58 protein-coding genes and 4 tRNA genes (2 of these 62 running past the window's edge) are annotated in these 57,671 nt (G+C 38.0%); 45 read left to right on the forward strand and 17 right to left on the reverse strand.

The window, feature by feature from the left end; all coding sequences use genetic code 11:
* Positions 1–692: the 5' portion of an amino acid permease gene (locus OZX58_RS01410; protein ID WP_277141185.1), read on the reverse strand. The gene continues 679 nt to the left of window position 1, outside the view; the window shows 692 of its 1,371 coding nt (coding positions 1–692); it begins with the start codon at positions 690–692; the stop codon falls past the left edge of the window.
* Positions 693–901: 209 nt separating this feature from the next.
* Between OZX58_RS01410 and OZX58_RS01415 the strand changes: the two genes are divergently transcribed.
* Positions 902–1,450, forward strand: coding sequence for a GNAT family protein (locus OZX58_RS01415; protein ID WP_277141186.1), 549 nt, complete (start codon positions 902–904; stop codon positions 1,448–1,450).
* 37 nt (positions 1,451–1,487) lie between these two features.
* Here the strand turns inward: OZX58_RS01415 and galE are convergent, their stop codons facing one another.
* Entirely contained in the window at positions 1,488–2,480 is a 993-nt protein-coding gene (gene galE / locus OZX58_RS01420) for a UDP-glucose 4-epimerase GalE (RefSeq protein ID WP_277141187.1), read from the reverse strand.
* 146 nt (positions 2,481–2,626) lie between these two features.
* Between galE and OZX58_RS01425 the strand changes: the two genes are divergently transcribed.
* The 3 genes from OZX58_RS01425 to OZX58_RS01435 all read left to right on the forward strand — a co-directional run bounded on the left by OZX58_RS01425 (position 2,627) and on the right by OZX58_RS01435 (position 4,065).
* Positions 2,627–3,385 carry an NADPH-dependent oxidoreductase gene (locus OZX58_RS01425; RefSeq protein WP_277141188.1) on the forward strand — a complete coding sequence of 253 codons (759 nt, stop codon included), beginning with the start codon at positions 2,627–2,629 and terminating at the stop codon, positions 3,383–3,385.
* 70 nt (positions 3,386–3,455) lie between these two features.
* Positions 3,456–3,528: transfer RNA gene (locus OZX58_RS01430), tRNA-Thr, on the forward strand.
* A 303-nt stretch (positions 3,529–3,831) separates the two neighbouring features.
* A complete protein-coding gene (locus tag OZX58_RS01435; RefSeq protein WP_277141189.1) occupies positions 3,832–4,065 on the forward strand; it encodes a hypothetical protein in 234 nt (77 codons plus the stop codon).
* A gap of 506 nt (positions 4,066–4,571) precedes the next feature.
* Here OZX58_RS01435 and OZX58_RS01440 read toward each other — a convergent pair.
* The gene (locus OZX58_RS01440; RefSeq protein WP_277141190.1) at positions 4,572–5,705 is read right to left on the reverse strand and encodes a hypothetical protein; all 1,134 of its coding nucleotides are present in this window, start codon (positions 5,703–5,705) and stop codon (positions 4,572–4,574) included.
* A 189-nt stretch (positions 5,706–5,894) separates the two neighbouring features.
* Between OZX58_RS01440 and OZX58_RS01445 the strand changes: the two genes are divergently transcribed.
* The 5 genes from OZX58_RS01445 to OZX58_RS01465 all read left to right on the forward strand — a co-directional run bounded on the left by OZX58_RS01445 (position 5,895) and on the right by OZX58_RS01465 (position 10,490).
* Entirely contained in the window at positions 5,895–6,233 is a 339-nt protein-coding gene (locus OZX58_RS01445; RefSeq protein WP_277141191.1) for a hypothetical protein, read from the forward strand.
* Positions 6,214–7,335, forward strand: coding sequence for a chromosome partitioning protein ParA (locus tag OZX58_RS01450; RefSeq protein ID WP_277141192.1), 1,122 nt, complete (start codon positions 6,214–6,216; stop codon positions 7,333–7,335). The genes OZX58_RS01445 and OZX58_RS01450 overlap by 20 nt, the downstream gene beginning before the upstream one ends.
* Positions 7,332–7,787: a hypothetical protein gene (locus tag OZX58_RS01455; RefSeq protein ID WP_277141193.1), complete on the forward strand. Its 456-nt coding sequence runs from the start codon at positions 7,332–7,334 to the stop codon at positions 7,785–7,787. Before OZX58_RS01450 ends, OZX58_RS01455 begins: the two co-directional genes overlap by 4 nt.
* Before the next feature lie 163 nt (positions 7,788–7,950).
* Positions 7,951–8,991, forward strand: a complete 1,041-nt coding sequence (locus OZX58_RS01460; RefSeq protein WP_277141194.1) for a Rep family protein — start codon at positions 7,951–7,953, stop codon at positions 8,989–8,991.
* A gap of 257 nt (positions 8,992–9,248) precedes the next feature.
* Positions 9,249–10,490 carry a tyrosine-type recombinase/integrase gene (locus tag OZX58_RS01465; protein ID WP_277141195.1) on the forward strand — a complete coding sequence of 414 codons (1,242 nt, stop codon included), beginning with the start codon at positions 9,249–9,251 and terminating at the stop codon, positions 10,488–10,490.
* A 377-nt stretch (positions 10,491–10,867) separates the two neighbouring features.
* Here the strand turns inward: OZX58_RS01465 and gap are convergent, their stop codons facing one another.
* A complete protein-coding gene (gene gap, locus OZX58_RS01470; protein ID WP_277141196.1) occupies positions 10,868–11,881 on the reverse strand; it encodes a type I glyceraldehyde-3-phosphate dehydrogenase in 1,014 nt (337 codons plus the stop codon).
* 115 nt (positions 11,882–11,996) lie between these two features.
* On the opposite strand from gap, the gene OZX58_RS01475 reads away from it, so the two are divergent.
* The gene (locus tag OZX58_RS01475; protein ID WP_277141197.1) at positions 11,997–12,737 is read left to right on the forward strand and encodes a LysR family transcriptional regulator; all 741 of its coding nucleotides are present in this window, start codon (positions 11,997–11,999) and stop codon (positions 12,735–12,737) included.
* A 297-nt stretch (positions 12,738–13,034) separates the two neighbouring features.
* On the forward strand, positions 13,035–13,493 hold the full coding sequence (locus OZX58_RS01480) for a hypothetical protein (RefSeq protein WP_277141198.1): 459 nt from the start codon (positions 13,035–13,037) through the stop codon (positions 13,491–13,493).
* 156 nt (positions 13,494–13,649) lie between these two features.
* On the opposite strand, the gene OZX58_RS01485 is transcribed toward OZX58_RS01480, so the two are convergent.
* Complete coding sequence (locus OZX58_RS01485) at positions 13,650–14,732, reverse strand: PTS sugar transporter subunit IIC (RefSeq protein ID WP_277141199.1); 1,083 nt, start codon at positions 14,730–14,732, stop codon at positions 13,650–13,652.
* Between the two features lie 394 nt (positions 14,733–15,126).
* Here OZX58_RS01485 and OZX58_RS01490 point away from each other — a divergent pair, with 394 nt between their 5' ends.
* Positions 15,127–16,125, forward strand: a complete 999-nt coding sequence (locus tag OZX58_RS01490; RefSeq protein WP_277141200.1) for an NAD(P)-dependent oxidoreductase — start codon at positions 15,127–15,129, stop codon at positions 16,123–16,125.
* 45 nt (positions 16,126–16,170) lie between these two features.
* On the opposite strand, the gene OZX58_RS01495 is transcribed toward OZX58_RS01490, so the two are convergent.
* Both OZX58_RS01495 and OZX58_RS01500 read right to left on the reverse strand, forming a co-directional pair.
* A complete protein-coding gene (locus OZX58_RS01495) occupies positions 16,171–16,755 on the reverse strand; it encodes an NAD(P)H-dependent oxidoreductase (RefSeq protein WP_277141201.1) in 585 nt (194 codons plus the stop codon).
* Position 16,756: 1 nt separating this feature from the next.
* Complete coding sequence (locus OZX58_RS01500) at positions 16,757–17,293, reverse strand: TetR/AcrR family transcriptional regulator (RefSeq protein ID WP_277141202.1); 537 nt, start codon at positions 17,291–17,293, stop codon at positions 16,757–16,759.
* A 638-nt stretch (positions 17,294–17,931) separates the two neighbouring features.
* On the opposite strand from OZX58_RS01500, the gene OZX58_RS01505 reads away from it, so the two are divergent.
* Positions 17,932–18,588 (forward strand): hypothetical protein, encoded by a 657-nt coding sequence (locus OZX58_RS01505; RefSeq protein WP_277141203.1) that lies wholly within the window; start codon positions 17,932–17,934, stop codon positions 18,586–18,588.
* Between the two features lie 85 nt (positions 18,589–18,673).
* Here OZX58_RS01505 and OZX58_RS01510 read toward each other — a convergent pair whose 3' ends face one another.
* On the reverse strand, positions 18,674–19,843 hold the full coding sequence (locus OZX58_RS01510; protein ID WP_277141204.1) for an MFS transporter: 1,170 nt from the start codon (positions 19,841–19,843) through the stop codon (positions 18,674–18,676).
* Positions 19,844–20,040: 197 nt separating this feature from the next.
* Here OZX58_RS01510 and OZX58_RS01515 point away from each other — a divergent pair, with 197 nt between their 5' ends.
* Complete coding sequence (locus tag OZX58_RS01515) at positions 20,041–21,096, forward strand: SEC10/PgrA surface exclusion domain-containing protein (protein WP_277141205.1); 1,056 nt, start codon at positions 20,041–20,043, stop codon at positions 21,094–21,096.
* A gap of 63 nt (positions 21,097–21,159) precedes the next feature.
* Here OZX58_RS01515 and OZX58_RS01520 read toward each other — a convergent pair whose 3' ends face one another.
* A complete protein-coding gene (locus tag OZX58_RS01520; protein ID WP_277141206.1) occupies positions 21,160–21,969 on the reverse strand; it encodes a Cof-type HAD-IIB family hydrolase in 810 nt (269 codons plus the stop codon).
* 77 nt (positions 21,970–22,046) lie between these two features.
* Between OZX58_RS01520 and OZX58_RS01525 the strand changes: the two genes are divergently transcribed.
* Both OZX58_RS01525 and OZX58_RS01530 read left to right on the forward strand, forming a co-directional pair.
* Positions 22,047–22,562: a GNAT family N-acetyltransferase gene (locus OZX58_RS01525; RefSeq protein WP_277141207.1), complete on the forward strand. Its 516-nt coding sequence runs from the start codon at positions 22,047–22,049 to the stop codon at positions 22,560–22,562.
* Between the two features lie 85 nt (positions 22,563–22,647).
* Positions 22,648–22,719 (forward strand) — tRNA-Gln (locus OZX58_RS01530).
* Positions 22,720–24,036: 1,317 nt separating this feature from the next.
* Here the strand turns inward: OZX58_RS01530 and OZX58_RS01535 are convergent.
* Entirely contained in the window at positions 24,037–26,034 is a 1,998-nt protein-coding gene (locus OZX58_RS01535; RefSeq protein WP_277141208.1) for a BspA family leucine-rich repeat surface protein, read from the reverse strand.
* A gap of 163 nt (positions 26,035–26,197) precedes the next feature.
* Between OZX58_RS01535 and OZX58_RS01540 the strand changes: the two genes are divergently transcribed.
* The 4 genes from OZX58_RS01540 to OZX58_RS01555 all read left to right on the forward strand — a co-directional run bounded on the left by OZX58_RS01540 (position 26,198) and on the right by OZX58_RS01555 (position 28,406).
* Entirely contained in the window at positions 26,198–26,908 is a 711-nt protein-coding gene (locus OZX58_RS01540; protein ID WP_277141209.1) for a glycerophosphodiester phosphodiesterase family protein, read from the forward strand.
* Positions 26,909–27,002: 94 nt separating this feature from the next.
* Positions 27,003–28,184, forward strand: coding sequence for an aminotransferase class I/II-fold pyridoxal phosphate-dependent enzyme (locus OZX58_RS01545; protein ID WP_277141210.1), 1,182 nt, complete (start codon positions 27,003–27,005; stop codon positions 28,182–28,184).
* Positions 28,185–28,247: 63 nt separating this feature from the next.
* Positions 28,248–28,329 (forward strand) — tRNA-Tyr (locus OZX58_RS01550).
* Between the two features lie 5 nt (positions 28,330–28,334).
* Positions 28,335–28,406: transfer RNA gene (locus OZX58_RS01555), tRNA-Gln, on the forward strand.
* A 110-nt stretch (positions 28,407–28,516) separates the two neighbouring features.
* Here OZX58_RS01555 and OZX58_RS01560 read toward each other — a convergent pair.
* Positions 28,517–29,554: an SLAP domain-containing protein gene (locus OZX58_RS01560; protein ID WP_277141211.1), complete on the reverse strand. Its 1,038-nt coding sequence runs from the start codon at positions 29,552–29,554 to the stop codon at positions 28,517–28,519.
* Positions 29,555–29,796: 242 nt separating this feature from the next.
* Here OZX58_RS01560 and OZX58_RS01565 point away from each other — a divergent pair, with 242 nt between their 5' ends.
* Positions 29,797–30,915 (forward strand): hypothetical protein, encoded by a 1,119-nt coding sequence (locus tag OZX58_RS01565; protein ID WP_277141212.1) that lies wholly within the window; start codon positions 29,797–29,799, stop codon positions 30,913–30,915.
* A gap of 77 nt (positions 30,916–30,992) precedes the next feature.
* Complete coding sequence (locus OZX58_RS01570; protein ID WP_277141213.1) at positions 30,993–31,691, forward strand: GntR family transcriptional regulator; 699 nt, start codon at positions 30,993–30,995, stop codon at positions 31,689–31,691.
* Positions 31,692–31,732: 41 nt separating this feature from the next.
* Here the strand turns inward: OZX58_RS01570 and tagD are convergent, their stop codons facing one another.
* Positions 31,733–32,119, reverse strand: a complete 387-nt coding sequence (gene tagD / locus OZX58_RS01575) for a glycerol-3-phosphate cytidylyltransferase (RefSeq protein WP_277131359.1) — start codon at positions 32,117–32,119, stop codon at positions 31,733–31,735.
* Between the two features lie 127 nt (positions 32,120–32,246).
* Here tagD and OZX58_RS01580 point away from each other — a divergent pair, with 127 nt between their 5' ends.
* The 14 genes from OZX58_RS01580 (at position 32,247) to trxA (ending at position 46,638) form a co-directional block, all read left to right on the forward strand.
* A complete protein-coding gene (locus OZX58_RS01580; protein ID WP_277141214.1) occupies positions 32,247–32,972 on the forward strand; it encodes a WecB/TagA/CpsF family glycosyltransferase in 726 nt (241 codons plus the stop codon).
* A 6-nt stretch (positions 32,973–32,978) separates the two neighbouring features.
* Positions 32,979–34,076 (forward strand): glycosyltransferase, encoded by a 1,098-nt coding sequence (locus OZX58_RS01585; RefSeq protein ID WP_277141215.1) that lies wholly within the window; start codon positions 32,979–32,981, stop codon positions 34,074–34,076.
* A 77-nt stretch (positions 34,077–34,153) separates the two neighbouring features.
* Positions 34,154–35,632 carry a nicotinate phosphoribosyltransferase gene (locus OZX58_RS01590; RefSeq protein ID WP_277131365.1) on the forward strand — a complete coding sequence of 493 codons (1,479 nt, stop codon included), beginning with the start codon at positions 34,154–34,156 and terminating at the stop codon, positions 35,630–35,632.
* Positions 35,629–36,459, forward strand: a complete 831-nt coding sequence (nadE, locus tag OZX58_RS01595; protein ID WP_277141216.1) for an ammonia-dependent NAD(+) synthetase — start codon at positions 35,629–35,631, stop codon at positions 36,457–36,459. The genes OZX58_RS01590 and nadE overlap by 4 nt, the downstream gene beginning before the upstream one ends.
* 135 nt (positions 36,460–36,594) lie before the next feature.
* On the forward strand, positions 36,595–37,146 hold the full coding sequence (locus OZX58_RS01600; protein WP_277141217.1) for a hypothetical protein: 552 nt from the start codon (positions 36,595–36,597) through the stop codon (positions 37,144–37,146).
* A gap of 142 nt (positions 37,147–37,288) precedes the next feature.
* A complete protein-coding gene (locus OZX58_RS01605) occupies positions 37,289–38,353 on the forward strand; it encodes an LLM class flavin-dependent oxidoreductase (protein ID WP_277141218.1) in 1,065 nt (354 codons plus the stop codon).
* 96 nt (positions 38,354–38,449) lie between these two features.
* Complete coding sequence (locus tag OZX58_RS01610; protein WP_277141219.1) at positions 38,450–39,040, forward strand: histidine phosphatase family protein; 591 nt, start codon at positions 38,450–38,452, stop codon at positions 39,038–39,040.
* 363 nt (positions 39,041–39,403) lie between these two features.
* Positions 39,404–39,868 carry an isochorismatase family protein gene (locus OZX58_RS01615; RefSeq protein WP_277141220.1) on the forward strand — a complete coding sequence of 155 codons (465 nt, stop codon included), beginning with the start codon at positions 39,404–39,406 and terminating at the stop codon, positions 39,866–39,868.
* Positions 39,869–40,143: 275 nt separating this feature from the next.
* The gene (gene alaS, locus OZX58_RS01620; protein ID WP_277141221.1) at positions 40,144–42,783 is read left to right on the forward strand and encodes an alanine--tRNA ligase; all 2,640 of its coding nucleotides are present in this window, start codon (positions 40,144–40,146) and stop codon (positions 42,781–42,783) included.
* Positions 42,784–42,835: 52 nt separating this feature from the next.
* Positions 42,836–43,093, forward strand: a complete 258-nt coding sequence (locus OZX58_RS01625) for an IreB family regulatory phosphoprotein (protein ID WP_212781015.1) — start codon at positions 42,836–42,838, stop codon at positions 43,091–43,093.
* Positions 43,093–43,521, forward strand: a complete 429-nt coding sequence (gene ruvX, locus OZX58_RS01630; RefSeq protein WP_277141222.1) for a Holliday junction resolvase RuvX — start codon at positions 43,093–43,095, stop codon at positions 43,519–43,521. The genes OZX58_RS01625 and ruvX overlap by 1 nt, the downstream gene beginning before the upstream one ends.
* Position 43,522: 1 nt before the next feature.
* A complete protein-coding gene (locus OZX58_RS01635; protein ID WP_277134296.1) occupies positions 43,523–43,828 on the forward strand; it encodes a DUF1292 domain-containing protein in 306 nt (101 codons plus the stop codon).
* 57 nt (positions 43,829–43,885) lie between these two features.
* Positions 43,886–46,240, forward strand: coding sequence for an endonuclease MutS2 (locus OZX58_RS01640; RefSeq protein ID WP_277141223.1), 2,355 nt, complete (start codon positions 43,886–43,888; stop codon positions 46,238–46,240).
* An 86-nt stretch (positions 46,241–46,326) separates the two neighbouring features.
* Positions 46,327–46,638 (forward strand): thioredoxin, encoded by a 312-nt coding sequence (gene trxA, locus OZX58_RS01645; RefSeq protein ID WP_277131380.1) that lies wholly within the window; start codon positions 46,327–46,329, stop codon positions 46,636–46,638.
* A 110-nt stretch (positions 46,639–46,748) separates the two neighbouring features.
* Here the strand turns inward: trxA and mscL are convergent, their stop codons facing one another.
* Both mscL and OZX58_RS01655 read right to left on the reverse strand, forming a co-directional pair.
* Positions 46,749–47,120, reverse strand: a complete 372-nt coding sequence (mscL, locus tag OZX58_RS01650) for a large-conductance mechanosensitive channel protein MscL (RefSeq protein ID WP_277131381.1) — start codon at positions 47,118–47,120, stop codon at positions 46,749–46,751.
* Between the two features lie 69 nt (positions 47,121–47,189).
* Entirely contained in the window at positions 47,190–47,597 is a 408-nt protein-coding gene (locus OZX58_RS01655) for a YslB family protein (protein WP_277141224.1), read from the reverse strand.
* Between the two features lie 80 nt (positions 47,598–47,677).
* Here OZX58_RS01655 and murI point away from each other — a divergent pair, with 80 nt between their 5' ends.
* On the forward strand, positions 47,678–48,481 hold the full coding sequence (murI, locus tag OZX58_RS01660; protein ID WP_277141225.1) for a glutamate racemase: 804 nt from the start codon (positions 47,678–47,680) through the stop codon (positions 48,479–48,481).
* Positions 48,481–49,101, forward strand: coding sequence for an XTP/dITP diphosphatase (locus tag OZX58_RS01665; RefSeq protein ID WP_277141708.1), 621 nt, complete (start codon positions 48,481–48,483; stop codon positions 49,099–49,101). Before murI ends, OZX58_RS01665 begins: the two co-directional genes overlap by 1 nt.
* 36 nt (positions 49,102–49,137) lie before the next feature.
* On the opposite strand, the gene OZX58_RS01670 is transcribed toward OZX58_RS01665, so the two are convergent.
* Positions 49,138–49,953 carry a mechanosensitive ion channel family protein gene (locus OZX58_RS01670; RefSeq protein ID WP_277141226.1) on the reverse strand — a complete coding sequence of 272 codons (816 nt, stop codon included), beginning with the start codon at positions 49,951–49,953 and terminating at the stop codon, positions 49,138–49,140.
* Positions 49,954–50,064: 111 nt separating this feature from the next.
* Between OZX58_RS01670 and OZX58_RS01675 the strand changes: the two genes are divergently transcribed.
* Together OZX58_RS01675 and OZX58_RS01680 are read left to right on the forward strand one after the other, a co-directional pair.
* Positions 50,065–50,490, forward strand: coding sequence for a DUF948 domain-containing protein (locus OZX58_RS01675; protein WP_277131386.1), 426 nt, complete (start codon positions 50,065–50,067; stop codon positions 50,488–50,490).
* 17 nt (positions 50,491–50,507) lie between these two features.
* Positions 50,508–50,870 carry a DUF1269 domain-containing family protein gene (locus OZX58_RS01680; RefSeq protein WP_277141227.1) on the forward strand — a complete coding sequence of 121 codons (363 nt, stop codon included), beginning with the start codon at positions 50,508–50,510 and terminating at the stop codon, positions 50,868–50,870.
* Positions 50,871–50,933: 63 nt separating this feature from the next.
* On the opposite strand, the gene OZX58_RS01685 is transcribed toward OZX58_RS01680, so the two are convergent.
* Positions 50,934–52,040, reverse strand: coding sequence for a Xaa-Pro peptidase family protein (locus OZX58_RS01685; protein ID WP_277141228.1), 1,107 nt, complete (start codon positions 52,038–52,040; stop codon positions 50,934–50,936).
* Positions 52,041–52,190: 150 nt separating this feature from the next.
* Here OZX58_RS01685 and OZX58_RS01690 point away from each other — a divergent pair, with 150 nt between their 5' ends.
* On the forward strand, positions 52,191–53,192 hold the full coding sequence (locus OZX58_RS01690) for a substrate-binding domain-containing protein (RefSeq protein ID WP_277141229.1): 1,002 nt from the start codon (positions 52,191–52,193) through the stop codon (positions 53,190–53,192).
* A 43-nt stretch (positions 53,193–53,235) separates the two neighbouring features.
* On the opposite strand, the gene OZX58_RS01695 is transcribed toward OZX58_RS01690, so the two are convergent.
* Positions 53,236–54,606 carry a glycerophosphodiester phosphodiesterase gene (locus OZX58_RS01695; RefSeq protein WP_277141230.1) on the reverse strand — a complete coding sequence of 457 codons (1,371 nt, stop codon included), beginning with the start codon at positions 54,604–54,606 and terminating at the stop codon, positions 53,236–53,238.
* Positions 54,607–54,693: 87 nt separating this feature from the next.
* Between OZX58_RS01695 and OZX58_RS01700 the strand changes: the two genes are divergently transcribed.
* The 4 genes in view from OZX58_RS01700 to OZX58_RS01715 are tightly spaced (at most 12 nt apart) and all read left to right on the forward strand, a layout consistent with a single transcriptional unit that may run on beyond the window.
* Complete coding sequence (locus tag OZX58_RS01700) at positions 54,694–55,026, forward strand: hypothetical protein (RefSeq protein ID WP_277141231.1); 333 nt, start codon at positions 54,694–54,696, stop codon at positions 55,024–55,026.
* A gap of 12 nt (positions 55,027–55,038) precedes the next feature.
* Complete coding sequence (locus tag OZX58_RS01705) at positions 55,039–56,409, forward strand: bifunctional UDP-sugar hydrolase/5'-nucleotidase (protein ID WP_277141232.1); 1,371 nt, start codon at positions 55,039–55,041, stop codon at positions 56,407–56,409.
* Between the two features lie 5 nt (positions 56,410–56,414).
* Positions 56,415–57,011, forward strand: a complete 597-nt coding sequence (locus tag OZX58_RS01710) for a YutD family protein (protein WP_277141233.1) — start codon at positions 56,415–56,417, stop codon at positions 57,009–57,011.
* Positions 57,012–57,671 carry the 5' portion of a TIGR01457 family HAD-type hydrolase gene (locus OZX58_RS01715; RefSeq protein WP_277141234.1) on the forward strand. 114 nt of this gene lie beyond the right edge of the window, so the window shows 660 of its 774 coding nt (coding positions 1–660); it begins with the start codon at positions 57,012–57,014; the stop codon falls past the right edge of the window. It begins immediately after the preceding gene.

Here is a 57,671-nt window from a genome sequence, read left to right on the forward strand (position 1 = left end):
TGTGCTTCGGCTGCCGTTAAGCCAATCAGTTCAACGCCGACGAAACTAAAAATTACCATTTGAAAACCGCCAAGAAAGCCATTGGCACCAGTGGCGAAGAAGCCACCATTTTTAGCTAAATTACCAAAACCAACAGGACCAAAACTTGTCTTCCCGCCAGTAACTAAGAGGTAGGCAATTAAAAAGACAAAGGCAATAATTGTTACAATTTTGATAATGGCAAAACTGAATTCCAAATTACCAAACAATCGTGCTGACAATAGGTTAATAAAAAGCAAGATAACGATGGTAATTAATCCCGGCACCCAGGTTGGCAAATGCGGGAACCAATATTGAAAGTAAATTCCCAGGGCGGTCATCTCCGCCATGCCTAAACTGATCCAGCTGATCCAATACAGGTAGCCGGTAATAAAACCGATGTTCTTGCCTAAATATTTTTCGATAAATTCGATATAAGTGTGCTTGTGCAAGTCGGAAAGAACCAACTCACCTAGAGCTCGCATTAAAAAGTAAAGAAAAATACCAACAATGATATAAATTAAAATTACGCTTGGGCCAGCTTGATGAATACTGTTGCCAACTCCCAAGAAAAGACCGGTGCCAATCGTGCCGCCAAGCGCGATTAACTGAATATGTGCGTTAGTTAGTGTGCGTTCATATCCAGAATTGGTCTTTGGGTCTTCTTTTGACATTTAACCACTCCAAATCAATAAGTATTATGTTACATTAATGTTACATTATTCTATTTTAGCATTTATAAATGAGTTTTGCATTAGTAGATGAAAACTTTGATAAATTGTAACTTTTATGATGAAAGTAGTGGTTGCTTGGGGAGCTAGCACATTTTTAGATTAAATGTTATCATTACTATTATTAAAAAATAATTAGGAGAAGACGAAAAATGTTTACTTTTGATCAGTTTACAATTAATGGCTTAAAGATTGCATTGGTTTTACCGGAATTAGACCAAGCAGAAGCATTGTTGGCGTTAGTTACTAAAGATCGTGAACAGATAGGTCGCTGGCTGCCATGGGCAGAAACTACTGAAACTGTAGCGGATGAGGTCAACTTTATCAAAATGACACGAGAAAAAACGGCTAACTACCAGATGATGGAATTAGTAATCATGGTAAATGGTCAGGCTGCTGGGATGCTTGACTTGCATAATCTTAATCGTCAGAATCAGTGCGGTGAAATCGGCTACTGGTTGGGCAGCGAATATCAAGGGAACGGCATCATGACTACGGCTGTTAAGCTGCTAATTAAATTAGCCTTTACCAAGATGAATTTACACCGGATTGACTTATTGGCCGATCATGAAAACAAGGCTAGTCGAGCAGTAGCTGAACGCGCCGGCTTGGAACATGTCGCCTTGCTCCGTGCTAAAGTCAAATATCATGGCGAATTTCGCGATATGGACCTTTATACAATTATTAATGATGCAAATTAAAAAGCATACTGCTAATCAGCAGTATGCTTTTTATGGTTTATTTATCGTTGTAGCCATTTGGATGTGATTGGTGCCATTTCCAGGCACTAGTCATGACTTCTTCAGCGCTTTCGTGCTTTGGCTGCCAATGCAAAATTGTCCGTGCTTTAGTAGAATCAGCTACTAGTGAGTCGGGATCACCGCCACGTCTTGGTCCCATCGTATAAGGAATATCAATGCCCGTTACTTTGCGTGCGGCAGCTAAAATTTCCAAGTTGGAATAGCCGTGAGCAGTACCTAAGTTGAAGACATCGGATTGGTTAGTTTTCAATAAATAATCTAAAGCTAGCAAGTGCGCATCAATTAAGTCTTCGATTTGCACATAGTCGCGAACATTGGTGCCATCCTTAGTATCATAGTCATTGCCAAAAATGGTAAACTTGCCATCACCAGAAATTGCACTCTTTAAAATATTAGGAATTAAGTGGGTTTCAGGAGCATGGTCCTCACCAATGGAACCGTCACTAGCAGCCCCGGCGACGTTGAAGTAGCGTAAGGCAATCGACTTAATCCCGTCAGCCTTGTCAGCCCAGTGCATGATTTTTTCCATCATCATCTTAGTTTCGCCATAAGGATTGATTGGGTCAAGCGGGGAATCTTCGGTAATTGGCAACTTCTTAGGGATGCCATAAGTTGCGGCACTGGATGAGAAGACCAAGTATTTAACATTGGCGTCGTTCATTGCCTCAAGTAGTGAAATCATGCCTGAAACATTGTTGTCATAGTATTTCAATGGCTTTTTAACGGACTCTGGCACTAATGAATAAGCCGCAAAGTGCATCACAGCATCAATTTTTTCATTTCGTAGAATTTGGCTGACTAAAAATTTATTTTCAATATCGCCTTGATAAAATTTGGCCCGTGAATCAACAGCCTTTCGGTGACCGGTGTATAATGCATCGAGTACAACAACATCATCGCCGTTTTCAAGTAATTTTCTAACAGCAATTGAGCCGATATAGCCCGCGCCGCCAATAACTAAAACACGCATAGTTTCCTCCATTAGATATTTAATTTAATCAAATAAATTTTAACACAATTAAGACAAGATTGAATATCTTTCAAGCAATAATTGACAGAGAGAATATTTTACAATATACTTACTTTTAGTAAGAGGATTAGAAAAGGAGTCAGACAATGATTCATAATTCAACAATTGATAATCAAATTAATCACCGTTCAATTCGGAAGTTTAAGGACCAAAAGTTAAATGCAGAGCAGTTAGAAACCTTGTACACGGTTTTTCAACATACTGCGACTAGTATGTTTATGCAAAATGCAACGCTGCTGCATATTACTGATGAAGCCAAAAGGGCTAAAATCCGGGAGCTGTGTAACCAACAATATGTGGGTGCAGAAGGTGACCTGTTCATTTTTGTAGTGGACCTCTATCGCAACCAGCAAATTCGCCAGCAATTGGGTAAAGATGATGGCCGGGTGCACATGAGTGATTTGTTTATGCAGGGAATGGATGATACTCTACTCGCATGGCAAAATGTTGCTAATGCGGTAGAGAGCATGGGCTTGGGTTATGTGCCGCTAGGAACAATTAACGACCATCCATTAGCAATGCTTGACGTCTTGGATTTGCCACAGTTGACGTTCCCAGCACTTGGGATGCAGGTTGGTGTACCCGACCAAGAGCCGCAATTAAAACCGCGCTTGCCGCTGCAATTTACCACATTTGAAAATGATTATCCACGTGATTTTCAAGTTAGCGATTTGGCAGATTACGACCAACTGGTAACAACTTACTATGATTTGCGCGATTCTAACCGCCGCATTGATTCTTTTACCAAGCAGATTAGTGGTGCTAAGCTCGATAGCCATAAGATTGACCGCGATCAATTGCCAGAATTACTGCATCAGCAGGGGTTATGTCTTGATTGGCAGTAAGATTAGTTTGATTTAATAATTTTTATTGCGTGACATTTTTTCTTTTGGTATAATTTAAACGTTACGAGTTGCTGATTTAGCTCAGTCGGTAGAGCGTTTCCCTCGTAAAGAAAAGGTCGCCAGTTCGATTCTGGCAATCAGCATAACAAAGGCTAATATAGTATTAAAGTCCGTTGTATCAATCTTGATATGACGGGCTTTTGCTTGTTATGAAGTGTTTTAAATAGTTGTAAATTAATGTGAAATGTTGTGGTCAGTCACACTGCAGGTCACACAAAGTAAAATAAGTTAGAAATTTGTCGTCATTAATTTTTCAGGAATAGACATACCCCTTGATATAGCAGGCTTAATTGCCTGCTTTTTTGTGTGACTAAGGAATACAACGAGATGAGAAATAGGGTAAAATAAATATTGATGAATAAGTGTTTATATAAGGAATAGTTAATATGGTTGAACTAAAGTTATTAGATATTAAGCACGCTATTAATAAAAATGTTAGTACATTAGTTCCAGTGCAAGATGAAAAAGAAAATTTTATTGATAAGATAAACAAGTTTATTAAGGAATTAACCGATGGTGTAAATAAAAACGAAGAATTTCAAAAAGGAGTATTTAGAAACTTTTTGCAAAATGTTATTCCTGGTAAACAAGTTAATACCAGTGAAAAAATAGATTTATAACTAAATCACGTACATTAATAGAATCTGCTTTTAAAAAAATGGTAATATAAATCAATACAGAAATAATGTAAACAATGTTTTAGGCATTAAACCTAATAATAAATGGAATAAAGAAGTTTTATCAATGGTGGGAGGAATAAATCAAATTATAGATTCTGTTTCTAGAATGAGAAATAATTTTAGTGATTCTCACGGAAGTTCTAAGCGGGTAAGTATAAAATTAGCCGAAGCAGAATTGGTTTTAAATTCATCTGTTAACATTGTAAATTATTATTTAAAAGTTAATAATAGAAAAAATAACTAGGGTATCTGTTAGATGATGATTGAGCTAGTGAGGTGAACTTAATTGCACTTCCTCAAATAATCTTTGAAGGGTTGTGAGTGGACATCTTGAGCCAATGGACAAGAAATGATTATTTTTCAGCCCCTTTCATATCAAATAGCTGATAACAAGAAAAAGATTGGAATAAAATCCAATCTTTTTCGTAATGCTTTAATTTTTGATTTTATTGATTTAACAATTTTTTTAGTGCGTCTTTTATTTGTTGATCAAATTGTTTTGGAAGATACTTGAATAATCGCTTAGCTTCATCAATCTTTGTAGCTGAAATGTAGTGTGAATGTAAGTATGGTCTTTGACTTTTAGAATAATTAAGTATGGTGCTTTTAAAAGTTTTGGTTATTTCATTTAATAGAAAACAAAGCAAATCAATGACGGCATTAAAAATAAATTCTGCGTCTTGTAATGAAATAGAATTTAATTCATTTATAGTGTTACTTAGTTCTTTATAAATATTGTCATATTTTAGAAAAGAAAAAGCTTTGTAATTTGTTGATGTTTTATCAACTGTATTATTTTCGTAATTAATAAGGTTTAGTAGAATTAATTCAGTATGCTGAATGGTTATGTTCAAAGCAGTGTAAATGAAATTATAATTTATATAGAATTTATTAAGTGTCGAAATGGGGATTTTTCCAAAAGAATAATAATTAGGAATGTCCAAATTAGTTGAGTTTAATATGTTTGTTTGCTTTTTTGAAAGGAAAGTGGCGGAACCCATTGAATTGCTATAATTTGCATCTAACCAAGTGCTAACTGAAATTATAGCATTGTTATTATAATTACCATTTTTTACATACGCTACCTCATTTCTATATTTATCAAAATTGTATACAGCATCGCACAGTTCGGCTACTTTATCCAGTTTTTTACTAGCTAGAAAAGCTTTTAAAGTTTCATGATTAAATACAGTTACCTTTTGTGAAATTGATTTATCAAATTCTTTTGGCAATTTTTTTCGTGCAAAATCAAAAGTTTGTGCCATAAAAGGAATTATTTCTAAACCATTAGAAAATATTGTTTCAATATACTCTACGTCAAGCATAATTGCGATTGCATGACGTTGTGCTCCTTTGATTGGTCTTCTGCTTGTTTTACTGCCGTTGCTTATCCAGTCTGAATATGCTGAAGGGATAACTTTATGACCATAATTATCTATTTTGAATTGTAATTTTTCATCCGTATCAACTATATATTTATTTATTCGTATCACCTCCTGTACATCAGTGAGGTGATTTTTTTCTTTATCTGCTGCAATCAGCTTTGGAAGTGTGGAAGGTACTTTTGGAAATTTACTCATTTTGTCAACTCCGTTTTTTTATAAATTTTTTCGGAATATATTTTTAAAAATTAATTATTCATACTTAATCATGAAGATTAAATCTAATTGCAATTAACTATGTCTTCAAGGAATTTAGTATTATACAAGATTAATTTTATAACAAATTATATAAGCAAATATAAAAAAGTACTTAATAAAGGAGAAAATATGTCAATTAAGATTAATTTAACGGCAAAACAAGTATTAACTGGTATCACAGCGATTGTTACTGGAGTTAATGAGCGTAAAACCAGCGAAAAGTACGACAATGCCAAAGATGTTGCTGAATATCCTTATCTAGTAAAAATGGCAATCATGGTTGATAAAAATAATGTTAATAATGGTCAAATGCTAAACTTTAAGCTTAAAAAAGTTGGTGATTTAAAAGCTGGTAAAATGATCGATTTTGCTAAGAGTTCTATCAAGAATGATCAAGTCAATCTGTGGGCTAATCAACGGGGCTATGTTCAGGTTTCCATTAAAGGAGATGAGATCATTGCAGGGTAAGCATACAACTATCTGTAATTACATTGAAAATGTGCTTGATAGTGTTTTATCTGATGAAGCAAGTACAATTAAGCAATCTTATCTGGTCTTAGAAGTAATTAAGGAGCCGTATGGTTTCTTGTTTATTCCGCGGTACCCAACAAATTTGGTATTAAATACTGATACTTATTATCGTATTTACGATATTATTTCGGCAGCTGTTTTCCCTGAATATACCTGTGTTAGACCTACTTCCATGCAATTAGTAGAGGTGGACGGTGAACAATTAGCAACAGCCAGGGGTTTTTATTTTCCAGGTTACAAGGGTAAGAAACAACGTTTCATCGTCACAATTACTAAAATTGTGTCTGACTATGATTTAAATAAGGAAATACCGTTGATGCGGGGATTAACTGTTGGCAGGAATGCGACCACTTGGATTATCAGCGGTAATACAGGTAGTGGAAAAAGCTATGCCTTACGCTATTTAGAAGAAATAATTAGTCGTTTAACTAATCAAAATGGTGATGAAGCAGCACAAGTTATTATGATTGATCCCAAAAAGTCTGACGGTGCGAGATATGCTAAAAAACACTCTGAAATTAAATTATTAATTCCAGAAGATTTTTTGACTAGGGTGAATGCGGAATTGGCTTCTGTGGTTAAGGAAATGCAGTTAAGGCAAAGTAAGCTTTATGAAGTTTCAAATAAGATTAGCACTGACGCTAACGAAATCAATGTACCACCGATTTTTGTTGTTTTGGAAGAAATGGCAAGCTTAACTTTGGGCTTAGCACCAACTTCAAGACGAGTTAAAGATTTATACCGTGAATTAGAATTAATTGCTTTGCTTGGCAGAGAAAGCTTGATCAATTTGATTATTACCAGCCAAATTGCCAGAAATGATATTGTGCCTATTCCAATTCGTTCGCAGATGAATGTTAGAATTTTGCTAGGACGAATTGATAAAGCAACCGTTCAGTATTTGTTTCCGTCAATGATTGATGGCTTGTCTATCCCTATTGGTGGCTTAGGAACAGGAATAATTGAGATCAATGATGGTAAACATTACGGGATTGAACCACTTGCCATGCCGACAATAACCAAAGGAGAAGAATCGTGAAGGGGATAGACTTAATTAATAAGTTATTTGATAAATTAATTGCTTTGCTTGGCAAGATCAGCGTAATTTTGTTGATTGTTCTAGTAATTATGCTAATCGCACATTATTTTCTGAAATTTTATGGCAAGTCAATTTCTAAAACAATTGCTTTAGAACAAACATTAAAGCTTATGGAACCAGAAAAGCCAGATAAAATAATTGCGGCAGTTAATAAGGTAGTTTATTGGGCTGGTGTTAAATACCTTGATAATAAAGAGCGTGTGCAGATAATTGTTCCAACTAAACGCTGGTTTCAATTATCATCACAATTAGAAGTTAAAAAACGGATTAGGGAAATGCTTAGTTCAGAAGACTTCAGATTATTTTTAATGGATAATTTAGGCAATTATCGTTTCGTAAGTAGACCTGACTATTATCATAATCAGTTTGTTTTAACCGGTACGAGAATTTAATAGAAGCAAGGTGCCAGCTTTGTCCCTAAGACAAAAAGAATGGCACCTTGCATAATTTATAAATATTCTACTGTGTAAGTGTGCTAAGCACTGACATGATAACATTTGCTGGGCTTGTTATGGCAAATGTTAAAAGTGTGCAAACTGTGCAGAAGGGAATTATATGGCAGAGATTAGAGCTAGACAGTTTATGTACATGCAAGATTTTGATCATTTAAAGATAGATTTTACTGAACTAACCAATATTTTAACTAAGGCTAATATTCAAGAGTGGGCTTATATCATTCATGACCAAGATTTGGATCAAGATAATAAGCTAATTAGGAAACATCTACATGTGGTCTTAAAATATGCTAATCCGCAAATACTTTCTCATGTTGTAAGGATTTTTAATGATAAACCGCAATATTTAGAAGTTTGGCAAGGAAGAATCAGTAATGCTTATAGCTATCTAATTCATGCAACATTGGAAGCTAAAGATAAGTATCAATACGATCCTAATAGTGTGGTGGCTTCATTTGATTTTCCCGCAAGGATTGCTGAAATACAAAGCAGTGTTAACCAAAGTAAGTTAAATTCTAAAGTAGTGGCTAATTTCTTAACACAATATGCTAATGAAGAAATTGGTTATCAAGAATTAGCGGATATTATTGGTTTAGCTGAAGTTGCCAAAAGAAAAAGTGTGATTGACAATATTACCAAATTAATCGCGGACAAAAAGCATGAAGAATGGTTACATGAGTATCATGATCGCAAAGCAGAAACAATTTGGTTATGGGGCAGTGCAGGAGTTGGTAAAACACGTTATGCCAACAAGCTAGTTCGTGGCGAAAAAGTTGCTATTTTAGGTAGCAGTCGGGATTACTTTCAAGATTATCATGGTGAACACTATGTAATTCTAAATGATTTGCGTCCCAATGATTTTAGATATGCAGACTTATTAAGGCTACTAGATCCTTATGAGCATGATAAAGTAGCACCAAGACGCTATCATGACGTGAAATTGAATATTGAAATGTTGATTATTACTACTCCTTATAGTCCGTTTGAATTTTATCAACATGTGAGGATTGCTGATGAAAAAACAGATACCTTTGAACAGCTTAAACGGCGGATCCATGCAATTCATATTACACCTAAATTTATTGCGGAAGTTTTTCAAGATAATGAATCTGAATTTGAAAAATTATTTGGTAGTAAGTGAAACAATGAAAGAAGATGTAAAAATGTTTGGCAATGAGTTACTAAATGCTCGACAAATAGCAGAAAAGTTAGAAATTTCTAATACTTATTTTTTCAAATTAACTAAATTAGGTATGCCGTTTCACCGCATAACGCCAAGGGGTAGGAAATTTTATAACTATGATGAAGTGGTAAATTGGATCAGAAAGCGGTGATTATTGTGGTAAAATTTAAAGTAATCAAGGGTATGTTCTTCCTAAAAGTAAAAGGAGAATAAGCATGCCAATTAGTAAAATTAATAAAATTAATAAAGGAAAGAAAGCTTGTAAGTATCGAGTAAGAATACAACCAAGAGATGAGCATACTGGGAAAGTCATTCCTGTTCCTAGTCAAGTTGCTGACAATTATCGGGCAGCTGAGGCTTTATATGAAAAAATGTGGGTAGATTTTCGTTCTAATCCGCATGGCAATTATCAAGAACTGAATCAACCGTTAGTGCAATCATATAAGAGTTTTATTGAAAGTGAGCATAGATTAGGTAGATGGCAATCGGCAACTACTTATAAAGCATGGACTTATACAATTAGGCTATTAAAAGACTATTTTGGTGATAAAAAAGTAAAAGATATTACTGAAAATGATATTCGGCAATTTGCACGTAACTATGTTGAGAAGCATCATGCCAGTGTTGCTCCACATGCGACGATTGAACGACAGTTACAAAATATTAGATGTTATTTTAGTTCATTAGATAATATTGTTAAAAATCCTGTTCCTGTAAAAGTCTTGTATAAGTTTTTTCGTAATGATGAAATGACTGTACCAGATGAAAAATATGTTTTTTCTGATAAAGAAATCGTTTTAATTGTTACGGATATTAAGGAACGGTTGAAATCTACTAGACCTAATTACTGGTGTAGTCGCTTGGCAATCTGGATTGCTTTAGAGACAGGATTGCGACCGCAAGAAATTCAAGCTTTGAAATGGGCTAATTTGACTAAAGATCATGGTAAAGTAGTGTTTGAAATTAACGATTCTTGGAATAGCAAGGCAAAGAAGCTAAATGGTCATTTGAAAAGTAGACCTAAAGGGGCTAAAAGATTAACTTTGCCAATATCTGAAAACTTATATCAAACATTAATGATTTTTAGAGAAAAGCAAACAGATGTATTGCAAGAATATGGTTTAGATAATGAACAGGATTATATTTTATTAGCATTAACTACTTATAATTTATGTTCATTAGGGATGCCAATAGATCAACGTGGCTTAAATGACATGATGCGTAAAATCTGTAAAAAGATAGGCGTTAATAATCGTGGCTTGCGTGTTAGTATGTATACTTGTCGTCATACTATAGCAACTAAATTAGCTAATATTCCAAGTATGAGTTACCCTTGGGCAGCTTATCGGTTAGGACATTCACTAAAAACGTTTATGAAAGTTTATGTTCATGTTGACCAAGATAAGAACGAAGATATGTTAAATGTCGTTAGTTCACAGTTAGTCACACAAAATTAGATACAATAGTTGTAAATGCTAGAGTAGCAAGGCTTAAAAGGTTAATGTTACACTGGCAATCAGCATTTTTAAGAGTAATTCAAAGTAATCAACCTTGATTTATCAACGTTTATCGCAGATAAGTTAAGGTTGTTTTTTGTTAATAATAGATATTTAGCACCAAAAACGGCACCAGAAAATTTGCTTGGTATCACAAAATGTTTCAAGAAGTAAAATAGATGTTGATTTAGCAGGCTTTATGCCTGCTTTTTTGTGTGACTAGAATAATTTTGTTGTTAATAGATTTTGCGACACCTGATCTTACAATTTGTTTCGCAACAAGAAAAAATTCTCTGTAATAAGCAGAGAATCTTTTAAATTGGTATTAACATTAAAAATTATAATTTGGCGTAGTAAGTCAACAGTCGTATCATATTGCAAGTAAAGCCGAATTCGTTGTCGTACCAAGCATGAACTTTTGCCAGACAAGTACCATCACCAATATTAATTACTTCAGTCATTGTGGGATCGAAAATTGCACCATGAGTATCGTTAATTATGTCTGATGAAACAATTCCAGTATCATCATAACCAAAAGTTTCGTTATCTTGGGTAATTGTTTTAAAGATATTATTAATTTCTGTCGTAGTAACAGATTTGTTAAGAACAAGAGCAAGCTCAGTTAGTGAGCCGTCACGAACAGGCACTCGTTGAGCTTTTCCGGTTAGTTTGCCGTCAAGTTCAGGAATGACAAGACCAATTGCCTTAGCTGCACCACTAGAGTGGGGAATGATATTTTCAGTAGCAGCGCGATTGGCACGCTTATTTTTGCCTTGAGGACCGTCGGTTAAATTTTGTGAAGCTGTATAAGCATGAATTGTTGTGAGACTTCCAGCTTTAATACCAAAGTAATCATTCATTGGCTTAGCAAGTAATGCTACCGATTGTGTTGTACATGAGCCTGGTGAAATAATACGATCTGAACCGGTTAAGGTATTTTCATTAATACCGTAAACTGCGGTTGGAATTTTACCTGCAGGAGCAGAAATTAAAACCTTGTTAACACCAGCTTTAAGATGAGCGCTAGCTTTTTCCTTACTTGTATAAAAACCTGTTGATTCAAGAACTAGATCAACATCATCATTGGCAACCCAAGGAATTTTTTCCGCATCTTTTTCGGCATATACTGTATAATGCTTATCATTAACAATAATTCCTGAATTATCAGCTTGCACTTCTGCTGGAATATCACCGTGAATTGTATCGTGCTTTAATAAATAGGCGATCATATCTGGATCAGTTAAGTCATTGATTGCCACAACTTCAATTTCGGGATCATTTAATTCAAAAATTCTCCGAAATGCTAAGCGACCAATTCGGCCAAAGCCATTGATACCAATTTTAATTGACATTGCTTTACCTCCATAAAAATATTATTTGTTAACGATTTTTAGTATAGGAGGGTTTGGTAGTTTTGAATAATACTAAATAATGGTACCATTATCATTAAAAGTGATAGGTGATGAAATGAATTTTAATGATTTAAAAGTATTCCGCACGATTTATGAGGTTGGTTCATTAAATAAGGCAGCTCAGACTTTAGGGTATGCCCAATCTAATATCACAGCTAGATTGAAATTGATGGAGCAGGAATTAGATTCAACTCTGTTTGTTCGTATGCCTAAAGGAGTTCGGCCAACTGAAGCGGGTAATATTTTTTATAAAGCAGTTTTAAATATTCAAGCAGAGTTGGCGCAAGTGTCTGCTAAAATTAATCAGCGAAAAAAGATGCTACTAGGATCAGAAACTCTAATATCAGAAGTTCTAAGTCATAATAACGTTAATTATAGAAATTTTAGTAAAATTGTTGTTAAAAATCAGAATGATATTGTAAAGGAAGCTGCTAGTCATTTGTATGACATGGTAGTGACTTTTATAAATATGGATAATAGTCATATTTATAATTTAAATAAAGTTTGCCAAATCAGCACTAATTATGCGGTACAGAATCAGTCTGTTTTTAATGATAGAAGTGTTCCTATCTTGATTAATAGTGATCCAGAATGTGCCTTTAGAAAAAGAACTTTGAAAGATTTAATTGATAAAACAAGAGTATTTGAAGTTGATTCCTTGCAGGCAATTGAATTATTGGTTGAACAAGGAAAGGGAATAGCGTTGTTGCCAAGTAAGGCTATAGAAGAAAGGCACTTGGTTAAATTGCGTACGAACGACATTTTACTCAAATATTATTTATATCAAGCAAAGTAGATTAATCAGTAAGTATAATAAAGGTAAATATAGTATTAAAGTCCGTTGTATCAATTTTGATATGACGGGCTTTTTGCTTGTGTGGTCAGTCATACAAAGAAAAATAGGTTAGAAATTTATCATCATTAATTTTTTGGTACATGACGATATTATTTGCCTTCCAAGATAAATATACGATTTTAAACTTTTACCATGAATTTTACGAATAATATTTTATTTATAAATTAATGCTGATTTTTGTTTTGTTTAGTGTTAAAATAAAACAAAATTTATTATATTTTATAAGGAGAAATAAATTTGAAATTCAAAAAAATATTGACTAGCATTATCGCAAGTCTTGGCTTGATAGCAGGCAGTGGAATGATTATAAGTACAGCAAATAATTCGGTATATGCAGCGACAATTACGCATACTATTCCTCAAAAATTCCGTGGTGTTTGGTACCAAAAGGGGTATGATGGGATGTATTACATTGAAAACTATCGTGCAAATTCTGAAGCGTACTATGATACAAATACTAGGAAGCAAGATGTTTATTTTGAACCTGTATCTGTTAAAAAGATTAGCTCAAATAAATGTAAAGTATGGTCAGCATCTGAAAAGAATTATAAGACAACATTGACTTTGAAGCATATCACTTATAATGGTAAAAATTATAAGATGTTGGCTGTCAAAAAGGGAAATAATCCTGCATTATATTATTTCAACCATAAAATTAATCGCTTTTATTCTGCTAAACGTGGATTTATTAAATAAGCGGTGACAAAATTGTTAAACACTTTAAGCCCATTTGCTTAAAGTGTTTTTTTAGTGCAAAATCTGAATTTACGTAAAATTATGTCTGGTTAAAACAAATTAAAAAAACACGTTTCCAGAATATTATCTGAAAACGTGTTTTTAGTTTTTTTAAAATTATTCGCCTAAGTAAGCAAAGGCAACTTTTTCATCATAAACATGTAGCATTTTATCAAGGATGAAACGGCAAGCAAGGGCAACGGCGGCTGGGATGATAAGCCAAGCAATTAGTGCTAACAGCCAACTAATGCTGTTTGCGCCGGCATTAAGAGAAGCTAGTGGGCCAACGATTCCTACAAGACCAAAGCCAGCTGAAGCAGGGGTTCCACAAATGTGCCAGAGGGCAACTGGTAATGCGGAAATTGTTGAAGTGATGATGATTGGCAGCATAATAATTGGATGCCGGAATAAGTTAGGAATCATCATTTTCATAGCTCCAAGGGCAACGGCGATGGTCACGCCGGCCTTGTTAACTTTCCATGAGTGGACAACCAACACGATTGTGGTTGCAGCAACACCCATAGCAGCAGCACCAGCAGCGATTCCGTTAAGTTGGATTGCCATCCCAATGGCAACTGTTGAAACTGGAGTGACGATTAAGAGAGAGAACATCCATGAAATTAAGATACACATTAAGATTGGCTGCAGTTTGGTAAAGGAATCAATGATAGCACCTAAACCCGTTGTGATTTTACTGATAAATGGCAGGAGCAGGAAGCCAAGATAGGCGGAACCGCCGCCGACTATAATCGGACTCAGCACGACCTTAACGGAACCAAAGAGGTTACCGACCAGCATCGTTAGGAAAACGGCGATAGCAGCAGTAATCATTGTGTTAATTAAGTCGCCAGTACCAGATGAAATAAAAATTCCGGCTTGCTTCGTTGCTGGGTTGATTGCTTGGGCGTTAAATTGGGTAACGCCGGAACCGACGTAGGAAGCGCCAGCAACGATTGCGATGTCGATTGGTGCGAAATCAAATTGATAAGCGATTAAGGCACCGATTAAAAGTGGGGTTGCTACTTGAAAAACTAGTAAAACGTGAGTTAATCCAAGGGTAAAAGCATTGTTTCCACACAATTTTAGAAGGGCACTCAAAACGGCATTGGGTATTAGGCCGACAATAATTCCTGTTGCTGTCCCTGATAAAATTTTATTAAAAAATTCCTTTGCGGTAACTTTATTTTTTGTATTATTCATAGTGTTGTTCCTTAAAAATTAATTTTATTTGGCAAAACCGATGTTGTACCAAATTATGAGGCTAAATAATTAACCATATTTTTTGAAAATAATGAGTCTATTTTTAGAGCAACCTTACGCCCAAGTATTTAACGAATTTACCTTTCTTCATAATATTTACCTTCAATTCTTGTATTATTTTATTACAGTGGCATTTATATTTTTATAAATCATAGCAGCATTAAAATTAAAATACAATATATTTTTTAATTTATTTTTATTATATATTTTAGGATATAAATTTAAAACATTCTATTGATAAAATCATAGAATGTTTTTTTGTTTTAGTGTAAATTAGTATTAAATTATTTTTAATAAGTTAAAAATATTTAATGTAATTATAAGGAGATACAAGATGTTTAAAATTGTGGCTTATGGTGTTCGTGAAAATGAAGTGCCTTATTTTGAAAACTTAAACAAGTACAATTATGACTTACAGCTGGAAAGGGATTTGTTGACACATGACAATGTGGCAACTGCTAAGAATGCAGATGCCGTATTGTTAAGGGCTAATTGTATTGCTGACGCTGAGAACTTGACCATGTTTCATGATTGGGGAATTAAGTATGTTTTCACGAGGACAGTTGGCTTTAATCACATTGACTTAAAAACTTGTGCAAAATATCAGATGAAAGTGGCGCGGGTTCCAGCATATTCGCCATATGCGGTTGCCGAACTAGCACTAACTCTGGGAATGATGTTGTTTCGTCACCTTTCACTTGCGACAACTAGTACGAACAATGGTGATTTTCGAGTGGGTCCCGGTATGTTTTCTGGAGAAATTCATTCTGGGACTGTTGGCATAATTGGTACAGGACGAATTGGTGCTACCGAAGCTAAGCTTTACCATGGTTTTGGTGCTAAAGTTTTGGCATTTGACCCATATCCGAGTGATTATGCTAAACAATTTGCAACATTTGTCAGTCAGGATGAATTGCTCGCTAAGTCTGATATTGTTTCAATTCATGTGCCATATTTTCCTGGGCAAAATGATCGGCTGATTGATGCGGACTTTTTAAGTAAAATGAAACCGTCAGCGGTATTAGTTAATACAGCACGGACCCAATTAGCAGATTATGATGCCATTATTGCTGCTGTCAAAAATGGTACAATTGCTGGCTTTGCTTCAGATGTTTTACCTAATGAAACTAAGGTAATGGGACACAACTTTGAAGGAGAAATTACTGATGGCCAGGCTAAGGCCTTGGAAGAATTATATCCGAAAGTATTGCTCACGCCGCATATTGGTTCTTATACGAGTCCAGCCTTAACTGATATGATTGCTGTTAGTTATGAGAACTTTCATCAGGTTTTGCTGACAGGTAAGACTGATAATGATGTTAAATTAGATTAATAATTAAAAAGCACAGGTTTCTTAATAGGAAGCTTGTGCTTTTAGTTATTTGAAATGGTATTTTTCGATTTTACTTAGATATTTTTGGCGTCTAGCTAACGAAGAATTAGTAATACAGCCAAAGTGTAACCAATGCCGGTCTTGCATGCCCAGCTGGCGTAAAGTTTGATTAATAAAAATTTTTTTAATCGCGTTACCGCAAAATAAGCGAAGATAAAATTTTGGTGAAGTTGAGGTTGTTAGGACATAGGTATGCTTGATATTAGTTAATTCACCATGAATGCCGGTTTTAGAAACAGTGTGTGACAGTCCCGTTCCTTCTTTCATCACTTTGTCAATGAAACCTTTAAGCATGCCGGGAATACTATTCCACCAAAGAGGAGTAATAAAAATAATGGTTGTTGCTCCTTGTAACATTGTTAAATATTTTTTGACAAGTGGATCATGTGTACCACCTTCGTGGAATAAACGTAGTTCTTCTCGATCGTAAATTGGGTTAAAACCATCTTGGTAGAGATCAATTATGTTAAAGTCACGTTTGTTTTGAATGAGGTTTTCTTTGACGGCCGTTAAGACAGCATGATTAAAGCTTTTGTTGTATGGATGACAATAGACAATTAATGTTTTCATTTTACTTAGCTCCTTTAATTAATTGGGTTAATGTTGTTTGCACTAGCTGTTTATTGTAATCAGTGATGCCATTTTTAATTAGGAGCGAGTAACCTTGGATGAACGACCAGATTTGAATGAAGAAATCATGACTAGTAATATTGCTGTTTTGAGTAATTTGGTCAGTTAATTGAAGCATTTTGGTTAAAAAAGGAAATTCATGATCGTTATTTTTAAAGGCTAGGGTTGCATTATTATTGAAAAAGAGAAAGTCCATTGTGTTGGGATGCTCTTGCACCTGCTTAATAAAATAGTCGGCAATTTGTAAGAGTTGTTTTTCTGGTACATCACTGTGAAAGTCAATTTGGGCAATAAATTCTTGTGAAAGCCTAATAGTTGCCTGTTTAAACAGGTCATCCTTACTATTAAAGTGTTTGTAGAAAGCACCAGTCGTCAAGCCAATGGCAGCTGTTAATTTACGCAATGAGAGATTTTGAAAACCTTCTTGGTCAATAACTTTGATTGCTTTTTCTACTAATTGCTTTTCTGTTTCCTTCATATTTCATACCTCCTAATTTAGGTAACACTGTTATCTGATGCTTTAAAAACATGATAACGCCGTTATCTAAAAAGTACAAATAAATTTTGCGTAATAAAAAAAGCTTCCTTAAATAAGGAAGCTTAATTATTAAGACTAATCTTCAACTTTTTTAGCCTCGTTCATTGCTTTCATCAATGAAGGGTTCTTTGAGTGACAGTCTTTAATCATTTGCCAGTCTTTTTCGTCCAATTCAACAACGTATTTGCTCATAATAATTTTCCTTTCATTAAATATACAATTTAACTATAGCACTTTTCGCGATAATAGAAGAATAGTGTTCGCTACAATTTTTGCAATTGTGTTGCAAAATCAATTACTGTCTAGACCATTTGCTAGGTGCAAGCTTGATTAAGCAATAAAGGCAACGCTTGGTATAACGACATCCGATTTAAGAAAGCGCTTTTGTAAAATATTACAATTATTACATAATCGTTTCATCGAGTAATCAATTCTTAAAGCCTGAGAGATAGTTCTGTTATGGTTCTGACATTTTTACACTGTAGTATAGAGACAATCAAATTGAGTAAATCGTTTTTGATTTTCTTAGTTTGGGAAAGAAAAGGATATGAAATTTTTTTATTAAGGAGAGAAAATTTTTGAAGGTAAAATCTATCTTAGTTAAATCGGCAGCAGTAGCAGCATTATCAGTTTCAGGTGCAGTAGTGATGAATAGTGCGAAAACAAGTACAGTTCACGCAGCAACAGTTGCTAATGATGCAGCAGTTGTTACAGTAAACTACGTTGACGGTAACTCGATTCACGTTTGGAATGATTACGAGAATCCAGTAGCTACCGGTCAAGTTTTACCAAGTAATTCTTCTTGGAAGGTTATCAGAACCGCTTATGATGCTCAAGGCAATAAATGGTACGACCTTGGTAAGAATCAATGGGTTAGAGCTGAATATGTTAACAAAGGCTACTACCCAGCTCAAAATACCCAAGAACAAGTTCAAGCAACTAGTACAAATAATGAAGTAGCTAACACTAATAACGCAGCTGCTACTCAAACTGTTGCTACAACTACTTCAGATTCAGAATCCAGTGCCAAGGCATGGATTGCTGGTCGTGAATCTGGTGGCTCATACAGTGCACAAAATGGCCAATACATCGGTAAATACCAACTTTCTTCTTCATACCTTAACGGCGATTATTCTGCCGCTAATCAAGAACGAGTTGCAGATAATTATGTTGCTAGCCGTTACGGCTCATGGACAGCTGCTAAAGCTTTCTGGCAAGCAAATGGCTGGTACTAATTTCTAAACTACCAATATCAAAAAATTGAATAATTAAAAAATAGGCGCTAATCATTTTTGACTAGCGCCTATTTACTAAAGTTTTTTAACTTAATGGCTTTTTATTAGTAATAATAATTCCTGAAATTAACAGTAGAACACCTAAAACTGTGTAAGCAATAAAGATTGGTGTCCAAGAATGAAATAATCCTTGCAAATAGCCTGATAATGCAGGACCGATTGCTGCTAAGAGATAGCCGAATGATTGAGCTGTCCCTGATAATTGTGCTGTTTGCCTAAAGTTAGCTGACTTCTTTTGGAAAAAGATAACGCAGAGGCTGAAGGCTGAACCAGAACCGATTCCTAAAATAACGGCTAAAATTGCATTGGCAGTAAAATTACCGGGGAATAGTAGTAAGAGACCAGCTCCAACAGCGAATCCACCACCAACGATACTTGAAGCAATTATCCTCCCAACCTTTTTACGGGCAATAATTGGTGTCAATAAGGACATTGGCATACCACATAACTGGAATAGGGTTGCCAGAATCCCGGCAGTTGTGACGCTAAAGCCAGTGCTGGTCCAAAAGCTTGGCAGCCAGGTCATCATTGAATAGTAGAGCAGCGACTGTGTACCAAAGAAGAAGGTAATCAGCCAGGTTAATTGATAATGACTAATCGAAGTAACTTTATTTTTGGTGGTTACTTGGGCATGATGCGGCTTAGGAATTACCCGAACGACAACTGCCCATAGTAGAAAGCCAGCAAGACCAACTAAGCTAAAGATTGCTAGTGTGGAAGGCAAGTTGATTTTTTTAACTAATGGCGCTGCAAGTCCAGTTCCTAAAGATGCGACTGATCCCATAGTAAAAGTGTAAAGGCTGGTAAACAGTGTTGCCTTGGTTGGGAAATATTCCTGAATAACTGCCGGTAAGAGAACATTACCGCCGGAAATACCGATCCCAATTAATACTGTCCCTAGTAATAAGAAGAAGCTACTGGGAAAGACCCGCAAGTAGCCGCCAATTGCAAGGATTAAAAGTGTAAAAAATAGCACCTTTGCATTACCTTGTTTAATACCAAGGTGAGCAATAATTGGCGATAACAGGGCAAACATAATTAACGGAATAGTAGTTAGCCACCCGCTCATACTTGACGCCAGGCCAATTTCGCTGTGCAGCCAAGGCAAGATTGGTGGGATCATTGTGATAGGCAGTCGTAGATTAGCCGCAATAAGCAAAATCCCTGTACCAATTAAAAAATTTTTCTTTTTCACATTAACACGTTCTTTCAATTTCTTTATTTGTTAAAAGTACCAAATAATAACTTTAATGGAAAAATAATTATTTGGCAAATCGCCTGTTTTAACTAAAAAAGTGAAATTAAATTAATTGGCATTAACTACTAATAAGTTTTAAAATTACAGTTAAACTCATAAAGAGATATTGAACTATCGACTATCGAGGAAAATAAATGAAGAAAAACAAATTTGTACTCGCTTTAATTAGTATTACTTTATTGATGATTTGTATGGTGGAAGTACAGACAAGTACAGAACCTGTAATAGCAGCAACTCAAGGCTATGTTAAAGTCAAGGCAAAGAAAAAAGTCCGGCTTTATTGGGCATCAGGTAAGCATTCTAATTATTATGCTTTGCCTAAGCATCGTTATTCGTATAGTGCCAAAAGTCGAATAGGTAAAAAGCGACGGTCTGCTTATAAAATTGGTAATAATGCGCACTGGATTTTAGCTAAAGATGTGAATACAGTCAAGAAAGCTAAAGCAGCTACATACACTAAGGCGAAAATGGTTCTGCCACGTGGATATAATAGAACGGAACTGCTTAAGGCATATGAAGGTAAGCCCAGCAGCAGTTTTATTGCTGCCTGCATGCAGGGGATGAAGGATAATACTTTTAGCCGCAATAATCTTGCTGAAAGTAAGGCAGATAATGAGACACAGGTTGACCTAGCTAATATTACGCCGGACCAATTAATGACTTTATCAGACTTCTCACTTAGGTTAATTAATCAAGCACGTGATAACTTGGGCTTAAAGCCTTGGGTTGATAGTGTGGGGACGCAAAAGTTGGCTCAGGCGATTTCTACCGAATATGAACAAAATGGTAAGACAATTAAGGATGGGCATTATGTGCCGGGAATTGTTAAAGCTTGCCAAGCCAATGGCCTAAATTTGGATGATAATTATGTTGAAGATATGGCCGGTTTTTATAACCAGAAGCAAACACTGTCAATGACTGAACTGAAGAAGAGTATTTACTTTGGCATTAAGCAGATGATGTTTGGTTATGTCGGCAGTGGTGAGAGTGATCGCGGTAAGCGTAGTTACTACCAAGAATGGGAACATGCTGGCGATTTGTTTAATACGCAGGGGTCGCTCCATGATGGCGATTATAATTATTTCGGTTTTAGTGTATCGCGAACAGATGATATTTGTTCGTTACACTTTATCAGTGTGCCGACCTATGTTGTTAAAGATAAGAAGTATAATTTAAGTTTTAAGCCATAATTTCAGATTCAAAAAAGGCAGCTTACTATGATTGTAAGCTGCTTTTTTTATTGCTTATAATGTTTAAAACACAAATTTGGCAAAAGCTTTGCTGATACCATCATCGTTATTTGAACTGGTAACATAATCAGCTTGTTCTTTCGCTTGCTCGCTGCCGTTGCCCATGCAGACACTGGTACCGGCAAAATTAAACATGGAAATATCATTGCGTTCATCGCCCAGTGCCATGACCTCGCTAGCTTCAATTTTTAATGCTGCACAAAGTTCTTTTAGACCGTTGCCCTTGTTAACCTTGGGATTAAGCAGCTCGATAAAGTGTGGATCAGAACGAATAACATAGAGATCCTTATTGAACTCTGCTGTGATACTTTCTTGATAGCGGTCGAGTAGTTCAGGATCACCAACAAAGCAGCCTTTGGCAACGGAAAAATCGTCTGGCATTTCATCTGGTGTACGAACGTATAGTGGAGCCGTATTTTCATACGCTTGAAGATAAACCACAAAGTCGATGTTGTGATCGGCAGTAATAATATGTGAATCCTCATCAACAACGTTGAATGGTAATTTATGAGCTAACGCAAATGCGGTCATTTTGCGATAAAGTTCGTTATTAACCATATCCTTGGTAATAATTTTACCATCAGCGTTGCGGGTAATTGCTCCGTTTAAGGTAACGGCATATTGCTCAGGACCATTAACACCTAATTCTGTCATGTAGGGCTGAAGGCCAGCAATTGGCCGCCCAGAGCAAAGGACAATTTTGATATTTTGCTTGAGAGCTTTAGTAATTACCTCTTTAGTGCTGGCTAAAATCTGCCCATCTGAATTTAACAAAGTACCGTCAGTGTCGATTGCAATTAGTTTAATTGCCATAATATTTCCTCCTAGCTATTGCGATAATTACTATCATTATACTAAAATTAAATTATTAATCATAGTGGAGGAAAAGAATGCCAATTTATATTCGCTTAGCGCAAAACGCTGATCTATCAGCAATTATGCCAATTATTAATCAAGCAAAAAAGTTGTTGAAACAGGATGGCAGCCCGCAATGGCAAGACGGTCATCCCAATGAGCAAATGTTTCAAGATGATATTATTCAACAGCGCGCATACGTCTTAATTGTTGACCAAGAAGTTGCCGGCGTTGCGGTCTTGCAAACTACCCCTGATCCTAATTATGTTGATATTGCAGGTGCTTGGCAAAATACAACAACTGCATATGCGACAATTCATCGAATTGCAATTTCTGATAAATATCGGGGGCAACATTTGGGCGCAATTTTTATTTCCAATTTATTGTCGCGAGGACTGTTTTTGGGATTTCATAATTTTCGCATTGATACACACGCGATGAATAAGAGAATGCAGAGCTTAATTAAGAAGTCAGGCTTCCACTATCGCGGTGTAATTCATGTTGATCCAACACCAGATGGTGCCAGATACGCGTACGAGTTAAACTTATAGCAAGAAAATAAAATTTATACTTGACTTAAGTGTCATATTTCTCTATACTTATTAATGTTGAGTGACAAGTAAAAGCTCAAGTGTTTGGGTTATAGCCAAGCGGTAAGGCACTAGTTTTTGGTACTAGTATGCGCTGGTTCGAATCCAGCTAACCCAATAGATGTAATTAGTCTTAATGTCAACTAGCTTCAAGCGTTGGTGTTAAGGCTTTTTTTGTTGTTAGGAATTAGATAAAATTAGCTGTAATTTTAAGAATCGGTGCAAAATTCGGTGCAAAATTTTAGGCAAAGGTAGATTAATCAAAATATTCTAAAATTGGTCTAAACGTAAAAAAGTGACCCGAAAAATTCTATAATAATTGTGTTCAGTAATTTAAATCTATTAGCTTAGATACCTCAAGAAAGCCTTAATAGCGGGCTTTCTTTTTGTTTGCCATTTATTTAAGTTAACCAGTTTTTAGTAAAAAAGTGCGGTGCAAAATTTTAAGAATCGGTGCAAAGTTTTCAGTATTGATTGTGTAATAGATTGGGATAATCAGATTTAATTAATATGTAGGTACAAAATTTGGTGCATCCCTTTAGGGCGTTAAATTGTTTACAGGGGGGTCGGTGATTTACCGACCTCCTTTAGTTTAACAATACCGTAATGATTTATGACGGCATCAAAAAATCCTCTGCGTTAACAGAGGATCATTTTAATGACTGCCTAAAATGACTGGTTTTAGGACTTATGAGGCTTAAAGCCTTGCTACATTTTATGGTTTCATTTTACGTGGAATTATTAGTATTGTCAATGTATAAAATTCTGGTAAAATGACAAATGGAATTACCTGAAATCCGACTAATTTCAATAATGATAATTCTAGGAGGCGAGAAGCCTTGCGAAATTTTATAATTGGCGTTGTGTCTGGTATACTCGTCAATGTTATTTCTGAACTAATTTTAGATTATCTCAAAAATCATAGTAAGAAATAATCTTTAAAGGGGAGCGTGTGGGTAATACCACTGTTCTCTTTTATTATAGCAGGTTTAATCGTCTGAGATACTAATCCTTGTTTTGAATTAGCAAAGTAATTTACATAAATGAGTTTAACAATGGTATTAAAAAATCCTCTGCATTAGCAGAGGATCATTTTAATGACTGCCTAAAGTAACCAGCTTTAGGACTTTTTGGAGTTTCAACCCCAGTGCATCATTCACTCTATCATTCTACAATATTTTAAGTCATTGTCAACGGATAAAATTCTGGTAAAATGACAAATGGAATTATCTGAGATTTAACCACTCTTAATTATGGTAATTCTAGGAGGCGAAACTCTAGTGCATTCATTCTTGATTGGCTTGGTATCTGGGATATTAGCCAATGTTATTGCTGACATGATTGTCGATTATATAAGACGTCATCATAAGCTATAACTGTTTAAAAGGGAGCGTGTGGATAATACCACTGCTCTCTTTTTATTATAACAGAATTATTACTTAAAATTGCTTTCTTTAAGATACTTGCCGCTATCAACGCAATAATAACTGTTCCCGTTAATTGTAACAGTTGGTCCTAAGATAACGAATGAACGATTTTTCTTTAATGACTTCTTTTGCACTTTTTTACCAAATTGATTGTAGACATAAGCATTATGACGTAATTTTTTAACTGTAAATTGCGGCTGCTTATCAGCTTGATACATCACATAAGTATTAGTAGGACACTGGGCATTAGGCTTATTATATAAATTTTGTAATTCATTAGTAGTATAAGTTTTGCCTTTTGGCTGATTGACAGTTCCTGAACCAACTGCTTGAATATGGTCTTTGCCACTGCCAAGGCTGGCATCAGGATAAATTCGGTGTTGACCTAACTTTAAAATAAAGCCATTAGGGTCACCGGTATTTTTGAGCATGTCTTGAATTAAATCAGTTCGATTAAAATTATTATGAATGATGCGGTTAGTGTCAAAGTTAGTGAGGTCTAACTTGACTAGACTGGTATCATCTTGGAAAGTAAAGCGATTATGTGTGACTTTTTTCGTGTTAAAACTAGATAAATTAATGGTTCGTAAGTTCTTAGCACCCTTGAACATACCACTCATGCGCCGTAATTTTTTCGTATTAAAACTAGATAAATCAAGGTCGGTTAAACTAGTTGCACCATTAAACATGTCGGTCATATCAGTTACATTCTTAGTATTAAAATTACTCAAATCAACACTAGTTAAATTTGGAGTGTTTTGAAACATTCTAGTCATGTTAGTAACTTTACTGGTATCAAAATTGTGTAAATCAATTTGACTTAATCCAACACCGAGAAACATTTGATCCATATCAGTCACGTTTTTGGTATTAAAACTTGAAAGATTTAGTTTGGTTAAGTTAATATCGTTAGCAAATAATCCTTCCATATTAGTAACTTTACTTGTATCAAAGCTTGAAAGGTCAAGTTCGGTCAAATTTGGATCACTTTCAAAGACCAGTAACATGCGGTTAACGTTCTTAGTATTGAAGTTGCGCAAGTCCAATTTAGTTAAAGCAGTATCACGTTCAAACATGGCGCTAATATCAGTTGCTTTAGCAGTATCCAGTTTGCTGGCGTCAATTGCCGTTAACTTAGGATTATTACTGAGCATCCCGTTAAAGTCAGTCACGTTATGCGTATCTAAATTACCTAATTCCAGTTTAGTTAGTTCCTTATTATTAGCAATCATATTGCGCATTTGTGTAACTTTACTAGTATTGAAATTGCTGAGGTTAAGTGTAGTTGCCCCAGTTCCTGAAAACATGTTGTTCATGTTAGTCACGTTGCTAGTATTGAAGTTAGCAACATTTAGACTAGTAACTTTGGGTGTGAAATCGAACATGCCCTCCATATTAGTAACTTTAGCTGTATTAAATTTGCTGAGATCAAGGTTAGTTAAATTATTGTCGCCGGCAAACATCCAACCCATGTCAGTCACGTTACTGGTATCAAAATTACTTAAGTCAAGACTGCGCAAATTATTATCTTCTTTAAATAAAAAGTGCATATCAGTCACACCGCTAGTATCAACTTTGTTTAAGCCGGCAATGTCTTCTAGGCCTTCAAGTCCACAGAAGAGGTAACGCGAATTTGCCGGTAATTTAATTTGGTCAGTAAAGACAATGTGCTTAAGTGAGCTGTCGCTGTAAACTTGTTCCTCAGTATCTTCGTCCCCAAATTTGTTACGGTTAGTGACAATTGCTGCTAATTGTTCAGTTCCTAACTGATTGCCGTTCTTACCAGCGCTAATGGTTAATGTTTGTGAGTTTTTATTGTATGTCCAACTGCAGTCTCCATCGCTCCCAGTAGTAATCTGCTTGTCAGTTTGAACGGTTGAAGCTTGATTATCAGAAGCTGCAGCACTAACGGTGTTCTGTGTGCCAGTTAAGATAGCTGTACTAATTGCGATTGCATTGAATAGTAATAATTGCTTCTTGCTTTTTGAAAAATGCTTTTTCTTCATGTCAGTCTCCTAGATTAGTTCTTAATTACCAACATTTTAATTGCTTAGTTATTAAAAGTTAATTAGGATCAAGCAAACTTTATTTTTATTTAAAAGTGACTGCGATAGGTTTAAGATAGTTTTGGTAATTTATTAACTGATTAATAAGGGTGCGACAAAGATTATGACTACTATTAAAAATAAGACAATTGTGTTTGGTCATCGTGGTTATCCCGCAAAATTTGCAGAAAATTCGCTTGCGGGTTTTCGTAATGCGGTTGAAAATAGTGCTGAAGGGGTTGAATTTGACGTTCAATTAACTAAAGACGGTGTTCCGGTTGTGATGCATGATGAACGGATTGATCGCACAACTGACGGCAAAGGCTATCTGAAAGATTTTACGTTACAGCAATTACGGCAGGTGCATTTGGCTAATGGTGAACCGGTGCCAGAACTGCGTGAATTGTTTGACTTACTGAGTGGCAAAGATATTCTGATTAATTTGGAATTTAAAACCGGAATTATTCATTATCCAGGAATTGAAAAGACGGTTCTCTCTTTGGCCAAGCAGTATCAGTTTGTTCATCCGCTTATTTATTCATCCTTTGATTATGTTACTTTGAAGAATTGCCAAGAAATTGACCCGAATCAGACTTATTGTTATTTGCTGGATCAGGACGTTACCAATGCAGCTAAGTTAATTAAGGAAAATCATTTTGCTGGAATTCATCCAAAGGAATTGATCCCTTCACAGGAGGAGATAATTCAGCGGATTTGGACGGTTGATGATCCAGAAGTTGCCCAAGAATACTTTCGGCGTCATGTTGCGGGAATTTTTACTAATAATTACCCATTGATGACTAAGTTACGCGATCAGGTACAGGGATTAGAATAATAAATTAGTTAAAAATTAAAAAATAATTGTAGAAAAATGATGATATTAATTGTATAATTTATTCAAATAAAAAAAGAAAGTTTGGTGAAATTATATGGTTAAATTAATTAATTACATGAAAAAAGGCTTAGCTGATGCTCCTTCAAATCCAATTTTGAAGTTTTCTGATTATGCCAGCAAGATTCCGGATGTTGTGAAGTTCACGTTGGGTGAACCTGACTTTAACACGCCGGATCATATTAAAGAAGCTGCTAAGAAGAGCATTGATGATAACCATTCTCACTATGCACCGTCTAACGGTACAATGGGACTCAGAACGGCAGCAAGTCAGTTTTTGGCTCAAAAATACGGGCAAAAGTATGACCCAGCTACTGAAGTATTAGTAACTAATGGGGTAACAGAGTCAATTTTTGATGCAGAAATGGCTTGTTTGAATCCCGGAGATGTAATAATTGTTCCAACGCCAGTTTTTTCACTGTATATGACTGATGAAACTGTCATCGGGACAGGTGTTAAAATCGTTGAAATTGATACTTCTGCTGATGACTTTAAGTTGACGCCAGCCAAATTGCAAAAAGCCCTTGATGAATATGGTGACAAAGTTCGGATGCTCATCATGAATTATCCGAGCAACCCGACAGGTGCAATGTACAGCCAGGAAGAGCTTGATGCCTTGGCTGATGTTGTTCGTGACAAGCCAATTTTTGTTATTTGTGATGAAATTTATAGTGAACTGAATTATGACCAACCTCACGCTTCAATGGAAAAGAGCCTGCATGACCAAGTAATCTTGATGAATGGGGTCTCCAAGTCTTGGGCAATGACTGGTTATCGGATTGGGATTGTTTGTGCGCCGAAAGATATTTTGGAACAAATTGCTAAGGTTCACCAAGCAGTGAACACAACTGAACCGACACCAATGCAGGATGCTGCCGAAGAAGCCTTTAAGAATGGAATGGATGATGCATTGCCAATGAAGGCAGAGTTCTTGAAGCGGCGCGATGTGCTGTATAATGGCTTAACCAAGATTGGCTTTGAATGTGTTAAACCTGATGGTGCATTCTACATTTTTGCTAAAATTCCAGATGGCCTTGAACAAGATGATGAAAAGTTCATCTATGAATTGGTTGATAAGGCTCGTGTCGCCGTAACTGCTGGTTCATGTTTTGCTAAAGGCGGCAAGGGCTGGATTAGATTTTCTTATGCGGTTTCAATGGAAACAATTAATGAAGGTCTGAAGCGGCTGGAGAAGTTTGTCAAAGAAAATAAGAAATAAAATTTTGGCAATTTTCACTTGCAATTACGCACGTTTTTCGGTAATATAATTAACGTGCGTTATGGAGGAATAGCGAAGTGGCTAAACGCGGCGGTCTGTAAAACCGCTCTCTCTGAGTTCGGCGGTTCGAATCCACCTTCCTCCATTTATTGGGTTATAGCCAAGCGGTAAGGCACTAGTTTTTGGTACTAGTATGCGCTGGTTCGAATCCAGCTAACCCAATAGTTCTTTAAGAACACCCAACCCGAAAAGAAGCAACTTCTTAATTGAAGTTGCTTCTTTTTTGTAATAAAAAATATCCAGCCATTGGACTGGATACCTTATTTTAATTATTAAAAGTTGGCGCGCTTAATGTAGTGGTTGTTATCAACGATAAAGTAGCGTTGACCCTTGATTAAGACAGAACTGCCGTAAGTGCGGATACTAGTATTAGCAGGTAGTACTTGATGACCGACACGTTTGCCGTATTTATTATATAGGTAGGAATTGCGCACTAGCGTCCGTTTTGTACCATCAATGTTAGCTGCCAAAACACGCTTATGACCGTGGTCAAATTCGTAGTACTTTTTGCCGTTAATGGTCTCACTAATAGCGGCATAGCACTTAGTACCAATCTTTAAAACTAATTTGTTGGTCCGTTGACCATCTTGGTCGTAAATGTAGGCTTTGTGCTTGAGAACACCGTTAATAACTAAGCCGTTAACATCACCGGGACGCTGCGGCGTTGGTTTACCTTCGACAAAGTTATCCTTCTTAACGTATTGATTCTGGTCAATTAAGTAGTATTCAGTGCCATTAATAGTAACAGGGTCACCAAAAGTAGGGATGTACTGGTCTTTAACCAAAACAATCGGCAGACCTTGGTCGCCATTTTGGTCGTAAATATAAGAATTACGGCCAAGTTCGCGAGTTTGTCGTTCAATGTTTCCCGCAGCAATGTACAATTGATTCTTCAAATTGTAAAACTTCCGGTTATTGATTAGGGTTGTACCATAAGTTTCAACCGTTGAACCAGCATTCATTGTAATATCGTTGGCCCGTTTGCCGTCTTGATCGTATAAGAAGGCATTGTGAACTAACGTCTTTTCTTCGGGATCAAATGATTCCGTTAATTTTTGACGAACAACAGGTTTTGCGTCAGTGTCAGTCGTCTTAGCTGCACTGGTTACTTCAGCCTTAGGTGTAGTTGTTTCTGGCGTCTTAGTTTCTGTTTTTGCTGGTGCAGCTGCTTCAGTGGTCGTGGCGTGAGCCGTCTCTTTATTAAGACCCATTAGGCCAGAGGTAAGTGCCAAGCCGATTAAGCCAAATTTGATAATATTTTTACTTGAAGAATTATCATAGCCAGTTAATTGTGTGTGGTTATGTTTCATGTAAAACCCAACCTTTCTAAAATTTATTTAATAATCTTGTGTTATTTTTCTAAAATACACTTCCATTCTACCCTAAAATGTTGATTTTCTCGAATATTTTTTGTTAAAAATAATTTGCTTAATATGGCGTAAGCCTCCTAAAATAAAGGAGAAGTAATGAGTAAAATTTACTTTTTAACTACAGACCTTGAAAAAATAGTACAATAATAGCTAGTTTACTGTTCACTTAGAAAGGGATTTTTATGCCGAGACTAATTAAAGTGGGAGCTGGTGGCCGTGAAATCAGCTGGCATGAGGCGCTGAAGGATTTACGCGCTGATGATGTAATGTTTTTGGAGCCCGGATTTTATGAGCTGCCGCAGGGAATTACCTTAGCAGACATTACCATTAAGGGAACTGGCAGTTTGCCGGAAGATACGACTATTTTGGGTTATGTGAATGTTGCTGCCGACAGCCGGTTCGTTAATTTGGAAAATTTATGTCTGAATACGAATAATGATAATAATACTTTGTTTGTGCCTGCTGAGGCCAACACTTACCTTAGTTTGCGCAACTGTGTGATTAAGGGCTTTGGCAATGATACGGCAGCAATTGCGGCTAACGGCAAGATTACTTTGGAGCTTTATTCAACTAAGGTCATGAATGGTTCGGTGTCCTTGTTTGCAGATGCCGATTTTCGCTTGGAAATGAACGATTCTTCGATTGAAAATGTGGCTGAAGAATTTGGTGTTTTGGCACTTGAAGGTCACGGGACGGCGATAATTAATAATTCGCGGATTCACGGCAGTATTGATACCTTTGTCAAAACGAATGCCGAAGTAAATATGAATAATTCAGTTGCCGATACGATTTTATTGCAGGGCAAAACGTGGCTGAATATGTTAAACAGCAAGGTCTTGTCTGATGATGATGCCTGCATGTATATTACGGACGACTCGTGGGTCAATATTGTTGATAGCTTTTTTACCGGTGGGATATATCTGGATAAAAAGCCGCACGTAATTATTCAAAATAGTCAACTGAACCGAATAATCGCGGTGAATGATACCCAGATTACACTGATTAACTCCGTGATTTTAAATCACGCCGACTTTCAAGATGAGGCAAGTTGTGTGGCGCGGCGTGTAACCTTTAATGGCGGTATTGAGTACCAATATTTTTTGGCATTGGGCGATCATGCGCAGATTGAAGGTCATGACCTAGTCTTTAACCCTAATGGTGCAAGTCTAGCTGTTCAAGATAGTGCGCAAATGCGGGTTAGTGTGGTGGCTTCAAGTGAGGAATTGCTTCCAGTTGAATGCAGTTCAAAGGCCAATGTCAATATTTTAGGAATTAAGTGGACCGCTAAGAAAAAGTCGTAATCAATCTAGCCATTTTTGTTTGTGCAAATTAGACCAATTTAGATTATAATGGAAGGACACATTTGGAGGAGTGCGCCATGGAAGAACCAATGTACATCAAAATTCATAATCAAATTAAGCGTGATATTGAAAACCATGTTTATCGGGTTGGCAGTCGGATCCCTGCAGAACGACAGTTAGCATTGAAGTTCGGCGTATCCCGCATGACACTGCGGCAGGCAATCAAAACGTTAGAGGACGAGGGCATTTTGGAGCGGCGCCTTGGCAGTGGTACTTATGTAGCCAGTCAGAAGGTGCAGGAAAAAATGTCGGGGATTATGTCATTTACCGAGATTACACATGCCAATGGTCAGACACCATCAAGCAAGCTGATTTCTTATCATGTTGGCAAACCGTCTTTATCAGAAAAAGAGCGGTTGAAGTTGGACGATAGTGAAGAAATTTTGCGGATGGAACGGATTCGTTATGCCGATGATGTGCCAATTTGTTATGAAGTGGTTACCATTCCCCATCGTTTGATTCAAAAGATGTCTAAATCTGATATTTCTTCTCACTTATACCAAACTTTGGCAAAAAGTGGCTATGAAGTTGGTCGGGTAACTGAGCATATTTCTGCAGCTGTTGCTAACGAAAATGCGGCAAGATTGCTTGATGCGCGTAAGGGTGAGGCCTTAATTACTAGGCTGCAGGTAACCGAATTGACTACGGGCGAGCCGTTTGAGTATACCCGGGCTAGTTATATTGCCGATCGTTTCGAATTTACTTTTTCAAAATAAAAACACTGAATTAAGTTGTTAATTCAGTGTTTTTTTGTTAGTTATTTTAAATCCGCCTTAATTTTACTGGTTGAAATCCCGGGAGTCCGCGGTAAGTAAACCACTTGGCAATATGGTTTTAGAAAATCAAATTTACCTTGCCAGTCGCTGCCCATGACAAAGGTATCAATGTCATATTTTTGAATGTCGCTGATTTTTTGGTCCCAACCGTCTTCAGGGATGACTTCGTCTACATAGCGAATTGCTTCCAAAATATATTTGCGCTCGGCATAATTGTTGTAAGATTCCTTGTGCTTTTGGAGCTGATTAAATTCATCAGTTGAAAGACCAACAATTAAGTAGTCGCCCATTTCTTTTGCCCGTTTGAGCAGCCGGATGTGGCCGTAATGCAATAGATCGAATGTGCCGTAAGTTATAATTTTTTTCATTTTGTCATGCTCCTATTATCCAGCTACCTTAATTGTAACAATATTATAGTATAAAAGTTAAAACTTATCCCGCAAGGTCTAATTGTTTGCTAAAATAGGATTAGAAAATGCTCTAGGAGGCTGACAATTGAGTAAAGTAAACGTTTTAGGGGTCGACTTTGATAATAAAAGTTTTACCCAATTTAAAAATGAATTTGTTGGTCGGATTAATGCCCATCAATCAACGTTTGTTGTTACTGCTAATCCCGAAATTGTGATGGCAGCGAACGAAAATCCTGAATTTATGAAAATTTTGAATTTTGATGCTGACTATATTACTCCTGATGGGATTGGGATTGTTAAGGCAGCTAAGATGTTACATACACCGCTTAAGGAACGGGTAACGGGTTATGATTTATTCACATGGCTGATGAAATTGGCTAATGAGCGCAATTTGCGGGTTTACCTAATTGGTGCTAAACCTCACGTGATTCATGCTGTCCAAGAAAAAATCGCCCGTGATTATTCTGGCATTCAGTTAGTTGGTGCCGAAGATGGCTATTTTAATGAGGATTTGGAAGTGATGGCTTACCAAATTGAACGCACGGAACCTGACTTAGTGTTTGCTGCCTTAGGCTCACCGCGCCAGGAGCAATTATTGGCAATATTACGGAAGAACCTGTTGCCAGCACTAATGATGGGCGTTGGCGGTAGCTTTGATGTCTTTTCAGGAGCTGTTAAGCGGGCACCGCAATTTTGGCAGCAAGTACATCTTGAATGGTTCTATCGTTTGGTCAAAAATCCGAGCCGCTTTAAGAGAATGATGGTTTTGCCTAAATTTGTCCACGAAGTTCACGAAGAAAAAAGGAAATAACGTAACATGAAAGTTTTGCACGTCAATGCTGGCTTGGAAGCTGGCGGGGGACTGACACATATTGTTAACTTATTAAAGGAAGCCAAAAAGGAGGGCGAAGATTTTTCTTTGCTTTGCCTCGCTGAAGGTCCGGTTGCTCGCGCTGCCCGTGAAGCACATCTGCAAGTAGCAGTATTAGGAATTAATAGTCGTTACGATTTAGCTAGTTTAGGCAAATTAGCGGCTTTTATTAATAATGGTAATTACGATATTGTCCATACTCATGGTGCCCGAGCTAACTTATTTGTGTCCCTACTTCGGCGTAAGCTCAGTGCCAAGTGGTGCGTGACGGTCCATTCGGATCCCTACCTTGACTTTGCAGACCGTGGCATCTTAGGGAAGCTTTTTACTGCCGCTAATGTTTATGCGCTTAAAAAAAGCGACTGTGTCTTTGCCGTGACGAAGAACTTCGCTAATTTGCTTATCCAGAAGGCACATGTCGATCAGAATAAGGTGCATGTTATCTATAATGGCATTTTCTTTCATCAAGATAGTCAAATCCCAGCAAAATATCCCGAGCCAACTTTTAATCTAATTAATGTTGCTCGTGTTGAAAAAGTTAAGGGGCAAGCTCTGCTACTGCACGCTTTAAAAAATCTGGATAATGCCAATGTTCACCTGTATATTGCTGGGGATGGTTCGCAAATGGCGGCACTCAAAGATTTGGTGCAAAAGCTGGATTTGGGACCGCAGGTGACCTTTCAGGGCTTCATGACGCAAAAGCAGCTGCAGAATTTATACCGGCGTATGGATTTGGCGGTTTTGACTTCGTATTCAGAAAGCTTCCCGCTGGTTCTGCTCGAGGCCTGTGATAACCTAGTGCCACTGTTGTCCACAGATGTTGGGGATATTAAAATGATGATTCCAGATAAAGACAGCGGCTTTGTGGCTAAGGTGGGAGATGTTACTTCAATTACGAATGCGTTGCGTAAGGCAGTTGCTACACCAAAAAACGAATTAGAAGAAATGGCAGTCCGCGAAAAAACTTATATTACCGAACATTTTTCTGTTGCTAACCAGTTAGAAACTATTATTCAAGAATATCAAGCAATAATTAAGCGCTAAAAACTGTTGCTTATAATCATATGAATGTCTATAATTAAGGACAAAAATATTAGTGAAAAAGATATTAAGAGGATAAAATGTTTTATCAAGAATTAGATCAAGACGATTCTTTGGTTTTGCATACAGACTTGTATGAATTAAATATGATGTATACCTACTTCAAAAAGGGCATTGCTGACCGTAATGCTGTTTTTGAAGCTTTTTATCGCAAAGAACCATTTGGTAACGGCTACTCAGTGTTTGCTGGGCTAGAGCACATTATCATGTACTTGAAAAATTTAAAATTTAAAGAAAGCGATTTGCAATACTTAAAAGAAGAAGTCGGCTATGATGACGACTTTATTGATTATTTGCGTCACTTTGAATTTAAATTGAGCGTACGCTCAATGCGTGAAGGCGAGATTGTCTTTGCCAATGAGCCGTTAGTTCAGGTTGAAGGCCCCTTGGCGCAATGCCAATTAGTCGAAACTGCAATTTTAAATATTATTAACTTCCAAACGTTGCTGGCAACTAAGGCTGCCCGAGTTAAGTTGGCCGTTCAAGGTGACGGCGTGATGGAATTCGGTAGTCGGCGTGCTCAAGAAGCTGATGCAGCTGTTTGGGGGACACGTGCTGCTTATATAGGTGGCTTTGATTCCACTAGTAATGTTCGTGCCGGTAAGTTATTCGGCATTCCTGTTTCTGGAACTCATGCCCATTCGCTAGTTGAAGCCTTTGGCAGTGAGTATGAAGGCTTTAAGGCTTATGCCGAAACGCATAAAGATTGTGTCTTCTTAGTTGATACCTATGATACGGTGCGCAGTGGGGTTCCGAATGCCATTCGTGTTGCCAATGAAATGGGCGACAAGATTAACTTTCAGGGCGTGCGGATTGATTCTGGCGACATGGCTTATATTTCTAAGCAAGTGCGTAAGGAACTGGATGATGCTGGTTATCCAAACGCGAAGATTTATGCTTCTAATGATCTTGATGAAACAACTATCACCAGCCTCAAGATGCAGGGTGCTAAAATTGATGTTTGGGGCATAGGTACCAAGTACATTACAGCTTTTGACCAACCTGCTCTTGGTGCGGTCTATAAGCTGGTGTCAATGGCAGATGAGCAGGGTCAGATGCACGACACGCTCAAGATTTCTTCAAATGCGATTAAAGTTTCTAATCCGGGCAAAAAGCAAGTTTGGCGGATTTCAGCTAATCAGAAAAAGAAGAATGCGGGTGATTGGATTGCCCGCAGCGGAGTTGATCCGCGCAAGTTTGATTCCTTGTACATGTTCCACCCGCAGTACACTTATATCAATAAGGTTGTCACTGATTACACTGCCGAACCGTTATTGCAGGAAATCTTTAAGGACGGCAAGCTTGTTTACGATCAGCCTAAACTAATTGATATTAAGAAATTCTGTGCTAAAAATATTGATGGCTTGTGGGATGAATATAAGCGGATGCTTAATCCGCAGGAATATCCCGTTGACTTGTCTCAAGACTTGTATGACAGCAAGATGAATTTAATTAAAGACATTCGTCAAAAAATTACCGAAAGGAATGCAGCTAAATGAGACCACTGCAAAAAGAAATAATTGCTTATGAGCATGTGTTGCCGGAGATTGATCCCAAAAAAGAAATTAGACGGTCGGTTAACTTTCTGAAAGATTATTTGAAGGCTAATCCTTTTTTGAAATCTTATGTATTAGGTATTTCTGGTGGGCAGGACTCCACTTTGACGGGAAAATTAACGCAAATGGCAATTAGTGAAATGCGTGCTGAAACCGGTGATAATTCTTACCAATTTATTGCAGTGCGATTGCCTTATGGCGTGCAAAAGGATGCCCAAGATGCGGCTGATGCCGTGGCTTTTCAACAACCCGATCAAGACTTAATTGTTAATATCAAGTCCGGAGTTGATGCAACAGTTGCTAGCTTAGAAGAAGCTGGTCAAACAATTACTGACTTTAACAAAGGCAATATTAAGGCGCGGGAGCGAATGATTGTTCAATACGCGATTGCCGGTGCTCACAATGGTGCAGTAGTCGGTACCGATCACGCTGCCGAAAACTTTAGCGGCTTTTATACCAAGTATGGTGATGGTGCGGCTGATGTGACGCCGTTGTTCCGGTTAGATAAGCGCCAAGGTAAGCAAATGCTTAAAGAGCTTGGCTGTCCAGAACATCTTTATTTGAAAACACCGACTGCTGATTTGGAAGAAGACCGACCATCCTTGCCTGATGAAAAGGCGCTTGGCGTCACTTATGATGAAGTTGATGATTACTTAGAGGGTCGTGAAGTTTCAGAAGCTGCTGCCAAGCAGATTGAAGCTTTGTGGCTAAAGAGTGAGCATAAACGGCATTTGCCTGTGACAGTGTTTGATGATTTTTATAAAAAGTAAGAGAAAGTCGCAAAAAGGCGACTTTTTTTGTTGCCAAAAAATATTAAGTTTTGTAACAAAAATGAAATATTTTTGTATTATTTTGGTAAAAATGTGCTATAGTGTTCCTTAACAAATAAAGGAGGTATTTTTACCATGAAAATTAAATATATATTACCTGTAGTTGCGGCAACACTTTTGGGTAGTGGCTTAGCAGTAAGTCCAGTTAATGCAGCAGTTAAGCCGGCAGAAGAAGCCGCTGAAAGTAATAGTAATTATATTAAGGTATATCCAAAGAAAATGCGAGGAACTTGGTATTATTATGATGGTAAAAAGCTGTGTAAAGAAGTTATTGGCAAAAAAACAATGACCCATTACACAAGTGGCAAAAAGGACGCTTATCGTGTAGTGCATGCTTATGTTGCTCACGACGCTGCAACAATGAATAAGGAAGAACTTGCACATACTAAAAATTGGGTGACTGCAGAAAACAGAAAGATCCAAGGTCTTAACTGGGTTGGTGTTCATGGCTGGAGTGATGCCGCTGGTGCCGGAGAATTCATCAATGTCTCCCAAATTAAGGGGAATAAAGTTTTGACAAGTGCTAATGGTGCTGGAGTTTGGGTGAGCTATCATGCTTACAAAACACCAAAGTTAGCTAAAAAGTTACAGAAGAAGCAATATCATCAATTTTCATACTTACAATAGTTAAAAACAAGCATTACTAGCGGCTGCTGGCAATGCTTTTTTAGTGGGAAGTATAAATCCTTGCTTGGTCAAAAAAATTCGTGTATTGTTTAATTCATATTAAGCTTACAAAAAGTAAGTAAAAAGAAATAAGAGGTAGAAGATGGTACGAATGAATGACGAATTAACTTTTGGCTTGGATTCATTTGGCGATGTGCCAGATGATCCGGCAACTAATCAGCCAGTGACTTATGACAAGGCTCTTAAGCAAATTATTAAAGAAGCTAAATTAGCAGATGACTTAGGCATTGACGTAATTGCCTTAGGTGAGCATCACCGACCAGAATATGCGATTTCTAGTCCAGAAGTGATGCTGGCAGCGATTGCTAGTGTCACTAAGAGAATTAAGTTAAGTACTGGAGTAACGGTTTTAAGTTCGGATGATCCAGTTCGAGTTTACGAGCGCTTTGCAACCTTGGATAATATTTCCGATGGTCGTGCGCAGATAATGCTTGGTCGTGGTTCTTTTACAGAATCATTTCCGTTATTTGGTTATGATTTGAACGATTATAACGAATTGTTTGAGGAAAAAGTTGCTCTGTTCAATGAATTACGTGAAGGCAAACCAGTAACTTGGGAAAGTGAATACACGCAAAATCTGAATAATGTTGAGATTTATCCACAGATTACAGGTCACAAGTTGGATACTTATATCGGTGTTGGCGGTACGCCAAGTTCTATTATTCGTGCAGCCCGCTATGGTTTTCCGGTAATTATGGCAATTATTGGTGGCGATCCAGCAAGATTTCGGCCGTATGTTGATCTATATAATGCTGCGGCTGAACAATATCACAACCCGCAATACCCGCTGGGAATGCACTCACATGGTGTGATTGCAGAAACTGATGAAGAAGCATACGAGATTGGCTGGAAATATCTGCGTCGCTCAATGGACCGCATTGGTAAAGATCGTGGTTGGACACTGATGACCAAAGAACACTTCGATTATGAGGTGAAAAATGGTTCTTATTATATTGGTACACCGGAGCATGTTGCCCACAAGATTGCTGATAAAATGACGCAAGTTGGTGTTAAACGTTTTGACTTTATCTATGGCGCTGGTGGTCAGACTGCCGCAATGCGGGAAAATATTTTACGTTTATACGGACAAAAGGTAGTGCCAATGGTTAAGGATTTGCTTAACTCTGGAGCTTATAAATTTAATTAAAATGATAGCCATGCAAGATAGGTCTTGTATGGCTATTTTAGGATTGTTAAAATATATAAATAAAACAGCTATTAATTTTAACAAGGAAGAAGCAAAATGAAAGATTTGTATTTGATGCGGCATGGCGAAACGATTTTTAATCAGCGAAAATTGGTTCAGGGTGCAGTTGATTCGCCATTAACTAAGTCTGGTATCCAGGACGCAATTAAAATGGGAGAGTACCTTAAAGAGCAAGGACTAAATTTTGACCATGCATATACTTCTACTCAAGAACGTGCCAGTGACACTTTGGAACTGGTGACTAAATTACCGTATAAACGGTTAAAGGGATTAAAGGAATGGAATTTTGGCTTGTTTGAAGCACAAGCAGATTATTTATTACCGAAGTTTACTTTTACTGATCCTGCAGAAGCCAGTTTCTTTGTTCCTTACGGCGGCGAGTCAAGCATGCAGGTTATGGACAGAATGACCAAGACAATTAGCCAAATTATGGCGCAGCCAGACAATCAACAAGTATTGGTTGTTAGTCATGGGGCAGCAATTTTGATGTTCTTGGCTAAGTGGGTGCCATTTACAGAATTATCTAAAATCACGGATTTACCTAATTGCTGTGTACTGCATTTTACTTATGATACTGACACCAATAAGTTTACTTTTGTGAAAATGATCGATCCGCAAAAAATATAATTAGATTTTTTAAATAAATATTTTACCCAAAATTATGGCAAACTTTTTGAAAAGGCTTTTTCACTGAGAGATGTTTTGCTATAATTTAAGCAATCAAGCAAGAACTAAAAAATTTTGAGGACAGTGGCTGCTGTTTATACAGGACCATGCTTAATGGTTAAGGTAGCGCCATTTGCTGGTGTTGTGCAAGATGACAGCGACGGTTTTTAAAATTTTGCTTGTTGTTTGAAGGGTAAGGGATTCTGCAAAATTGCAGAGGTCCTTTTTTCTTATATTCAGTTTAATCTGGATTAAATCAATTATATTAAGCAAAGTAAGTAGAACCATTATTTTGAATTTATATAATTATGTTGTGGTATTAGAATGCAAAATTATCTTATTGTAATAGATATGCAAGCAGATTATGTAGGTGAAGAAAAGAAATTTGCTGATCCTAAGTTGATTTCTAAAATTAATAAAAGAATTGCCTTATATCCTGCAGATCATGTAATTTATGTTGTTAATCGTTTTTTGTGGGAAAGTAGACATCATATTAAAAAATTAGCTAAAGGTTTAAATGTTGTTTCATCTTTAGTTTATGAGAAGAGACATGGTTCTTGTTTGACAAACAAGAATTTGCAAACTTTTTTGGAAAATAAAAACGCCAATCAGTTAGAATTTGTGGGCGTTGATGGTAATTATTGTGTAAATGCGTCGATAATAGCAAGCATAAAAAATGGCTACTTTGTTTCAGCAAAATTGAATTGTATAGGTGCCAAAAAAACAAAAAAATTTGAGCGAACAAAACAAAAATGGCAAAAGATGGGATGTCAAATAATTTTAAATTAGCTGTTGATAAGAGTTTTCGTTATATTAAAGATTGACAAAGATTGTTCAAGTAGTACAATTACTTTTAACTGAAGATATGTTTTTTAAGTTAATCATTCAAAGAGAAAACCGAGTGCTGAGAAGGGTTCATGACTGCTTAAAAAATGCTCCTTGAGCGTTAAATAATAATAATTAAGAGGTAACAAACACTGTTGCAATTGAGGTGGTACCGCGTTTAGTAGCGTCCTCAGATTTGTTAACAGTGTTTTTTATTTTATTAAAAAAGGAGAATATTAATGAAGAAACTAACAAGTTCTGAATTTAGACAAATGTTCTTAGACTTCTTTAAAGAGCATGGCCACATGGTTTTGCAGAGTCAATCACTGATTCCGCAAGATGACCCAACATTGTTGTGGATTAACTCTGGGGTTGCCACAATGAAGAAGTACTTTGATGGTTCAGTTGTGCCAAAGAACCACCGAATTACTAGCTCACAGAAGTCAATTAGAACTAACGATATTGAAAACGTGGGTAAAACCGCTCGTCACCAGACTTTCTTTGAAATGCTGGGTAACTTCTCAGTTGGGGATTACTTTAAGAAGGAAGCAATTCCGTGGGCTTGGGAATTTTTGACTAGTCCTGAATGGCTCGACTTAGATAAGGATAAATTGTACTGCACGGTTTACCCAAAGGATACTGAGGCTCAGGAAATCTGGGAAAAGACTGGGATGCCTAAGGACCATATTGTGAAGTTAGAAGAAAACTTCTGGGATATTGGTGAAGGTCCATGTGGTCCTGACTCCGAAATCTTTTATGACCGTGGTCAAGAAAATAATGATGTCGCTGAAGACGACCCAGAGAACTTCCCGGGTGGTGAAAATGCACGTTACCTTGAAATCTGGAACATTGTGTTCTCACAATATAACCACTTAGCTAATGGCAAGTACGTTGACCAGCCGCATAAGAATATTGATACGGGGATGGGACTAGAACGTGTTCTGTCAATCTTGCAGGATGCACCAACTAACTTTGAAACCGACTTATTCTTGCCAATTATTCATGAAACCGAAAAGATGACACCAGGTAAGAAGTACGAGATTGATGACGAAAATACGCCAGCATTCAAGATTATTGCCGACCACGTTCGGACCGTTAGTTTTGCCATTGCTGATGGTGCTTTACCATCAAACACCGGTCGTGGGTATGTTTTGCGGCGCTTAATCCGACGTGCAGACCTGAATGGTCAACGCTTGGGGATTAAGGGAGCTTTCCTTTACAAGTTAGTGCCAGTTGTTGGTGAAATCATGCAAAGCCACTATCCAGAAGTGACTGACCAAAAGGACTTCATTGCTAAGGTAATTAAGAATGAAGAAGAAAGATTCCAAGTAACACTTGAATCTGGTTTGACTTTGCTTGATGATTTAATTGCCAAGGCCAAAAATTCAGAAGATAAGACGATTTCTGGTAAGGATGCCTTCAAATTATTTGATACTTATGGCTTCCCTTATGAATTAACGTTTGAATCTGCTCAAGATGCAGGTTTAAATGTTGATAAAGAAGGCTTTGATACTGAGATGCAAGCTCAAAAAGACCGCGCCCGCAATGCTCGTGGTGACTTGCAATCAATGGGTGCTCAAGATGTTACTTTAATGAACATTAAGGATAAGTCTGAGTTTGAATACGGTGTTTATGAAGAAAAGCACGCTAAATTAATCGATATTATTGTGGATGACGAGTTAGTTGACCAAACTGATAATGAAACTGCTACTTTGATTTTTGATAAGACACCATTTTACGCAGAACGTGGTGGTCAAGTTGCCGATCACGGTAGAATTTACGATCAAGAAGGCGAATTGGTTGCCGAAGTAACTGACGTCCAACATGCGCCAAACGACCAAAACATGCACTTTGTTCAAGTAATCTTGCCACTTGTAAAGGGTCAAGAATATGTCTTGAAGATTGACCGCGCCCGTCGTGAAGGCTTGCGTCATTCGCACTCAGCAACCCACTTGCTTCATGCAGCATTGCGCAGTATTTTGGGCGACCATACTCATCAAGCCGGTAGTTTGGTTGAACCTGATTATTTGCGCTTTGACTTTACAGCCATTGAACCATTAACTGATAAGGAACTTAAGTCAGTTGAAGAATTGGTTAACCAAAAGATTTGGGAAGCTTTAGACGTTAAGACAACAGTTACTGATGAAGAAACTGGTAAGAAGATGGGTGGTTTAGCCTTATTTGATGGTAAATACGGCGACAAGGTCCGCGTTGTGCAAATGGGTGACTTCTCTAGTGAGTTCTGTGGTGGTACCCACTGTGATAACACTAACCAAATCGGAATTTTCAAGATTACTTCTGAATCAGCTGTTGGTGCTGGTGTTAGAAGAATTGAAGCTGTCATGTCAAAGAAGGCTTATGCATACTTAGCTAATCGTTCAGAATTACTTGATGAAATTCAAGCAGAAGTTAAGTCAACTAAGCCAGAAGATATTATTGATAAAGTTGATAGTCTTGAAAAAGAACTGCACGATAGCCAAAAGCAAGTTGAAGATTTGAACTTGAAGATTAATCAAGTTAAGGCTGGTGAAATCTTTAATGCCGTTGAACAAGCCGGTGATTTGACTGTTATTGCTGAAAAGGCTGACGTTAACGGGATGAATGACCTGCGTGAACTTGCTGATACGTGGAAGAGCGGCAACAAGTCTGATGTCTTAGTCTTAGCAGCAGCTAATGATGGCAAAGCCAATATGATTATCAGCTTAGGTGAAAAAGCCTTGGCTAAGGGCTTGAAGGCCGGCGACTTAATTAAGCAGGCTGCGCCAATCTTTGGCGGTGGTGGCGGCGGCCGTCCAAACATGGCTCAAGCTGGTGGTAAGAAGCCAGAAGGTCTTGATGAAGCAATTAAGACTGTTGTTGAAATAATTGCTAAAAATTAATTGATTGAGTTTGAACGGTTTTTCAAGTAAAATTATGTCAGGAGGAATGAAAATGAGTTCGCTAGATAAAACAATGCATTTTGATTTTAATCAAAATAAGGGCAAGAATGTTTATGATACTCTCCAAGATGTTTATGATGCTCTTGAGGAAAAGGGTTATAATCCAATCAATCAGATTGTCGGTTACTTATTGTCTGGCGATCCAGCATACATTCCACGGCACAATGACGCTCGTAATTTGATCTTGAAGCACGAGCGTGATGAAATAATTGAAGAACTTGTCAAAAGTTATCTTGGAAAAGACAAGTAATGCGCTTAATTGGTTTAGATGTCGGATCCAAGACAGTTGGTGTTGCGGTTAGTGACGAATTAGGAATTACTGCGCAAAAGGTAGAAACGATTCCAATTGACGAAGCTAAGTTTAGTTTTGGCATGCGGCCGCTTAAAAAGATTGTCAAGCAATATGATGCGGATGGTTTTGTTTTGGGCTTGCCCAAGAATATGGACGGCTCGTCCGGTAATTCAGTTGCCCGCAGTAAGGCTTATGGTAAACGGCTTGCTGATAAGTTCGGTCTGCCCGTTTATTATTCTGATGAGCGTCTGACAACGATTGAATCGCGTCGGGTCTTAGTGGAAGAAGCCGGCATACATGATCGCCATCAACGCAAAGAAATAATTGACCAAATGGCTGCTGTCTTGATTTTACAGAATTATTTAGACTTACACCGAAAGGATTAATATGACACAAGAAGTTCACGGTGATGACCGGCAAATTACCCTTGTTGACGACAAGGGTAATGAAGAATTATACGAAGTTTTATTTACATTTCATTCAGATGACTATGATAAGTCCTATATCTTGCTTTATCCAGCTGCAGTAGGTGACGATGAAGAAGTTGAAGTTCAGGCATTTAGTTATGATGCTGATGATGCAGGCGATGTAACCAGCAGCGATTTGCACGAAATTGAATCAGACGATGAATGGAACATGGTTCAAGGGGTGCTCAACACTTTCTTGGATGATGACCGTTTAAGTGGTGAATAAAAAAGAAAGACTGGCTTAGCCAGTCTTTTTTTATTAATAGAGAAAAATAGACGACTAATGAATAACAAAATATTAAAAACGTTAGAATTTGCCAAAATTACACAGAATTTGGCGGACCAAGCGATTACGGCACCAGCTAAAAGGCGGGCGGCAACTTTGAAGCCGAGTGGTGATTTTGCTCAAGTTAAATTATCTTTAGAACAGACGTTGGCGTTAGTTAACTTGCTGCGCATTAAGGGTCGATTGCCGCTGACGGACTTTGAGGATGTGCGCCCCAGCACCAAGCGTTTGCGGATCAAGGCAAACTTAAATGCTAAAGAGCTCGGGAACATACTACTTGTTTTAGTGTTAGCCAATGAAGTTAATAGCTTTTTAGAAGATGTTGATGGCGAGCAGTTGAACTTAGAAGCAATTAGTGAGATTTCTTCTAAGTTAGATGTTCCCGAAATGTTACTGAATGAGTTGAAACGTGCACTGGATTTTGACGGTGAAATTTTGGATACAGCTTCAAGCAATTTGGCACGGTTACGTCATGATCTAAAAAGTAACGATGAAGAAATTAAATTGCGAATGGATGCTTACACCAAGGGCAGCAGCAGTAAATATTTGTCAGAACAAATTGTGACCATTCGTGATGACCGTTATGTTATTCCGGTTAAGCAAGAATATCGGGCAAAATTTGGTGGTGTGGTTCATGACCAAAGTGCAAGTGGGCAGACCTTGTTTGTGGAACCAGGCGCGGTTCTTAATTTGAATAATCGTCAGCAAAATTTACTCGCCCAAGAGCGGCAAGAAATTCACCGAATTTTACGGCAATTATCGGATTTGGCACGTGAGGAAGTGACACGGCTTGATGCAATTGCCTCAGGCTTAACCGAACTGGACTTTTTGCAGGCTAAGGCACATTTGGCGCGGCTGATGAAGGCCACTGAACCAAAATTAAATCAACATCAAGAATTAAATTTACTGCAGGCACGTCATCCGCTGATTGATCCAGAAAAGGTTGTACCTAATGATATTCGTTTGGGCGGCGAATTTGATACGGTATTAATTACCGGTCCTAACACTGGTGGTAAGACAATTACGTTAAAAACCGCTGGCTTATTGCAATTAATGGCTCAAGCTGGGTTATTTGTTCCAGCGGCTGAGGGCAGTCAGGTCAGCGTTTTCAAAGATATTTGTGCTGATATTGGTGATGAACAGTCAATTGAGCAATCGCTGAGTACTTTTTCATCGCACATTAACGATATCATTCAAATTATGAAGAAGGTTGACGACCAGACGCTTGTGCTAATTGATGAAATTGGCGCGGGAACTGATCCAGAAGAAGGTGCTAGTCTGGCGATCAGTATTTTGGACTTTTTGCGTAAGAAAAAAGCTAAAATCATGGTCACAACGCACTATCCAGAATTAAAACTCTATGGCTACAATCGACCGCGGACAACCAATGCGTCAATGGAATTTGATATTAAGACATTATCGCCAACGTATCGTTTCCAAATTGGCATTCCGGGTCACAGTAATGCCTTTGCAATTGCGCGGCGGCTTGGTATGCGTGAAGATGTTGTTAAGAATGCGCAGGAACTAATGTCGGACGAAAATTCGGACATCAATACGATGATTATTCGCTTAGATAAGCAAACCAAGGCGGCAACTGATGCGCGTAATCATTTGGAGAGCAGTCTTGACCGCAGTGAAAAGTTAGCAGAAAAACTGCAGCAGGCATTGGATTGGTACAATCAACGTGTGCAAAAGCAACTTGAGTTTGCACAAGAACGGGCAAATGAAGTTGTTGCCAAAAAGCGCAAAAAAGCCGATCAAATCATTGCTAAACTAGAGAAGCAACACGGCAACGTTAAGCAAAATGAGGTAATTGATGCCAAGGGTGAATTTAACCAATTAGCTAAACAGGAAGAAAACTTGGCACACAATAAGGTCTTGCAGCGCGAAAAGAAACGGCATCACGTTGCGGTTGGCGACCGTGTTAAAGTCCTGTCTTATGGTCAAGTGGGCAATGTTACTAAGCGCTTAGGCAACCACCAATATGAAGTCCAGATGGGCATTATTAAAGTTAAAGTTAGCGATCGTGACGTTGAAAAAATCGCTGGTGAAGTAAAAGCTAAACCGCAAAAAATGGTGCGGGCAACTAGTGCTAATCGCCGCAGCAATGCCCGTAGTGAACTCGATTTGCGCGGACAGCGTTATGATGAGGCCATGACCAACTTGGATCGTTATATTGATTCAGTTTTGTTAGCAGGACTAGACGTTGTGACAATTATTCACGGTATTGGTACTGGGGCAATTCGCAAGGGTGTTTGGCAATATTTGGCTTCCAGCAGTCATGTCGATAGCTATAATTATGCTCCGGCAAATGAAGGCGGCAATGGAGCGACAATTGTTCATTTGAAGTAAACTACTTGTAAAAAGTAAGTTGGCTTGCTATACTAAACTCATTAAGAGATAACGTAGGTTTATGCAGTTATGCAGGAGGTATTTTCATGGTTGATGAATTAACAGATGAAAACTTTGAAGAAGAAACTAAAGATGGTGTTGTGTTAACAGACTTTTGGGCAACTTGGTGTGGTCCATGTAAGATGCAATCACCAGTTGTTGACCAATTGGCTGAAGAACGTCAAGACGTTAAGTTCACCAAGATGGATGTTGACCAAAACAAGGAAACGCCAAGTGCCTTGGGAATTATGGCAATTCCAACTATGATTATTAAAAAGGACGGCAAGATTGTCGACCGTTTAACTGGTTATACACCAAAGCCAAAGCTTGACCAAATCTTGAGTCAATATACTGACTAATCAGGCTAAATTTAAAAGGACTAGCTGCAGCTAGTCCTTTTTGTGTGAGTTAATTTAGGCAAAAAACCTGCCAGTGTCTTGATACATACTGGCAGGTTTTAAAATAATTGTTAATTGCTTTTTTCTTTTAGTAAATCACGAATTTGCTTTAGATAATCTTCTGTTGTTGGCTGTTTTGGCTGGTCGTCTTGCTTCTTAACTGTTAGCTTATTAATTGCTTTAACTAATAAAAAGACAACAAAGGCAATAATTAAGAAGTTGATGATGGTGTTAATAAAGGCACCATATTTAAAAGTAGCACCGCCAACTTTGACTACTAAGTTAGATAGATCAATTCGCCCAATAAACAGGCCGATTAGGGGGTTAATTAGGTTTTTAACCAGTGAATTAACGATATTGGTAAAGGCGCCGCCGATAATTACACCGACAGCTAAGTCCATTACATTACCGCGTTTAATAAATTCTTTAAATTCTTGAAGCATTTTGTTTCCTCCTATCTTACTTTAATCATAGTTCAAGTATAGTAAAAAACAAATTAATTGCTTTAAAAATTAATCAAGGCGAGCAGTCAAGGTAACCTTTTTCTTTTTATCGTCAATTGTTAATTCGCATTCAGTCGTGCGGCCCGTTTCTTTTTGGATTGCTTCGGCAATAATACCGGCTTCAAGCGAAAATTCGCGACTGCCGCTATTTAATCTGTCGACCACATTCTGTCCAGTTAATTCAAATACAATAGCTGTGCGTTTTTCTTTGAGTTTAGTCAATGTACCGAATTCGGTGACAGCAAAAAAGTCGTTAACATCATCGAATGAAGTTAAGTCATATTTGCGGGCAATTCGTTTGCCGGCCCAATACAAAATGGCCTCATTATCTTCACCCAAAATTTGTGGTAATAAAAAATCGCGGTACAGCTGGTTAACAAAGTAGACATGTTCGTTTTGTTGGTTGTTCATTTGCATACAGTATTCATCCCTTTTATTCTTTTCTATTTTACCGTAAAATTGATAGAAGTAGAAAACTTTTAGGGAGAATTTTAATTATGGATAATCGACCAATTGGGTTATTGGATTCCGGTGTTGGCGGGCTAACGGTTGTTAAAAAGGTAATGCAAAAGATGCCGCGTGAATCGACGGTTTTTATTGGTGATAACGCACATATTCCTTATGGCGACAAGTCACAAGAAGAAATTATCGAACTGACTCGGCAAAGTGTTAAGTTTTTATTAAGTAAAAATGTTAAGCTGATTATTTTTGCATGCAATACGGCAACAGCGGCTGCAATGGCTGCTATTCAACGGGAAGTTGACCAGCCAATTATTGGTGTTATTCAATCTGGAAGTTTGGCAGCAGCGAGAATTACTAAAAACAAGCACGTGGCAGTTGTCGGTACGCAAGTAACAGCTGCTTCGCACGCTTATCAACAAGAGATTAAACTTCGTGATTCTAAAATTAAGGTGACAGAATTAGCGGCGCCTAAATTGGTGCCGTTAATTGAGCAAGATGCAGATTATGACACCTGTCTTCAGGCAGTGAAGGAAACATTGGCGCCAATTCAAGAGCAAGATTTTGACACGTTGATTTTGGGCTGTACCCACTATCCAATTATTCGTGATGAATTTAGGCAGGTGCTTGATAAGTGGGTTCAAATTGTTGATCCAGCCGATCAGGTTGCACAGTATACTTATAACGTGCTGAAGCGTGATGACATGTTTAATGCTTCAGATGCACCAACTAGACATGAATATTACACTACTGGCGATGCAGCAATGGTTAATGAACTAGGCCGCAGCATTTTGGGTGATCCAGAATTTAGCGCTCACCACATTAATGAGGGAGAAGAATAATCGTGAAAGAAATTTTATTTGCGACAACCAATCAGGGAAAAGTTAAGGAATTAAAGGAAGCTTTTGCCCAGGCGGGAATTGAAGCAGTGATTAAAACTAACGCTGACTTAAACAATCCGCCGATTGTGAACGAGTATGGGACCACCTTTACTGAGAATGCGAAGTTAAAAGCTCATGAGCTGGCTGAATTTAGTGGCATGATTACAATTGCGGATGATTCCGGTTTAATGGTTGATGCCCTTAATGGTGCTCCCGGTGTGCATTCTGCGCGTTATGCCGGTATTGCTCACGATGATGCCCACAATAATGCCAAATTGTTGGCAGAACTTGGTGGTGTGCCGCCAGAAAAGCGAACAGCAAAATTCAATACAACCATTGTTGCTTCAATTCCTGGAAAATTTGACCAGGATTTAGTTGTTAGTGGCCAATGTGCTGGGCAGATTTTAGCAGTGCCGCGCGGAGAAGACGGGTTTGGCTACGATCCGTTATTTTATGTGCCAGAAAAGAATAAAACTTTTGCGCAAATGTCATTGGACGAAAAGAATAGCCTGTCTCATCGCGGGCGGGCAATTGAAAAGTTACTAGCAGCATGGCCGGAATGGCTAGCACAAATTAACTAACTAAAAAGGTTAACTCGTATTTGAGTTAACCTTTTTCTATCCCGCTAGGGTAATATCATTGACTTGTAAAATCTTGAGGTAAGCTGTTAAGTAAATGTCTTGCACGGCCTTTTCTTTGCCTGGCTTTACTTGAAAGTGAATAACATAGTCGACAGTTTTGGCTGTTTGATTAGTAATGCCAATAATCTTGGGTCCTTGCACCAAAGTCTTTTTGGCCAAGGATACTTGGCTATTAGCCTGCTTAATTAATTCGCGTACTTTGGTGAAATCATTTTGGGCATTTAGCTGCAGCTTAATATCTAAGCCAATGCCGCCGTGAGCTAAGTTCTGCACAATTGAAATATTGCGGTTGGGAATATAGATGATCGAGCCGTCACTGCCCTTCAGGCGGGTAGTTCTTAGTCCTAGTTGGACAACGGTACCGGTTTGATTATTAATCTGTACAATATCGCCAACGTCAAATTGATCTTCACTTAAAATGAAAAATCCGTTGACTAGATCGCTGACAAAACCTTGCGCCCCCATCCCTAAAGCTAGGGAAAAAATTCCGGCACTTGCTAGAAGCGTACCAATTGGAATCCCCAAAATTGATAAAACCCCAAATAAGTAAAAGAAAATTACGGTGTAGCTAAAAATACTATTGATTAAGGCAGTTACAGTTCTAGTTCGCTTGTTTTGCGGCCTTTTACTGTGCTTTAAGTAATGATTAATAATTCTTTTGCCAAAGTAATCAATGATGTAAAAAATTGCCGTTGATAAGACAAGCTGCCAGATAATCGTGAGTAAATGTTCGCCGATGTTATCCCAGTTTAATTTTAAAAATTTGGGATAGATTTTAAGTAAGTTATTCATGATGCATACCTTTCATATATGTACATTAACTATAACAAAATATCACATATAGGTTGAGATTAAAGTGTTTACATGCTAGACTTTTTATAGAAGTAAAATTGGAGGTAGAAGATGGAAATTTCCTATGGTGCACTAGCAGGATTAATTGCTGCTGTTGCATTACTAATTTTAGTACTTTTCGCTATTCCGGTGCTAGTTCGTGCTGCAAAGGCTACTAAAGAAGCAGATAAGACAATTCAGATTGCGAATGAGTCGATTGAACAGGTTGCTAAAGATGTTAGTGGTTTGCTTGACCAAACAAATGACTTGCTCGATAAGACTAACGTACTGTTGGCTGATGTTAATGTCAAGATGAAGACCCTGGATCCAGTTGTGCAAGCAGCTGCCGATTTGGGTGAGAGCGTCTCAGACGTTAATGCTTCTTCGCGGAAAATGGCTAAACGGTTCAGTAATGCTCATTTTAAGCGTAACGGAGCTGTTTCTTCTGTAGTGACATCAATGTTTGCACGGCGTAAGCGTCGTAAAGGTGAAGATTAAGTAAAGGAGTTACTTTTATGAAAAAGTTTACAAGTTTTTTGTTTGGTACAGTTGTTGGGTGTGCAGTAGGATTTGTTGCCGGCTCACTGCTTGTTAGTGACGATCAAATTGATGATATCAAGACTAAGGTTAAGAACAATGATACTGTTCAAGATTTGAAGAAGAAGTATGACAATGGTACCGAAGTTGTTAAGAACCAATTAGCATCATTCCCTAAGGATGTTGAAGATGATTCTGAATTAAAAGATTTCGATGATATTGTCATTGATGATTCTAAGGATGATATTGCTGATAACGACAATGCAGAGAAGACAGTTGATGATTTACATCATGCTGAAAACGACACTGATGTCGCAGCTCCAGCTTATCCACAAGAATAAGTAAGATTAATAAAAAATGCACCAAGCAGAAGAAATTCTACTTGGTGCATTTTTGTTTAATAATTAATCTTTAAGCGGTAAAACTTTCAATTCCTTACCAGTATGGGTAAATGGTTCAAAGCCGTCTTTAGTAACAACACCGCAGTCTTCAATCCGGACACCAGCAACGCCAGGGATGTAGATTCCAGGTTCAATTGAGAAGCACATGCCTTCCTCAATGATTAGGTCGTTGCCTTGAACGATTGATGGGTATTCGTGCACGTCCTTACCAATTCCGTGGCCCAGTCGATGGATAAAGTATTCACCATAACCTGCCTTAGTAATAATATCACGGGCAACACTATCAATTTCTGCAGCAGTCATTCCCGGACGAACGGCGTCAATTGCGGCTTGTTGAGCTTCACGATCGATTTCGTAAATTTCTCTTTCTTTAGCGCTAGGTTCACCGTAAGCAACAGTACGACTTGCGTCAGAAGCATAGCCGTTGTGCATGGTTCCTAGGTCGAACAAGACTAATTCGTTTGGCTTAATCTTAGTCATTGATGGACCAAGGTGGGGGTTGGCAGCATTAGCACCGGCTTGCACGATGGTTTCGAAACTTTCATGCATGACACCTTTTTGTAATTTTAACTGGTATTCAATTTGACCGGCAATATAACGTTCAGTCACACCAGTTCTAATGGCATCAAAACCAATCTCAAAGGCAAAATCAGCTTCACGACCAGCTGCTTGCAGTTGTTTAATTTCATCAGGTGTCTTATAGAGACGAATCTTAGCGATAAAGTTGGAAACGTCCCCGCTAAAATCGGCATCTGAAAATTGTTCATGAATTAATTGATAATGGGCAACGGATAAATTATTTTTTTCTAAAGCCCACTTGTGATATTCGTTAGTTCTACTTTTAATTTTGTCAGCGATAATTGCCCACGGATTTTCTGAATCGAGGTAACCATAAACGTCACCATTCCAAGCAGAATTTTTGGCTTCTTCGACATTTAGTGCGGGGACAAAGACGAACGGATCCTTGTCTTTAAAGGCCAGCAGAGCAAAAATCCGCTCGTGTGGTTCCATCTCATAACCGGTAAAGTAAGCAATGGTAGTTGGATTAGAAATGTAAGCTACATCATTACCAGAACTTTGTAGCCATTCTTGTAATTTGGTTAAATTCATCTTCATGTTCCTTTCAAATTAAATCTTAATCATGAAAAGTATATCATGTTCTAAGTATGAAAAAATGAAAGAATAACTGTAAACGTTTGCAATATACTGCGATTAGTGGTAAATTCTATATTGAGGATTTTTAAATGGAGGAATTGAAGGATGCGTAAACAGGATATTACAATTTATGATGTTGCTCGGGAGGCTAAGGTCTCAATGGCCACAGTTTCACGGGTGGTTAATGGCAATACAAATGTGCGTAAAGACACACGTGAACGGGTAATGGAGGTAATTAATCGCCTGCACTACCAACCAAATGCCGTTGCGCAAGGTTTGGCTTCTAAGAGAACAACCACTGTTGGTTTGATTGTGCCAGATTTGACCAATCTTTACTTTGCAGAATTGTCAAAGGGGATCGATGATATCGCTTTGCTATATAAATATAATATTATCATTACCAGTATTGAAAACCGCTTAATGCGTGAAGACCAAGCAATTCAAGGTTTATTAAATAAGCAGGTTGATGGTGTGATTTACATGTCAAACTGCCTGCCAAAAGAAGCAGTTGAAGCCTTTAAGCGGACTGACACACCAGTAGTTTTGGCTGGAACCAAGGATAATCACAAGGAATTTCCATCAGTTACAATTGATTACCACAAGGCTGATATTGAAGCTTTGAACTTACTTTACAATGATGGTCGGCGTAACTTAGCCCTAGTTGTTGGGGATGCTGAAGCTGTCGTAAACGCTGACTGCCGTATTCCAGCTTACAAGGAATTTATGGCAGAACATAACTTGGGCGAAGGTAAGATTTATACCAATATTAAGGACCATTCTGATGGTTACAACTTGTATTCACGGATGCGTCAAGATGGGATTGATGGTGTAGTTGTTACCCGCGACATTACTGCTGTTGGTATTTTGAACTCAGCAATTGATGCTGGTCAAAAAGTCCCAGACGACTTAGAAATTATCACGGCAAGTGCAACCCAGATTGCCTCAGTTGTCCGCCCAGCCTTAACTGCAATTCGCCAGCCATTGTATGACATGGGTGCTGTTGCCATGAGAATGTTAACTAAGCTGATGAATAATGAAGAAGTAACAGATACACAAATTGAGTTACCATACGAATTGCTCAAGAAGCAAAGTACGAGCAACCAATAAATTTAACTAAAAAACGATTCACGAGATAGTGAATCGTTTTTTGTTATTTAATTATTTGCATTGTGGCCTTAATTAATTCCGGCGTAGTTTTAGTCGCTGGTGAAGTGAGCGGCAGATAAGCCGTCAGGGCCAGATTATTATAGCGGCTAATTCGCGGCAATTGCCGGTAGCTCCGCCAGCTTTCTTTATCAAAGAAGCCGTAGAAGAGAATGTCTTGCGCTTTAACCCAGCCTAACTTGGTATACAGCCACATGCTCTTGGGACTGCCGTTAAAGTTGGCAATTTTAAAGAGCATGTTGGCTGGCAGATTTTGCTTAGTCTTTGATTGATTGTCAGGGAAACGGTAGATTGGCACTTGCTTTTGTGGTTTAGCGATAATTTGCTTATCTTGGTATGGTGCAATGTCACGTTCAGTTAAATCAAGATTGACAAATTCGGCCGAGATAAACGTCTGGTCTGCAACTTGATAATAAAGCTGATTATGAGCGCGCACGCCATACATGACGTTGAGCCGTTGCCCAGGATAAATATATTTATGCTGTTTGATGCGAACATAGGGGTTCATCATAATTGGCGTTTTGCTTTTGCCAAAATAGATGCCATTTCGGTGAATATCGTACTTGCTGGTGCCTTCTTTAGCCAGTTTATATTTAAAACCGGTAGCTGGGTAATTCGTGACGACGCCGTCGACATTTTTGTTAATCAGCCAGTGCCATAATTCTGGTGATTCGTCCATTTCCGCCCAAACATAGACCTGCTTATCAAGGATGTGCAGCCAGTGGATGAGCCACGGATGGTCTTGAATAACGTCAGATGAGACGTTGACGGCGTTAACTTGCGGCAGGTTGCTGAAATTAATTCGTTTCAAGCTGCCGACAAGCAAGATTAAGTAAGCATCGGGCATCAGCGACCGCAAGTGAAACAAGCTGGCTGCCGAGAATGAATGGATCATGACCCGATTTTCCATGTGGTATTTTTTAATCGTTTGCGCAATTTCGTCTTCTAATTGGTAAGACGGGTCAATTGAGTGGTCGATCTTAGTTTCCAAAACAAATTTTGTGTTTGGACGTTTTTGATAATGACTAAAGAGTTGGTCCAAACTGAGCACATGTTCGCAATTATCATATGTTAATTGACTAAGTGTTTGCCAAGTATTTTGTGATACAATTGCATGTGTATGAGTAACTCGAAATAAATCATCATCATGTGAGACAACCAGAACGCCGTCGGAAGACAGGTGCAGGTCGAGTTCAACGTAATCGGCACCAGAGTTAAAGGCCGAGTCGTCACTCTGAATAGTTTCTTCAGGGTATTTGCTCGGATCGCCTCTGTGGCCGACAACGGTAAAACCGCTGGTCGTGACAAAGATTAAGCTAAAAAAAAGAGCCAGAAGTAGATGGCTAGAACGTTTCATGTGTACACCTCTATCGCTTAATACAATAGCATGGTTGCACATTTTTTGCTATATAGCAAAAGTTTTTATTTCATGTAGGTAGGGTTAATGGAGCAACAAAACGAAGAATTAGATTTAATTGAAGAAATTACCAGAAACGATGGCAGTAAGTACTTTGAGATTTCAAATATTGACCAAAATGGCATTGCCGAATTGGCTGTCGATCATGGCATGATCAAAAATGTGCGGATTTTGCAATTGAACATTCCGAGGACTAAAGCACTAGTTACCTATGAGGAATATATTAATAAAAATTATCATCTAGAAACTCTGACTAACGAAGACGATTGGAAAAATCCGAGTTGGGTTGAATGGGAAAAACCAAAGGGCAAAGTTTTGGAAGCTTATCAGATGATTTTGAAATCCAACCAGATTGGATAGAAGAGCAGCATAATGGAAACACTTCGCATTTTACATACCAATGATTTACATTCACATTTTGAACATTTCCCTAAAATTGGCCGTTATCTAAAAAACGCCCAGCAGGATCAGTCGGTCGATCAAGTCCTAACCTTTGATGCCGGTGATTTTCTAGATCGTTCGCAGCCGTTAACGGATGCAACGTATGGTCAGGCAAATATTGATTTGATGAACTCATTTAATTACGATGCCATTACGATCGGCAATAATGAGGGAATTTCTAATTCTCACGCGGTTGTTGAGCGGCTGTTTGACCGGGCAAAATTCCCGGTGATTTTGGCTAATTTGCGTGAAGAAGATGAGTCAATGCCCCACTGGTGCGTCCAAGACAAGATTTTGACTACTAAAAAGGGAACAAGAATTGCTCTGATTGGCTTGACCGCGGCTTACCCTTTATCTTATGAACCCAATCATTGGCACGTCAAGATGCTGAAAGAAACAATGGATCAGGTTTTGCCAACAATTGCAGGCAAGTATGATGTCTTAATCTTGTTAACTCATGTTGGTCTAAATATGGATCGCTTTTTGGCGGAGAATTATCCTCAAATTGATCTAATTATTGGTGGCCATAGTCATGATTTGTTAAAGCACGGCGAAAAGGTCAATGGCGTTTGGCTGACGCAGACGGGTAAATGGGGCAATTATGTTGGCAACATTCACATGGAACTTGACGACCAGCACCATGTTCAAAAAATTGTGCCTCATGTTGAAGCGACAAGCTTAATGAAGGCAAGACCAAACGACGAAGAAGTAATTGAAAGTTATCATAAGCGCGGCCAAGACATTTTGATGCAGGATAAGGTAGCAGATTTACCGGAAAAATTTGCTAACGATCGTGAAGCTGCAATTCAGATATCGCTTGATGCTATTGCCGACTTTGCAGGGACAGATTTGGCAATGCTTAGTTCGGGTTTGTTTTTAGATCCCTTCAAGAAGGGCATTTTAACGAAATATGACTTGCAAAAGAGCCTACCTCATTCAATGCACGTTGTGCGTTCAACTCTAAAAGGCAGCGATTTGTGGCGGCTAGTCATGGAAATTGAAAAAAACCGGCACTTTCTTGACCACTTCCCGTTGCAGGGCATGAGTTTTCGGGGAAAGATTTTTGGGCAAATGTATTATAAGGGAATTAAGTTTGACCCAATTAGCCGTGTCGTATATGTCAATGGTCAGCAAATTGATCCGCTTAAAGAATATGAAATCGCGGTGCTCGATCATTATGTCTTAGTGCCATTTTTCCCAACTTTAGCAATTGTTGGGGACAACAAGTTCCTATTTCCGCAATTCTTGCGGGAAGTTGTGGGCAACTATTTAGCTGAAAAATATCCGATTGACGGGAAGTGAAATAAATGACGGATAAGACGGTAGCAGACAATCCAAAAAAGACGCAGCGCGATAATAAGTTTACCAAGGACCAGCCGTTGCGGCACCCATTAGCTGTTGTTGGTCAGGATGGCGATCAAGTTAAGATTAACCAGCAGCTGTATCAGGTAATTGTGAATAAGCGTGAGGCTCTGGACATTGAAGTTTTGCGGCAGAAGTATGATCCATACCTTGACCAATATGACTTTTTGGTCGGGGATGTTTCCAGTGAGCATCTGCGGCTAAAGGGCTTTTATAAGGATAATATGCGCACGGCGATTGACCGTAAGGATCAGACGATTGCGGATTATTTAATCGAATACTGTAATCCAGGGACGGGCTACTTTATTTTGCAGCTGATCAGTCCCGTCCATCATTATCATTCTAGCAACCAAAAAACGTGGAATAGCAATTACCGGCAGTCAGGTCACCGCCGAGTGGGTGCTCATCCGAAAAAGAATTCAGCGTTTAAACGGCGGCGTGTGCATAAGACTACTTTTAAGAAAAAAGAAACGGTGGCGGTTAAAAAAGAACACAGCAATCACCATTCTTTTGTCATTAAAAAAAGAAAGGGCAGCAATTAAGTGAAGGATTACCGATTATTTTTGATTGATCTTGATGGCACGATTTATCGCGGTAAGGATACAATTGCTGCTGGCGTGAATTTTGTTCATCGGCTAGAAAAAGCTGGCAAGGACTTTCTGTTCTTGACCAACAACACGACGAGAACGCCGCAAATGGTCGTAGATAAGTTGGCGGGTCATGGGATCAAGACAGACATTAATCACGTTTATACGCCCTGTATGGCGACTGTCAGCTATCTTAAAAAGGAGAGCCCGCAGCTTTCACCGCTTAAATTCTATTTGATTGGTGAAACTGGCCTGTGGCATGAATTTTTGCAGCAAACAGATTTTGAATTGGATCCATATCACCCGGACTATGTAGTGGTGGGGATGGACCGTGATTTGACTTACCGGAAAGTTCAGGTTGCTTCAGATGCTATTAGAAATGGTGCAACTTTTATCGGGACTAATGGGGATGTTAATTTGCCCAGCAATGAGGGATTATTACCGGGCAATGGCTCGCAGTGCGCGATGATTGCTGTTTCTAGCGGCCAAGAACCCTTGTATATTGGCAAACCATCGCCGATTATTGTGGATATGGCGCTAGCAAAAATGCACTGCACTAAGAAGCAGGCAATTTTAGTTGGCGATAATTACGATACCGATATTAAGGCTGGCTTT

The organism is Lactobacillus sp. ESL0680 (genome assembly GCF_029392855.1).
Lineage (GTDB): Bacteria > Bacillota > Bacilli > Lactobacillales > Lactobacillaceae > Lactobacillus.

Coding starts and splice junctions, on each gene's coding strand:
- OZX58_RS01570 (WP_277141213.1), top strand. CDS start 30,993: ATGGAAGAACCAATGTACATCAAAATTCATAATCAAATTAAGCGTGAT.
- OZX58_RS01695 (WP_277141230.1), bottom strand. CDS start 54,606: ATGAAACGTTCTAGCCATCTACTTCTGGCTCTTTTTTTTAGCTTAATC.
- nadE (WP_277141216.1), top strand. CDS start 35,629: ATGAGACCACTGCAAAAAGAAATAATTGCTTATGAGCATGTGTTGCCG.
- OZX58_RS01415 (WP_277141186.1), top strand. CDS start 902: ATGTTTACTTTTGATCAGTTTACAATTAATGGCTTAAAGATTGCATTG.
- ruvX (WP_277141222.1), top strand. CDS start 43,093: ATGCGCTTAATTGGTTTAGATGTCGGATCCAAGACAGTTGGTGTTGCG.
- OZX58_RS01435 (WP_277141189.1), top strand. CDS start 3,832: ATGGTTGAACTAAAGTTATTAGATATTAAGCACGCTATTAATAAAAAT.
- OZX58_RS01500 (WP_277141202.1), bottom strand. CDS start 17,293: ATGAAGGAAACAGAAAAGCAATTAGTAGAAAAAGCAATCAAAGTTATT.
- OZX58_RS01565 (WP_277141212.1), top strand. CDS start 29,797: ATGCCGAGACTAATTAAAGTGGGAGCTGGTGGCCGTGAAATCAGCTGG.
- OZX58_RS01545 (WP_277141210.1), top strand. CDS start 27,003: ATGGTTAAATTAATTAATTACATGAAAAAAGGCTTAGCTGATGCTCCT.
- OZX58_RS01655 (WP_277141224.1), bottom strand. CDS start 47,597: ATGCAAATGAACAACCAACAAAACGAACATGTCTACTTTGTTAACCAG.
- OZX58_RS01425 (WP_277141188.1), top strand. CDS start 2,627: ATGATTCATAATTCAACAATTGATAATCAAATTAATCACCGTTCAATT.
- OZX58_RS01680 (WP_277141227.1), top strand. CDS start 50,508: ATGAAAAAGTTTACAAGTTTTTTGTTTGGTACAGTTGTTGGGTGTGCA.
- OZX58_RS01525 (WP_277141207.1), top strand. CDS start 22,047: ATGCCAATTTATATTCGCTTAGCGCAAAACGCTGATCTATCAGCAATT.
- OZX58_RS01465 (WP_277141195.1), top strand. CDS start 9,249: ATGCCAATTAGTAAAATTAATAAAATTAATAAAGGAAAGAAAGCTTGT.
- OZX58_RS01615 (WP_277141220.1), top strand. CDS start 39,404: ATGCAAAATTATCTTATTGTAATAGATATGCAAGCAGATTATGTAGGT.
- OZX58_RS01700 (WP_277141231.1), top strand. CDS start 54,694: ATGGAGCAACAAAACGAAGAATTAGATTTAATTGAAGAAATTACCAGA.
- OZX58_RS01690 (WP_277141229.1), top strand. CDS start 52,191: ATGCGTAAACAGGATATTACAATTTATGATGTTGCTCGGGAGGCTAAG.
- mscL (WP_277131381.1), bottom strand. CDS start 47,120: ATGCTTCAAGAATTTAAAGAATTTATTAAACGCGGTAATGTAATGGAC.
- OZX58_RS01640 (WP_277141223.1), top strand. CDS start 43,886: ATGAATAACAAAATATTAAAAACGTTAGAATTTGCCAAAATTACACAG.
- OZX58_RS01625 (WP_212781015.1), top strand. CDS start 42,836: ATGAGTTCGCTAGATAAAACAATGCATTTTGATTTTAATCAAAATAAG.
- OZX58_RS01475 (WP_277141197.1), top strand. CDS start 11,997: ATGAATTTTAATGATTTAAAAGTATTCCGCACGATTTATGAGGTTGGT.
- OZX58_RS01590 (WP_277131365.1), top strand. CDS start 34,154: ATGTTTTATCAAGAATTAGATCAAGACGATTCTTTGGTTTTGCATACA.
- OZX58_RS01535 (WP_277141208.1), bottom strand. CDS start 26,034: ATGAAGAAAAAGCATTTTTCAAAAAGCAAGAAGCAATTATTACTATTC.
- gap (WP_277141196.1), bottom strand. CDS start 11,881: ATGTCAATTAAAATTGGTATCAATGGCTTTGGCCGAATTGGTCGCTTA.
- murI (WP_277141225.1), top strand. CDS start 47,678: ATGGATAATCGACCAATTGGGTTATTGGATTCCGGTGTTGGCGGGCTA.
- trxA (WP_277131380.1), top strand. CDS start 46,327: ATGGTTGATGAATTAACAGATGAAAACTTTGAAGAAGAAACTAAAGAT.
- OZX58_RS01635 (WP_277134296.1), top strand. CDS start 43,523: ATGACACAAGAAGTTCACGGTGATGACCGGCAAATTACCCTTGTTGAC.
- OZX58_RS01460 (WP_277141194.1), top strand. CDS start 7,951: ATGGCAGAGATTAGAGCTAGACAGTTTATGTACATGCAAGATTTTGAT.
- OZX58_RS01485 (WP_277141199.1), bottom strand. CDS start 14,732: ATGAATAATACAAAAAATAAAGTTACCGCAAAGGAATTTTTTAATAAA.
- OZX58_RS01520 (WP_277141206.1), bottom strand. CDS start 21,969: ATGGCAATTAAACTAATTGCAATCGACACTGACGGTACTTTGTTAAAT.
- OZX58_RS01440 (WP_277141190.1), bottom strand. CDS start 5,705: ATGAGTAAATTTCCAAAAGTACCTTCCACACTTCCAAAGCTGATTGCA.
- OZX58_RS01670 (WP_277141226.1), bottom strand. CDS start 49,953: ATGAATAACTTACTTAAAATCTATCCCAAATTTTTAAAATTAAACTGG.
- OZX58_RS01675 (WP_277131386.1), top strand. CDS start 50,065: ATGGAAATTTCCTATGGTGCACTAGCAGGATTAATTGCTGCTGTTGCA.
- OZX58_RS01515 (WP_277141205.1), top strand. CDS start 20,041: ATGAAGAAAAACAAATTTGTACTCGCTTTAATTAGTATTACTTTATTG.
- OZX58_RS01605 (WP_277141218.1), top strand. CDS start 37,289: ATGGTACGAATGAATGACGAATTAACTTTTGGCTTGGATTCATTTGGC.
- OZX58_RS01540 (WP_277141209.1), top strand. CDS start 26,198: ATGACTACTATTAAAAATAAGACAATTGTGTTTGGTCATCGTGGTTAT.
- OZX58_RS01705 (WP_277141232.1), top strand. CDS start 55,039: ATGGAAACACTTCGCATTTTACATACCAATGATTTACATTCACATTTT.
- OZX58_RS01450 (WP_277141192.1), top strand. CDS start 6,214: ATGAGATCATTGCAGGGTAAGCATACAACTATCTGTAATTACATTGAA.
- OZX58_RS01490 (WP_277141200.1), top strand. CDS start 15,127: ATGTTTAAAATTGTGGCTTATGGTGTTCGTGAAAATGAAGTGCCTTAT.
- OZX58_RS01600 (WP_277141217.1), top strand. CDS start 36,595: ATGAAAATTAAATATATATTACCTGTAGTTGCGGCAACACTTTTGGGT.
- tagD (WP_277131359.1), bottom strand. CDS start 32,119: ATGAAAAAAATTATAACTTACGGCACATTCGATCTATTGCATTACGGC.
- OZX58_RS01445 (WP_277141191.1), top strand. CDS start 5,895: ATGTCAATTAAGATTAATTTAACGGCAAAACAAGTATTAACTGGTATC.
- alaS (WP_277141221.1), top strand. CDS start 40,144: ATGAAGAAACTAACAAGTTCTGAATTTAGACAAATGTTCTTAGACTTC.
- OZX58_RS01495 (WP_277141201.1), bottom strand. CDS start 16,755: ATGAAAACATTAATTGTCTATTGTCATCCATACAACAAAAGCTTTAAT.
- galE (WP_277141187.1), bottom strand. CDS start 2,480: ATGCGTGTTTTAGTTATTGGCGGCGCGGGCTATATCGGCTCAATTGCT.
- OZX58_RS01710 (WP_277141233.1), top strand. CDS start 56,415: ATGACGGATAAGACGGTAGCAGACAATCCAAAAAAGACGCAGCGCGAT.
- OZX58_RS01585 (WP_277141215.1), top strand. CDS start 32,979: ATGAAAGTTTTGCACGTCAATGCTGGCTTGGAAGCTGGCGGGGGACTG.
- OZX58_RS01610 (WP_277141219.1), top strand. CDS start 38,450: ATGAAAGATTTGTATTTGATGCGGCATGGCGAAACGATTTTTAATCAG.
- OZX58_RS01685 (WP_277141228.1), bottom strand. CDS start 52,040: ATGAATTTAACCAAATTACAAGAATGGCTACAAAGTTCTGGTAATGAT.
- OZX58_RS01560 (WP_277141211.1), bottom strand. CDS start 29,554: ATGAAACATAACCACACACAATTAACTGGCTATGATAATTCTTCAAGT.